Here is a 57,671-nt window from a genome sequence, read left to right as displayed (position 1 = left end):
TGAGAAAAATTGGAATTTTGTAGGCAATAAACGCTCGGCAACTTATACCAATTTGGCTCCTGGTAAATATGTTTTCAAAGTAAAGGCGGCTGCACGAGGCGGTATTTGGAATCAGAAACCCTTGCAACTCTATATTGAAGTTTTACCGCCTTGGTGGAGAACATCTTTGGCCTATTTTTTCTATCTTATACTCCTTGCAGGAGCCTTTTATACCATAAATAAGTATTTTCAAAATCGATTTAAGGAAAAGCAAGCCGTTAAATTTGAAAGAGATAAAGCCGTCCAAATAGAAAAATTAAATACTAAAAAGCTTCAGTTTTTTACGAATATCTCCCATGAATTCAGAACGCCTTTGACATTGATCCTAAATCCACTGACTGATCTTATAAAAAATAAAAGTTTAGAATTGCCTCATGATGTTGTGCATAAACTACGAATCATGCACAAAAGTTCAGATCGCCTTTCAAAAATGATCAATGAATTGATGGATTTCAATAAATTACAGTTCAATCAAGTTGTTGTACAAGTTCAAAAAATAGAAGTAGTTGGTTTTACCAAAGACATCATTAGTTATTTTGATGAAGAAGCTTCTAGCCGAGGAATTACATTGGTTTTTGAATCAAATACAATCGAATTGTACGATTGGTTAGACCCAAAAATGCTTGAAAAAATTATTTTTAATATTGTATCAAATGCGTTTAAAGTTACTGCTGATCATGGATTTATAAAAGTTCAAATAAATGCCTCACAAAAAACAGAGCAGTTCCCGTTGACCAATATTGAAAAGGAAATTCCTTGTTTTGAAATCGCAATAGCCGATACTGGTGCTGGATTAGACAAAAAAGATATTAAAAGAATATTTGACCGTTTTTATCAAGTAAACAATTTAAGTAAAGCCTATTATGGCAGTACCGGAATTGGATTAGAGGTTGTTCGAGGATTTGTTGAACTGCATAAAGGAAAAATTGAAGTCGAAAGTGAATTGGGAATTGGATCAACATTTACAGTTACTTTTCCACTTGGAAATGATTTCTTTACCGAAAATGAAATAGTCAAAGAAACATTCAAAAGACAAGGGAAAATAACTCCCCATCTTTTATCTATGCTAAACAAAGAGAAACCTAGTGAACTCATTTCAGAAAAAGTACACACCCTCCTTATTGTAGAAGACAATACGGAATTGAGGAATTACTTAAAAAATGAATTAAAAAAAGAGTATAAAGTGCTTGTTGCCGAAAATGGACAGAAAGGATTAGAGCTGGCTCTAGAAAAATCTCCAGATATAATTATGACGGATGTTATTATGCCTATCATGAATGGTTTAGAATTCTGTAAAAACATAAAAAAAGACATCAAAACAAGTCATATTCCGTTATTGATGTTGTCTGCAAAAGCTATGGTTAAAGACAAACTGGAAGGAATAGATTCTGGTGCCGATATCTATTTGAGCAAACCTTTTGACATGGATATTTTAAAATCCAGCTTGGCACAACTTCTCACAAGTAGGCAAATCATGTTTAATAAATTCTATCATGGAATTACTAAAAAAGCAAAAGCTAAAACTACTACAGTAGACAATGAGTTTATCCAAAAAGCATTGAATTTCATCCATGAAAATATCAACGAATCGGATTTAAGTGTCGAAGTATTGGCTTCAAAATTATTCTTGAGCAGAAGTCAACTCTATCGAAAAATAAAAACACTTACTGGTGTATCCGTAAATGAGTTTATTAGAAATGTACGATTGGAAAAAGCTAAAGAATTGGTTGCGTTAGGTAATGATAACATCAATGAAATTAGTTATAAAGTAGGATTTACTTCGCCTTCCTATTTTACAAAGTGCTTTAAGGAAAAATATGGACATCTTCCTACCCATAAAAATGACGATGATCAAATCGATGAAAATGATTAATTAAACAACGAAAAAAAAGGCAATTCAAAGATGAATTGTCTTTTTTTTTTGCTTCTGAATTCAGTGAAATTATAGCACTTATAAATATAAATTGACGCTAAAAACTTCTATTATAAAGTCAATATAAATAGGAAAACAGTCCTCCTATCACGTCTTTTAAAACTAGATAGAATCATTAAATTATATTGCCCCTCTTATATTCATTACAATTTCCTTAACTATTATCAAAAAGACATTTATCTCTATAATTCTTTTTGATAATAAATTAATACCGGTGTTTTTGTATGAATGTGACAAAAAAACATTTTGCATTATCAATCTGTCATAGGCTGTAATTAATGAGTTTTTGGATCATTTCTGCAACAAATTTGCTAGATTATGCATCATGCGTGTTATAATTTCGGTAGTGAACACGGTAGTTTTGGACATGTATATTTTTTAAAATATTTGAATTTTATTTTCCTAAAAAAGAAATTTACCCTTAAGGAAAGAAATTCAAAATATTGATTATTAGAAGATGTACAAGCACTAAAAAAAACTAACCAAAACAAATTTTTCATGAAAAAAACACTATTTAAAAAATTAGTAACGCTAGTTTTAATACTGTCTGGATTTTCCTTTTTCGGACAGACAATTAAAGGCAAAGTGGAATCGGCAGGGATGCCTTTGCCTGGCGTTAATGTTGCAGTCAAAGGAACTGCTATAAGTATCACAACTGGTTTTGATGGTTCTTTTACATTAGACAAAGTTCCGCCAAAATCTAAAATCGTATTTAGTTTCATTGGTTTCGAAACAAAAGAGATAACATCTGATGGCAAATCAGTATTAAATGTAAGTCTAAAAGAAGACATAAAAACATTAAATGAAGTTGTTGTCATTGGTTACGGAACGGCAAAAAGAAAGGATTTAACAGGGGCAATTTCATCTATAAAAGCTTCAGAAATTCAAGACAAGCCTTTTACTTCTATTGATCAAGCACTTGTAGGAAAAGCAGCAGGTGTGAATGTGACTCAAAATTCAGGTACGCCTGGAGGAGGGATCTCTGTTCAAATTAGGGGTATTACTTCTATAAATGGCAACGAACCATTGTATGTTATAGATGGAACACCAATATTTGCAGATAAGAATAATGATTCTTTTGCATTTAGCGCATTAGGAGGAGGAAGCGGACAAACTAAAAATTCGGCTTTGTCTAGTTTGAATATTGCGGATATTGAATCTATTGATATTTTAAAAGATGCTTCTTCAACGGCAATCTACGGTGCAAATGGTGCAAATGGAGTTGTTTTGATTACAACCAAAAAAGGAAAAAAAGGGAAATCGACATTTGCATACGAAACGTATTTAGCAACTCAAGAAGCAACAAAATTTGTTGATGTTTTAAACTTACCACAATATGCTAAGTATCAAACAAAAATTTTTGCATTAAATGGCGAGCCTATTCCGTTTCAATATCAAAAACCTGACTTATTAGGCAATGGAACAAACTGGCAGGACGAACTTTTTAGAACTGCTATAATGTACAATCATCAGTTGTCATTCTCAGGTGAAAAAGATGGAACAAGATATTATACTTCTTTAAATTATTTTGATCAGGAAGGAATTGTTCTAAATTCAGATTTCAACAGAATATCCATGCGATTAAATGTAGATTCTAATGTTAAATCCTGGTTGAAAATTGGCAATAATGTTGCAGTGAGTAAGTCGTCTCAAAAAGTAGTAAGAAACGATGATAGAGGTGGTTTAGTCATGAATACACTAAGACAATCTCCCGAATTACCAGTTAGATATGCTGATGGCTCTTTTGCTGGTCCTGTCTCTGGTTTAGGTTCTTCGGCAAATGAGGCGACTAATCCAATTGCTTTGTCTGAATACAATAATGCAGAAAATGAAAGGTATAAGATCAATGGAAATTTATTTGCTGATTTCACTCTTACGAAAGGATTGGTTTTTAGATCAGAATTGGGATATGATTTGAATTTTGTAAAAAGCAGTTCTTTTGCTCCTGCCTATACTTTAGGAAATGTGTCCGAACTTTTAAACAAATCTTTCAAACAGATGGATCAAAGCTTTTATTGGAGTATTAAAAATTATTTGACCTATAATAAAACAATAAACGAGAAACACAATTTTACTTTTTTATTAGGTCAGGAAGCTCAGGAAAGTCAATATGAATATTTAAGCGGCTATAGAACTGGAGATTTTTTAAATAAAAATTTTACCAACTTAAACTTAGGTGATATTGATACTGCTTTGAATGGAAATGGTTCTGGCAGATGGTCCATGACTTCTTATATTTCGAGATTAAATTATAGTTTTTCTGACAGATATTCTTTTTCAGCTTCTTTAAGAGCTGATGCTTCTTCAAACTTTGGTCCTAATAATAAATGGGGTTATTTTCCATCATTTTCCGGAGGTTGGACTGTGAGTAACGAAAAGTTCTTTGAGCCATTATCAAATACCATAAATTATATGAAGTTTAGAGTTGGTTACGGTTCGGTAGGAAATCAAAATATTCCAGCCAATAGATACCAAACCATTTTAACTCTAACTCCATCTCCATTTGGAGGTTCCTCTCCAACAATTGATAACTTAGGTAATCCTGATATTAAATGGGAGTCTCTAAAATCTTTCAATGCTGGTCTTGATTTAGATATGCTTAATAATAGAGTAAAGTTTGGATTTGATTATTATATTAAAAATTCTTCCGATTTCTTAACAAAACAAATCAACGACGAATCCAATCAAAGTGCTCTTAACTACTATTTGAATACCGGTAAAATTGAAACTAAAGGAATAGAATTTACATTAAATACAAAAAATATCGTAACAGATAATTTTACTTGGGATAGTACTATTATTTTATCAAAATACAATAATGAGTTAACTAGCTTTCAAGGTGATGGTAAATCTTTATTAGGAAAAGTACAATTCGATTTATATACTGTTACTAAAACTACCGTAGGACAACCAGTAGGACAATTTTATGGATATGTTACTGACGGATTGTTTAAAAATGATGCGGAATTAGCATCAGGACCTACTCAGGAAACAGGAACGGCTGTTGGTGATATTCGTTATAAGGATCTTAATGGAGATGGAAAAATTGACGCTAAAGATCAAACAGCTCTAGGAAGTGCAATTCCTGATTTTACGTATTCATTTACGAATAATTTTAAATATAAAAATATCACTTTAGGAATTGTTTTAACAGGAAGTCAAGGTAACGAAATCTACAATTTTACGCGCCATTATACCGATGGTATTTTTCCAGGATTTGGAGATCGATACGGAAACGTAAGTACTGATGTTTTAAATGCGTTTGAAACAGGTGTAAACGAAAATACAAATGTGCCAAGAATTACACTTACTGATCCAAATGGAAATGGTAGAATTTCGAACAGATTTGTTGAAGATGGTTCTTATCTAAGAATTCAAAATGTTTCTTTGAGCTATGATTTACCTAGTACGATTTTCGAAAAATCTATTTTCTCTAATGTGAGATTTTATGTAAATGTGCAAAATCTGTACACGTTTACAAAATATTCTGGATTTGATCCTGCTTTAGGAAATTTAGATCAAAATATAACATTGAGTGGTATTGATTTAGGGAGATACCCTGTTCCAAGAACGACTTCTGTAGGAGTAGATTTAAAATTCTAAAATTTCAATAAAATAGTATTTAACTTAATGATTAATAGTCATTATAAAAAAATAATAGTTATGCAAAAACTTTTTAAATTTTTTATGATGGGAATGCTCATACCATTGCTGTCTTTGTTTTCTTGTTCAGATGAATTTTTGGATGCGCCATCCGAAAATCAATTAACACCAAGTGATTTACCGGAAGGAATTACTGCTTTTGATGGAATCGCCGAGAGTTTGTATTTCAAGCCTTGGTTTACTTTTAATGATAAATTCTTAATTGCTATAGGAGATATGTACGCCGGTAATGCTTTTACATTTGATGGTGCTTTTGCGCAATTTCTAAATGCTCAGGTAACCTCACAAAACCCAATTTTAACAGAAGGATATGTTTCTTTATTTTCGGTTGTCGATCAATCAAATAATTTAATGAAGTTGGTTGAAGACCGAAAAAGCGAATTACCAGAAGCATCCTATAAAAATGCGATAGCAATATCACGATTTATGAGAGCAAATGCTTATTTCTATTTGGTGAGAACTTTTGGAGCTGTGCCTATCGTTGATAAAGCTGGTTCTGCAGCACAACCAAAAAGAAATCGTGTAGAGGATGTTTATAAATTTATAAAACTAGATTTAGAATATGCCGCTGCAAATTTACCTGAAACTTCAACAAAAAAAGGGTACGTCAATAAAACGGTAGCCATGGGTGTTCTTGCAAAAGTACATTTAACGCTACACGAATATGTAGCATGTGCTAGTTTAACCCAAGAAATTATGGGAAAACAATATTCTCTAATTCAAGAATATGGTAACTTATTTAGCAGTCCAGAAAACAATAATAGTGCCGAGAGTATGTTTGCGCTACAATGGAAAGCTATTGCTACAGAATGGGGAACTCAAAATACAAATCAGGCGTACATAGTTCCGGGAGGTACTGGAATAACTGGTGGCGGTGACGGATGGGGAGTTTACTTACCTTCTATTTCATTGCAAGCAGGATTTGAACCAAAGGATAGCAGAAAAAAGAATACTATCATGACCGATGGTGACTTTTATCCTGAATTGTTAAAAAATCAAGGTGGTTTCAAGTATAAAAAAATACTCTCTTCTACGGCAGCTAATTTCAGAAAGTATATTGTAGGTTCAGCTGCAGAAAGAAACGATGTGTTTTTTATGAGAACATCACAAAACACAATTATACTAAGATACTCCGATATTTTATTAATGTATGCCGAAGCGGTTTTGGCTGGAGCCAATTCTACAACAGAACCATCAGCACTAAAAGCCTTCAACGAAGTGAGAACTAGAGCAGGATTACCAACTAAAGCATTACTTACAAGAGACGAATTGTTTAATGAAAGACGAATTGAGTTTGCACTTGAAGGACAATATTTCTTTGACTTAAAACGTCGTGGTTTGCTTGAAGCAACAGCAATTATTTCGCAGCAGGAAGTTGGTTTTTATTCTGATGATGACAGAACAGTTTTAGTTTCTAGAAAGATAACTCCAACAAGCGGTTATTTTGAATTGCCTTTACCACAATCTGCAATAGATACTAATCCATCATTGCTAGAACCTCCAGTTCCTTTTAACTTTAATTAATTTTTATATGATGAACAATAAAATAAAATATAGCATTATAATTCTTTTGGTTTTGGCTTCTTTTACAGGATGTCAAAATGACGATGTAGTTACTGCAAACGTAGATGCAATGGTTTCTGAACCGGGTGATTTACTAAATCAAACTTTTCCACTCAGGAAAATTAGAGTGGAAGGTGAGGGATTGTCCGGATTAAAAAAAATTACTCTGGACAATAAAATTGATATCAGTTTTAACCCTACCTATAATTCAGATAAAGCGTTTATTTTCACTATTCCTTTTGATGATAAACTAGGAAGTAGATTTGGAGTACAACCCATCACATTTGTAACCGCAACGGGTTCGGTTACTAAGGATATAGAGATTTTACAGCCTAATCCAACTATTGTTAAAACCATACCAGCTGTGGCAACACCAGGTTTTCCTTTGGCAATTGAAGGTACTTGGTTTTATAATGTTTCTTCGGTAACAGTAGGAGGAAAAGCAGTAAGTTATACCGTAAATTCATCTTCTTCAATTATTATTGGTTTGCCGTCAAACGCAGTTTCAGGTGCAGAATTGGCAATTACTACTCCAGGAGGCACAGTGAAAAAATCAATTGATTTTGAAAAAGTAATACTCGTATCTAATTTTGATGGAGGCGGATCCAGAGAGGCTTGGAGCTCTTATGGGGATGTTGCTTCTTTTAATGCAAGTACTGCGGGCGGACCAACAGGTAATTATGCAACCCTAACTTGGACAGGCTCAACTGCAAATGGTTACAACGGTAGCAGCGCTGGCGGAGGAGCTAATTTCTTGAGCACAACAAATACAGATGCAACAAGAACTTTTATAGATATTGATGTAAGTGCAAATGTTGTAGGAGTACAATTTGCCATTCAATTGAATACTATTGATGGCATAAATTACGGATATAATTTCAAAATTACGGATTTAAATTGGTCTACTAAGGCAATAACGTTAGCCGATTTTAAGGATAATTATGGGTTTGGGGGCAATTCAGCTGCGACGTTGGATGCTTCTAAGGTTAATGAAATTAAGGTTGGAATCGCTCAAGGTGATACACCTAATCCCAGCGCAATAAAATACGATAATATTAAGGTCCGTTACAAATAATTTATTGGTTTTAAGTTTGATTTTTTACTTCAAAAGGTTGTAGTCAAATGCAACCTTTTGTGTTGTAGAATTCGCAAATTAAAGTACGTAAATAATAAAGAATATTTTTCTTGAATGTATTCTAAAATATAAAAAAAATGAAATATAACTTTTTACTGATTTTAACTAGCATTATGTTTTTTTTGAATTCTTGTTCAAAAGAGGATAACATAATTGCTGATACTTTAACTACTCCTATCGCAAATGCGGCCACAGAGATAAATGATACTGGTTTTAAAGCGAAATGGGTTTTTGTTTCCAACGCTCAAAGTTACCTTTTGGATGTTTCTACCAGTGCTGATTTTACAACTTTTGTTCCAAATTACAATTCAAAATCTGTATCTGATTTAAATGAAATGGTTGTGGGTTTAAATAGTGGAACTCAGTATTTTTACAGAGTTAGAGCTAAAAGGGACTCGCAGATTTCTAATTATTCAAATGTAATTAGTGTTGTAACGACGGGTACAAGTAACGTTCCTGAGAATCCTACTTTTCTAAAAGTTAAGGCAAATAAATTACCAAATCCATTTTTTGTAGGTATGGCTGTAAAGGCAAATCAATTAGACAGTGGAAGCAAATATGATGCAATTTTAAAAAATGAATTTAGTAGCATTTCTGCAGAATATGAAATGAAAATGAATCCAATTTCAACTGCAAGTGGAGTTTACAACTGGGCTGCCGCAGATAAAATTGTTGCTTACGGAAATGCTAATGGTATCAATGTTCATGGTCATGCCTTGGTATGGCACGTTGCAGTGCCAAGTTGGTTAACTAATTTTTCTGGTACCGATGCAGAATTTACTGCCGAAGTAAAAAAATACATTACAGATGTTGTTACTCATTATGCAGGAAAAGTAAAATCCTGGGATGTAGTAAACGAAGCAGTCGATGACAATAGTGTCAACTTGAGAAATACTGTTTTTCTTCAAAGAATGGGACCAAACTATATTAAAGATTGCTTTAAATGGGCTAGAGATGCAGCAAATGCGGCAGGCGATAAAAACTTATTATTGTTTTATAATGATTATGCTACTTCGACTAATATTCCTAAACAAAATAAAATGTTTTCAATAATAGATGATTTAAAAGCAAGTAATCTTATTGATGGAGTAGGTTTTCAAATGCATAACACGTATTTAAGTCCAACCAAAACTCAAATCGAAACTGATATTAATAGAGCTGTTGCTAAAGGTCTAAAAATTCATGTTTCTGAGTTAGATATACAAGTGAATCCAGCAAATGACATTAGCTCTTTTACCAATGAAAGAAGATTAGCTCAAAAAGAAAAATACAAAGAGATTGTCAAAATATACAATGCGCTTCCTGCAGCAAACAAATATGCCTTAACAGTTTGGGGATTTAAAGATAATGAATCTTGGATTCCATATAGCACTGATTTAAATCACACAGGAAACGATTGGCCTTTATTGTATGATTCAAATTTTGCTCTAAAAAGTGCACATACTGGATTTTTGGAAGGATTAGAGTAAACCTTCCTAAATTTAAAGTCATTTTTATGCCACAATCCTTATCAATAAATAGGAATCAACATTTTTTTTAACACCCATAAACTTGTTTTTGCAACTACTGGCAAAAATCTCTTGATTGTTGTTAATCATTGACTTTTCAGTTTCATAAACTTTGTTTCTTAGAATATCTAGATAACTATTAATTGTATGGGCTTCTTCTGAATTGCCTTTAATTTTGCCTGCTGCTACTGACCATTTTGAATTTTCAACATACTTTGAAGTGCTTATTTCAATTCGAACTCCGTCAATCGTAATTCTTAAATAAATCGGTAGTAAACCATTTTTTAATACTCTAGAACTTTTTGTATAAAAAAGTATTGCAATTTTGTTTTTCATAATGTGGTGACTTTTGAAGTTTTTAAATTTCGACTTTAAATATTCTATTGTCAAGATGTTCAGTATTCAAACCCCTTATTAAACAATGTCTAATCTGAAAATCGGGGACATTTTTTTAAATTAATTTATGACCCCGAATTTGCACCCTTCCGATTATGATTTAATGATAATTTTTGAAATTAATAAAAACGAAAAAGCCTGTAAATCCTAAGATTTACAGGATTTTGGTTTCAATTGAAAATGAATTAGTGGAGTCGCTGGAACTACAATCGAACACCTTATACCGATCTTAACTTTTTTTGATAGCTTAAAATTATGATGTAATATATTGATTTTAAGTTGTTTAAAATATTATTTTTTGATAATTACTTTTTAAGTTGAAAATTTTTAACTAAGTGTTTTTGACGTTTTTTAATAATTCTAGGTTTTTTAAAGGTAAAAAGTTGTCGTTAAAAGAGAAGTTTGAGTTCGACTATCGAACTCTTTACAATGGTCGAACACTTTAGGGATAGAGTAATAGAAAAAATTACATAATTAAATTTATCTTTTAATGTGAATATTTCAGGACTAAAAAAGTAAAAACCTGAAACAAAAGTTTTAGGTTTTTACTTTTGCGGAGAAAGAGGGAATTGTACTGTTTATCTAATGCGTTAATATATAAGAATTAATTAATCTTTATATTTGATGAATAAATTAATAAAATGAGCGAAAAAACTAAACCATATGCCTTAATTACTGGCGCCAGCAAAGGCATCGGAAAATCTATTGCTTATGAATTGGCTAAACAGGGTTATCCACTATTACTTGTTGCAAGAAGTGACGAGGAATTAAAAGCACTATCTGATGATCTTCAAGTTAAATACAACATCAATGCTCCTGTTTTATCGATTGATCTTTCGATAAATGGTGCATCGCTAAAAGTAACCGATTGGATAAAAATGAATAATTATCAGGTTGGCTTTTTAGTTAATAATGCTGGTTATGGTGTTTGGGGCGATTTTAGTCAGTCTTCTCTAACCGATCAGCTTGGCATGATGCAACTTAACATGAATGTAGTTGTAGAACTTTCACATTTATTAGTACCTATACTTTCACAAGAAAAACAAGCTTACATTTTAAACATATCGAGTACTGCTGCTTACCAAGCTGTACCTACGCTGGCTGTTTATTCAGCTTCAAAGGCTTTTGTTTTATCGTTTACCCGTGCCTTGCGTTTCGAACTTGCCCAAACTTCAATTTCAGTAACCTGTTTTAGTCCGGGCCCGGTTGATACTGGTTTTGCTGCAAGAGCTGGTTTAAACGCTTTTAGCAAAATGGCTGAAAAGTTTAATATGCAGCCTGATGAAGTTGCAAAAATTGCAGTAAAAGCCATGTTCAACAAAAAATCAGAAGTTATTCCAGGTTTTACAAACATCATTTCGGTTTATGCCAACCGTATACTACCAAAGGCATTTATCGAAAAAACTGCAGCTGGGATTTATAAAATTTAATTTTTTTAAAAAAAAATAAAAAATATTCTTTGCAAATGAGAAATTATATTAGATTTGCATAAATATCGACTAATTCCATAGAGTATGTATAATAAAAGAAATATGTTTAATTTATCTGAAAACAGAATGCACGCAAATATGCGAATGTGTTGTTGTTGCTGTTGCTAATCTCAGATAAAATTACAAACACTATTATTTCATTTATTAAATCTATTTATCATGGTATCTTCTTATAAAACCTTTACTCTTACTGAGCAATTAACTGCTGAGCAAATTAACTTTTTTAACCAATATGGCTTTATTCATTTCAAAAAATTTATAAATCCGGAAACTGTTTCATCAATCATTGATGCCTCGAAACAAGTGGAGCAAAAATGGATTGACAATGATCTTCAAAAAGTAAACGGTGTTCCAATTAAATATGGAAAAGATTTAGATGGTTCTCCTATTGTACAACGTTTTGCTTTTATCAATCAACATCATCAAACCTTAAGCGGTCTTCTACTTGATCCAAGATTTAATGGTTTATTACCATTGGCAGGCGATGGCGCAAGATTAGGCACCGAAGAAAAAGACGGAATGGTTTTCAATCATTATATCAATGGGCCAGAAAGTAAGTTTGCTAAAATGGGTTGGCATACTGATGGTTTGAGAGATATTTTTTATGGTGCAAAATTAAACCCGATGCTAAATGTGGGTATCCACTTAAGTACTTTAAAACCCGAAAACGGCGGTCTTAAAATCATTCCGGGTACTCACAAGCAAAGTATTTATCAAATGCTTTTCCGTAAAAAGTACTTTTTAGATAATAAAGCCGATCCAGAGGAAATTTCCATCAATCCAGAAGCTGGAGATTTAACCATTCACGATGGCCGTTTGTGGCACAGAGTTGCAGAATCATCTATCCGTGGTGAAGAAAGCAGAAGAAGAGTTATTTATATTCCAATTATAGCAGGAAAATATACTCCTAAAGATGAGAATAGTCCAACGGTTTTCTATCAACGTTTTGCGGGTATTGTTAAATAATTATGCTAATTATCCTAGCATTTAGTTATCTGGTTAGATCAGGTAAGCTAAAAAGAACCACCTATTTTTTTAAAAATACGCAAAGAAAAATAAAATTGAAAATTATAAAACTAGAATTGGCTATACTGTCAGGCTTACTAATATTGGGTTATTAATGGGAAAAGAAACACAGGTTGAAGATAATAGTGCAATTGTACAAAGGACATTTTCAGACCGTAAGCGAACTAATATTTTAAAAAAAGCAGAACAGTTAACGATTGTATTTTTGCTTCCAAAGGTGCCTAAATTTATTTCGCCAAACTTACTCACTTTAATTGGTACACTTGGTTCGGGATTAATTTTTTTAGCTTTTGTTTTAGGTGCTTATTTAACAAACGGGTATTTGCTTTTGGGTATTATCGGTTTGGTTATAAATTGGTTAGGCGATTCTTTAGATGGAAGATTGGCTTATTATAGAAATATTCCACGCCGTTGGTATGGTTTTGCACTCGATATTATTGCCGATTGGATTGGTATTGTACTTATAGGCTTTGGCTACTACATTTATGCTAAAAATGGCACACAAATAGTAGCCTTTGCTTTTGTCGCATTGTATGGTTGGTCTATCATCATCAGCCAGTTACGCTACAAAATTACAAATGAATACAGTATAGATTCTGGCTTTGTTGGCCCAACAGAACTTAGATTTATTATTGCTTTTATTTTAATTATAGAAGTTTTATTTCGTGGATCAATTACCTATTTGGCTGGCTTAATCACCATTATTTTATTTATAATCAACATTATAGATAGCTTAAAACTTTTAAAGTTGGGCGATTTAAAAGATAAAAACCCAGACTGATATGTTCACGAAAAAATCCATTTTCACTTTTCTACGAGCACAAGTTGCAGCATTTTTAGGTGGCATTACCGATTATGGCTTAATGATTTTATTAACAGAAGTATTTAAATTACATTTTACTTTTTCTATTCTAATCTCTGGAACCGTTGGTGCAATAATCAATTTCAGCATCAATAGATTTTGGGTATTTAAAAATCAATCGGGTTATAGCAACCACATAAATAGTCAGCTGTTTAAATTTGCGTTGGTTGTATTGGGAAGCATTTCCTTAAAATCATTTGGTACGCTTATTTTGCAAAAAGTATTTCAAATCGATTATAGAATCGGAAGATTAATCACGGATAGTTTTGTTTCTTATGGATTTAATTATCCACTGATTAAATATTGGGTTTTTAAGGTAAATAAAAAACAGAACGTAATCCAATCAAATTAGAGAATAAAAATTTAGTTATGAATAAATTACAATTTAAAAATTTTACAAAATCACTAATCGTTATAACAATTTTATTAGTGAGTATATTTTCTGGAAATCTATTGGCACAATCCAAAAATCCATTGCCATTACATTTCCCTACGCCTAAAAATATAGATAATATGCTATTTTACATTCAGCGAGACCCAAATATAAACACTGCTATTTATGCCATAAATTACCAGGAAAATGGAAAAATAGACAAAAGCAATCCTATAAAAGCGTATTGGATTCGATATGCTGAGAAAGGAGAAAAAAAAGATTTTAGTTATGTACAACGCAAATTTGCATACGGAATAGAAAGTAAAACGGTAAATAATGAGGAGTTTGAGCTTCAATTTGTATCGTATAAAAAGTTACCCTTAACCTTGAAAAAGATAGATTCAGATCAAAAATATCATGTTTTTGTAAATGTAAATCAGAAAAAAATACAGGTAGAAAAAATATTTGTGCGCATTGAAGGAGGTTCTTTTTGGTTACCAAATGTAAAGTATGCCGAAGTTACCGGAATTGATACTTCCTCAAATAGAACAATTACAGAAAGAATGTTATTAAAATAAAATTGGAAAGTACCCTAAACAATAGGATCGTTAGTTTTTTATAAATTACGAAATTGTGAAAGTAAACACTTGTGAGTAACTTATTTTATTAAGTTTTAACATTAAAAAAGCCTGTAAACATTGAGTTTACAGGCTTTTTTGTGGAGTCGCCGGGATTACAATCGAACACCTTATTCCGATTTTAACTTTTTTTGACAGCTTAAAATTATGATGTAACTAATTGATTTTTATATATTTAAATAATTTAATTCAAAAATTATTTTTTAAGTTTAAAATATTTAGCTAACTGTTTTTAACGTTTTTCAATAATTCTAAGTTTTTTACAGGTAAAAAGATGTACATAAAGGAGACGTTAGAGTTCGACTGTCGAACTTTTATTCATAGTCGAACACTTTTAAAAACTAGAGTAAAAAACAAGAAAAATCAGGCACTATAACTTGTAACGTAAATATTACCCTTACTAGACAATTCATAAACCAATTTATACATGATTTAAAGAAACAGGCTATGTGGAAAGTTATTAAAGTTAAATTCTATTTCTCAAATTTACTTAATTATTTTTAGAGAACAAAATAGCTGTAAAGGTTGTGGGTAATATTAGAATAGGAAAAAAATAATTTAGGTTTTTTTTCTGTATTGGTTTTTATTGCTTCAAAATATTCGTACTTTATTTTGATAGTTTTATAACAGCCTCATTTTTAAATTAATTACTTATATGGAACCTTTTATTATAAAAGAATCGTAATAGTAGCCGTAGAGTTTAAGTGACACAATGAGCACGCAAGACACCATATTGTCAGCTTGGCGAATGGCAACTCGAAATAGAACTGTAGAAGCGGTATTAATATTTAAATCTGATAGAGGGGTTCAGTATGCTAATAATAAATTTACAAATGTTCTAAATTCTTATAAAAAATTATTCAAAGTATGTCCAGAAAAAGCAATTGTTGGGTTAATGCAGTAGCAGAAAGTTTCTTTAAATCATTAAAAACGGTATTAATTTACGGGAACAAACTCATTTCTAAAAAACAAATGAAACTAGAAATTTTTGAATACATCGAAATTTGGTACAACAAAAAAAGAAGGCATTCAACTTTGAATTATGCAACTATTTACGAATTTAATTACAAAAATGTAGCTTAACTTGATGCCCATTTTTTATTTGCATATCCACTTAAATGAAGTGGACCAACATAAAAAAGTATTACTAATTTGAAAAGATAATTAACTATTTTGATTAATTTAGGGGTTATTTAATTTTTTTGCCGAGTTAGTATTGTTGTATATTCTAATTTGTATCACCTTTTTTCAAGCTCCGATTAGCTTATAGATTATAAAAATTAGTATTTTAAATATTTTCATGGTTATTGGAAAAATTCTCCTTAATAATTATTTCCAAAGGCATATAATAAGTATTTTCAACATTTTCTTTGAGTATAATTTTTTTATATAAATATTCAACACCCAAATAACCTTGTTGTTCCGGTTTTTGATTTATTAAAAAATCAATAACCCCATCTTTTAGATATTTTACATTTTCCTGTAATAAATCATAACCGACTAATTTAATGTGATTTAGTTTATTTTTATTTAAAAATTCAGCAACAATATATGATCTTGAATTTGGAATAAAAATGGTATCAATTCCTTCAAACATTTTTAAGTTTAGTTGTTTTTGTCCGGAGTCTTTCAATCTAATTTCTGAAAACTTAAAGTTAGCAAATTCTTTATGATCTTCAAAAAAAGAATAGAATCCCTTAATTCGTTGCAGATATACGGAGGTACTTTCTATTTCGCGAGTAATTTTTATTATTAAAACATTATTTTCCAAAGGCGAATTATAGCAAACTAGTCTTCCTGCGAGATACCCACTTTGAAAAGCATCTTGACCTATATAGGCAAAACTGTCAACTTCTTTTATATTAGAGTCAATCATGACTACCGGAATATTTTTCTTTTTACATTGATTTAAAAATAAAATTGATTCCTCATGAAAGATAGGAGCAAATAAAATACCATCATATTTTTGCTCTAATAATTTTGAAGCTATTTTTTTGAATGAATTTGAGTTGTATTTGTAATAATAATAATCTAGAGTTACTCCAAATTTTTCAAATTCATTTTCTGCTCTTTCAATACCATTAATTGGAATTTCCCAATATTCAAGGCCCTCATTTTTAGGTAAGAAAACTGCAAATTTGAACTTTTTGTTAAAAGCGAGACTGCTTGCAAAAATGTTCTTTTTATAGCCATATTCTTTTATAATGGCATTAACTTTATCAATGTTCTCTTGTGTAACTTGTCCTCGATTATGTATAATCCTATCTACTGTTCCCTCAGAAACAGCAGCAAGTTGAGCAATTTTTTTAATTGTAATAATAATCGTTTAGTTTAAGGTTATGATAAAATTTCACTTTTCATAAGTGAAATCAAAAATAATGTTTTTTTTTAATTTACAAAAGTCTTAATTGTATCATTGGTTAAGAAAAAAATCAATACTTATCAATGCATAAATATTTTTTATTTCTTTAACATAATATAATATTTTTTTGCATGATTGAAATTTTATTATATATTTGTCATGTTCCGTGTCCGTACACGAATTGATTTTTATCTTCTTGATGATTAATTTAAGAGAGAATACTTTTATTTTTCTCTCTTAAAAGTAGACAAATATATTAAAAATACGTGTACGGACACGTATTTAATTATTTCTATAGTTTTTTAGTCATAATAGGTTTAAATGTAATTTAAAATAATCGCTTTAAAGATCAAATAAAAAATTAAATACGATGATTAAGAAAGTTGTAACTCTAGGTGAAATTATGTTGAGATTGTCAACACAAGATCATAAACGTTTTGTTCAATCGGAAACATTTGATGCCACTTATGGTGGAGCAGAAGCTAATGTTGCAGCTGCTATGTGTAATTATGGGTTGCAAGGGACTTTTATTACAAAAGTGCCTGATAACGCTATTGGTCAATCGGCAATTAATCATTTACGACGTTTTGGTGTAGATACTCAATTTATAGTTAAAGGAGGTAATCGTTTGGGAATTTATTTTTTGGAACCAGGCGCTTCTTTGCGAGCCTCTCAGGTTATTTATGATAGAGCAGGATCTTCCATTACTGATTTTAATATAGAGGAGTTTGACATTGATGCTGTTTTAGAAGGTGCCCAATGGTTTCATACGAGTGGGATTACTCCTGCCTTGAGTGATAAGGCTGCAGCATTAACCGAATCTGTTTTGAAAGCTGCAAAAGCAAAGGGGATTACTACCAGCATCGATATTAATTATAGAAAAAAAATATGGAGTAAAGAAAAAGCTGCTGAGGTATTGAGAGGAATTTGCCAATATGTGGATGTTTGCATCGGAGCTGATACAACTTTGGGTTTTGAACCAAAAGAAAGTGATGTCGTAGATGGTAGAATTACTATTGCCGGTTTTAAGGATATTTTCAAACAAATGAAAGAAAAGTTTGGATTCAAATTTATAGCCACTTCTTTACGAGAAAGTCATAGCGCGAGTGATAATAGTTTTAGTGCTTTGGTTTATGATGGCTCTGAATTTTACGAGACCAAGAAATATGATGTCAGAATTGTAGATCGTGTTGGTACAGGAGACTCTTTTGCAAGTGGTTTAATTTATGGTCTGGTAACGGGTATGTCAACGCAGGATACTGCTGAGTTTGCAGTTGCTGCCAGCGTAATTAAACATACTATTCCTGGGGATCTTAATCACGCATCTTTAAATGAAGTGTTAGATTTAATGAAAGGTGAAGGAAGTGTTAGAGTTCAACGATAAAAAATGCATTTATGATTATAGATACTTTAGAAAATGCTTCAAAATATTTTAGTATACATCCTTGTTTTAAGGAAGCATTTGAATTCATTAAGAACCATAACAATTTTGAAAAAACAGAAGATGGTACTGTTGGTGATTTTGAAAACGTAAAGGCATTTGTAGCAACATTCCAAGGAGTGTCTAGAGAAACTGCTTTGTCAAAGTTTGAATGTCATGATAAGAATATTGATATTCAGTATTGTATCAAAGGAAAAGAAACTTTTGGATGGAAGTCCAGACAGAAATGTGTACTGCCTAATGGTGATTATAATTCGGAAAAAGACGTGCGATTTTTTAATGACGCACCTGATTTTTTTTTCGAATTAGCAAAAGATCAATTTGCTATTTTTTTTCCAGAGGATGTTCACGTTCCCATGATTGGAGCTGGAGAAATTAAAAAATTAGTACTAAAAATTAAGATATAAACATAAGGAAATGAAAAATATCCAACAAGTAACAGATACTATTATTAAACAGGGAGTACTGCCTTTGTATTTTAATACAGATGAAACAGTAAGCATAGAAGTGCTTAAAGCGATCTACAAAGCGGGAATAAAAGCAGTAGAATATACACACAGAGGAGATACAGCCTTAAATAACTTTAAAGCACTTGTTCAATTAAGAAATTTAGAAATGCCCGATTTGTTACTAGGTATTGGTACAATCAAAAAATTGAACCAAGCTAAAGAATATCTTCAAGCGGGAGCTGATTTTATAATAAGTCCTGGTTTTGTTCCCGAAATTGCAAGCTATACACTAAGTAATGATATTTTTTACGGGCCAGGTTGTATGACCCCTTCGGATATTATTGCTGCTGAAAATGCTGGGATACGATTCGTTAAATTATTTCCCGGGAACATACTTGGAATAGAATTTTTGAATACGATTAAAGATGTTTTTCCAAATCTTTTATTCATGCCTACTGGAGGAGTTGATGCAACTAGGGAAAGTATTGAAGCTTGGTATAAAGCAGGAGTTTGTGCAGTGGGTATGGGTAGTAAATTGATCAGTAACACATTAATGGATGGAAAGGATTATCAATCTATTGAAAATAATACCATTACAGTTTTGAATTTAATTCAAACAATAAAAAACAAATAAATAATATAAGCATGAATGATTTATTTAATCTAAAAGGAAAAGTGGCACTTATCACCGGTGGTGGTGGTGTTCTAGGAAGTAATATGGCTATTGTATTAGCTAAACAAGGGGTTATAACAGGGATCATGGGGCTCACATTAGAAGAAGCTGAAGCTACCGTTGCTAGAGTAGTTGCAGTAGGAGGTGAAGCCTTTGCAGTAAAATCTAATGTGCTGAACAAAGAAGACCTGGAAGCAACAAGAGATTTTGTTATGGAAAAATACGGTCGTTTGGATATTTTGATTAATGCAGCAGGGGGAAATATGCCTGGAGCAACGATTGGTCCAGATCAAGCGATTTATGACATGCAATTGGCTCATTTGCAAAAGGTATTGGATTTGAATATCATTGGAACCATGCTGCCTTCCCAAGTGTTTTCAGAAATTTTTGCTAACCAAAAATCAGGAATTATCATCAATATTTCATCTGCATCTGCTCAAAGACCTTTGTCTAGAGTGGTGGGTTATTCGGCTTCAAAAGCAGCCATTGATAACTTCACTAAATGGATGTCAGTTGAATTAGCTGGGAAATACGGCGAAGGACTGCGTGTAAATGCAATTGCGCCAGGATTTTTTATTGGTGAACAAAACAGAGCATTATTACTTTCTCCAGAGGGTGATTTGACACCAAGAGGAGAAAAAATAATTGAACACACTCCAATGGGAAGATTTGGTGTTCCAGAAGATTTAGATGGAGTTCTATTGTTTTTATGCAGTGACATGTCCAAATTCGTAACTGGAATCGTTGTTCATGTTGATGGTGGTTTTGCAGCTACAAGTATTTAATAAAATTAAAACGTTATAAGTTATGGAACAAACATGGAGATGGTACGGACCAAATGATCCTGTGAAATTATCTGACGCTAGACAAGCTGGTGCAACCGGAATTGTTACTGCCTTACACCATATTAAAAATGGACAAGTGTGGGAATTGGATGAAATCATGAAGAGAAAAAATGAAGTGGAAGCTGCAGGATTAACTTTTTCAGTGGTAGAAAGTATTCCAGTTCACGAGGATATCAAAAAACAATCGGGTGATTATTTGAAATATATAGAAAACTACAAGCAAAGTATTAAAAACTTGGCAGCGTGTGGTATTTATACTGTTTGCTATAATTTTATGCCCGTTTTAGATTGGTCTAGAACTGATTTGTCTTATGAAATGCCGGATGGCTCTAAAGCACTTCGATTTGACATCAATGAATTTGCTGCTTTTGAATTATTCATTCTAAAAAGACCTGGAGCAGAAACTACTTATTCTGAAGCACAGCAAGTAAAAGCGAAAGCTACTTTTGAAAAGTTAACCAATGCTGATAAAGTAAAATTGCAACAAAATATTATTGCAGGTTTGCCCGGTGCAGAAGAATCCTATACTGTTGAAGATTTCTTAAAAGTACTTCAAGGGTATGATGGTATTGATGCCAATAAATTGAAAAAAAATTTATATTATTTCTTGCGTGAAATCATTCCAGTAGCAGAGAGTGTAGGCGTTTTAATGGCTATTCATCCGGATGATCCTCCTTATCCAATTTTAGGTTTGCCTCGAGTAGTAAGTACCGAAGCAGATTTAATACAATTACTAAATGCAATTGATTCACCGTCAAATGGATTTTGTATGTGCACGGGGTCTTACGGAGTTATTGCTAAAAATGATTTGCCGGGTATTATAGATCGTCATGGAGATAAAATGAATTTTATTCATCTTAGAAGTACCCAACGTGATGCAGAAGGAAATTTCTATGAAGCCAATCATTTAGAAGGTGATGTAGATATGTATGAAGTGGTAAAATCTATTCTAAAAAAACAAAAAGAAACGAAAAGAATCATCCCAATGCGTCCTGACCACGGACATCAAATGTTGGATGATTTAAATAAAAAAACAAATCCAGGCTATTCAGCAATTGGTCGTTTGAGAGGTCTTGCCGAGTTGCGAGGTCTAGAAATGGGAATTGAAAAAAGTCTATTTAATTAAAATAGTTATGTCTAAAAAACCATTTATTTCAGACGATTTTTTGTTAAATAGTCCGACAGCAATTACGCTTTATAAAGAGTATGCTAAAACGCAACCTATTTTAGACTTTCATAATCATTTGTCTCCAAAAGACATAGCAGAAGACCGCCAGTTTGAAAATATCACCCAGATGTGGATTGAAGGGGATCATTACAAATGGAGAGCTATGCGAGCAAACGGAATTGATGAAAAATACATTACAGGTGATGCAACTGATTTGGAGAAATTCAAAAAGTGGGGAGAAACAGTTCCGTATACTTTAAGAAATCCATTGTACCATTGGACACACATGGAGTTAAAAATTTATTTTGGAATTGAGGAACTTTTAAATGGTGAAAATGCGGAAACTATTTTTAATACCTGTTCAGCCTTATTGCAGACTCCAAATTTTAGCGTCAAAAATTTATTGCGTAAAATGAATGTAAAAGTAGTAGGAACAACTGATGACCCTACTGATAATTTACAGTATCACAAACAGCTTCAGGACGATAAATTTGAGATAACGGTTGTTCCTACTTTTAGACCTGATAAAGCTGTTAATATTGAAAATAGAACAGAATTTTTGGGATGGATTGCTAAACTTGAAAAAAGCGTAGGCTATGTTATCAATAATTTTGAATCTTTTGTGAATGCTATCCAGCTTCGTCATGATTTCTTTCACGAAATGGGAGGTCGTATATCTGATCACGGGCATGGAACTTATTATGCTGAAGATTTTACGGTAGATGAGGTTGCAGCAATTTTTGATAAAGCAAGGGAAGGGAAAAAGCTTAGTGATTTAGAAATAGACAAGTACAAATCAGCTATGCTTTTGAAACTGGCATTAATGAATAATGAAAAATCCTGGACACAACAGTTTCACGTAGGTGCGATTCGAAACAATAACAGCAGAATGAATCAGGAATTAGGTCCTGATAACGGTTTTGATTCTGTTGGATCTCCAAATACTGCCGAAAAAATGTCTCGATTTTTCGATACACTTAATCTGGCTAATGGATTAACAAAAACTATTGTTTACAATCTTAATTCGAGTGAAAGCGAGATGGTGGCCGCAATGGTAGCTAACTTCAATGAGGGGCCAATTCCCGGAAAAATGCAATATGGGGCTGCTTGGTGGTTTTTAGATCAAAAGCAAGGAATGGAAAATCAGTTAAATGTGTTATCTAATTTTGGGTTATTGAGCCGATTTGTTGGTATGGTTACTGATTCAAGAAGTTTTATGTCTTTTTCTCGTCATGATTATTTCCGACGCATTGTATGTAATATGCTTGGGGATGAAATGGAAAAAGGATTGCTTCCGGATGACGCTATTTTTATTGGTAAAATGGTTGAAAATATTTGTTTTAATAATGCTTTAAACTATTTAAAAATAACCACAAATGAACACTAAAATTAAAAATTATCGTTGGACAATTTGTGGACTCTTATTTTTTGCTACGACAGTCAATTATTTAGACAGACAAGTACTTAGTTTATTGGCTCCAGCCTTATCGAAAGAATTTAATTGGTCCAATACTGATTATGCTAATGTTACCGCAGTATTTCAATTTGTTTATGCAATATCCATGCTTTTTGCGGGTAGGATTATCGATAAATTAGGAACAAAATGGGGCTATATTCTGGCAATTTCTATTTGGTCAATTGGAGCTATAATGCATGCGTATTCAATCGCTATTGGAGGTATTTTTACCAATATTTTGGCTTGGGTTGGAATCAGCGCAGTTCCTATATCGATTGCGGGTTTTATGGTTTCCAGAGCAGTTTTGGGTTTTGGTGAGTCGGGAAATTTTCCTGCGGCAATTAAAGTAACAGCTGAATATTTTCCAAAAAGTGAACGTGCTTTGGCAACAGGCATATTCAATTCAGGTTCAAATGTTGGTGCTATATTAGCACCACTAACGGTTCCGTGGATTGCGATGCATTGGGGTTGGCAAAGTGCCTTTATAGCAGTTGGTGCAATAGGTTTTATGTGGATTTTATTTTGGAATGCTTTATATGAAAAACCTGAAAATCAAAAGAAATTATCTAAAGAAGAATTTGATTATATCTCTGGGGAAAATGACGCTACTATTATTCAGATAGTCGAAACAGAAGAAAAGGTTGCTTGGATTAGATTATTAGGTTATCGTCAAACTTGGGCTTTTGTATTTGGAAAATTTTTGACAGATGGTGTTTGGTGGTTCTTCCTATTTTGGTTGCCAAAATACCTTGAAGCAGAGTTTAATATGATAGGGACTGCTATCGTTTTACCCTTAGCTGTTTTATATAGCATGACAATGGTTGGTAGTATTGGTGGAGGTTGGTTTCCTGTTTATTTTATAAAAAAGGGTTTTACGCCTTATGACGGGAGAATGAAAGCGATGTTAATCATTGCCTTAATTCCGCTGGTGGTATTACTGGCGCAACCTTTAGGTTATATTAGTTATTGGATCCCGGTAATTTTAATAGGTTTTGGAGCTTCGGCCCATCAGGCTTGGTCTGCAAATGTTTATACTACTGTTTCCGATATGTTTCCTAAAAAAACGATAGGTTCTGTGGTTGGAATCGGAGGAATGGCTGGAGGAATCGGAGGGGTTCTAGTTACAAAAACGGCAGGCGCATTAATTGATCATTATGAGGTTTTAGGAGAAATTAAAACGGGTTATACCTTTGTTTTTATTTTTTGTGCAATAGCTTATCTCTTGGCTTGGTCAATTATGAAGTTGTTGGTACCTAAATATGCTCCTATACAGGATTTATAATTTTATAATTATTGATTTTAATAAAAAAGAAGCCCTTAAAAGGCTTTTTTTATGCCTTATTTTTAGAAATAACAACAATATTATGTTTGTTTATTCCTTAAGATTAGATTTTAGAAGAAGATATTTGCCCCTGTTTCTTTTTGAATTTTGAGTTAAAATGCCTCCTTTTTATTGAGTCGTAATTGTTTAGTAGAAAATAAAGTTTGATTATTAATTATTCATAGAAAAAATATAAGTTTATGACTATAAAATTATCATTTTAAGAATTATTTATTAAAAATTAACATTTTTTCAGAATGTAAAAAAGTGTTTTTTGTTGTGATATTGGTACTAAATATCTTTTTTAAGATATAAAAATGGTATATAAGTATATAATTGTACGTAAAATTAAATATAATTAAATTTTTGATTTTATTTTTTGAATAATTAATGATTTTGTTTCTTAAATCAAAAAATAAGGCTTATGTTTGCGCACACGGTTTTGCTTTTACTTTTTTTTAAAAAAATTCGTGTGCCCACACGAAAAATTAAAAAAATAAATTTAATTCCACAAAAAACCAAAAAAAATATTAAACCCAAAAAATTATGAAAAAAACAATTTTAATGTTGTTCCTAGTTTTCTCGTCTATTATTTATGGACAATCTGAAAAAATAAAAATTTCAGGGAAATTAGTAGATGAGAATAATCAACCACTGCCTGGGGCTTCTGTACTTGTAAAAGGTACAAATAGTGGAGCTGTTACCGACTTTGAGGGGTCGTATTCTATACTTGTGGGTAACGCAAGTTCCACGCTTACTTTTACCTATATTGGTTACGACCAAAAAGAAATTGCAGTGGGTAATCAAACTACTGTTAATGTAAAACTAACTCCTACTAATAACACTTTAAATGAAGTAGTTGTTGTAGGGTATGGTACACAGAAAAAATCGGATGTGACAGGGTCTGTTACTTCTTTATCAAAAGAGCGACTTTCTCAACTTCCCGTTACTAATGTGCTACAATCTGTACAAGGGGCAGTTGCCGGAGTAACTGTAACGCAGAGTTCATCTGCTCCTGGAAGTGGAACTTCAGCTCAAATTCGTGGGGCGAGTTCAATTAGTGCTTCTACTGGACCTTTTATCGTTTTGGATGGTATGCCATTTAGTACTACAGGAGGATCTTTAAATGATATTAATCCTAATGATATTGAATCATTGGAAATATTGAAAGATGCTTCGGCAGTAGCCATTTATGGAACTAGGGGAGCAAATGGTGTTATTTTGATTACTACTAAAAAAGGAAAATCAGGAAAGCCAGTGATAAAATTCAACACTTATACAGGTATTGAAACGTTTTCTAATCGAATAAATCCTATGGGACCTGCTGAATATGTTCAAAAATATGCAGACTGGAAGACACAGTCCGGATCTAGGGATACGAATGTTTTACCGAATCTTTTTGAGCAACAAAACTATGCAAATGGTGTAGTTACTGATTGGACTGATCAGGTGGATCAACTAGGGAAAATCCAAAATTATAATGTAAGTATCTCTGGAGGTAGCGAAAGTGTTAAGTACTATATTTCAGGGGATTTATTGGAGCAAAAAGGAGTTTTGAAAGGGTATAACTTTCAACGTGGAAGTCTTCGATCAAATATTAATGCAAAAATAACCCCTTATTTAGATGGAGGAGTAAATTTATTTTTGACAAACAATAATTATGATGGGGGACATTCTAATTTAATGTTGGCGGGCAGAATGAGTCCTTATGGTTCTCTTTATAATGCAAATGGAGGTTATGAAGTGTATCCAATGTTTGGAGAACTTTTATACAGAAACCCATTGGCTAGGTTGAATAGTCCTCGTAACGATAGAAATCAAAATATTACAGCCAATGCCTTTTTTGATTTAACCCCAGATTTTTTACCGGGATTTAAATACAAATTAAATGTAGGCTATACTTTGGTTCCAAGTCAGTTTCAAAGTTATTTAGGCAGAGATACAGGAGATTTATTAGGTACTGCTCTTGTCGCAAATAGCGAAACTAGAAGTATGACCGTTGAGAATATATTTAATTACAACAAAAGCTGGAAAAATCATACTGTAGGAGTAACTGGACTTTATAGTGCACAACAAACTGATTTCTTTTCGTCTACTACAACTGCTTCAGGATTTATTAATGACCAGTTGTCTTTTAATAACCTTTCGACAGCTTCTTCTACATCTGCAAGTTCTCATGGATATAAGTCAAATCTGTTGTCACAAATGTTACGATTAAATTACTCCTATGCCAGTAAGTATCTTTTTACAGCTACAGCAAGGAGAGATGGTTACTCCGCTTTTGGATCTAATTCTTCAAAATATGGTTTGTTTCCTTCGGTAGCATTAGGTTGGAATATCTCAAAAGAAAAGTTTTTAGCAGATTCGGATTTTGTTAGTAATTTGAAATTAAGAGCTTCTTATGGACTTTCAGGAAATCAAGCAATTGATCCAAACGTCACTTCATCAACTGCTAGTACTGTGAGATTGCCTTTCAATGGTGTTAGTACCGTAGGAGTTGTGGCTAATGTATTGGGTAATAAAGATCTTACTTGGGAAAGTACGCTTGGAACTAATGTTGGGGTAGATTTTGAATTGTTCAACAAAAGGATTTCAGGAACTATTGATGCCTATAGTACAGATACCAAAGATTTATTGTTGTTACGTGCTATACCAGTTGTAACAGGTTATAGTCAGGTACTACAAAATTTGGGAGAAGTGTCTAATAAAGGGTTGGAGATTTCGCTAAAAGCTACGGTTCTTAATCAAGGAAATTTTAGATGGGAGGCCAGTGCCAATTTTGCGACTAATAAAAACAAAATTGTTGATTTATACGGAGATAAAAAAGATGACATTGGTAATAGATGGTTCATAGGTAAACCAATTGGTGTGGTGTATGATTACAAACAAGTAGGCGTATGGCAGGTAGGGGAAGACCCATCTGGAGTAGATCCTTCAGCTAAACCGGGAGATTTAAAATTTGCAGATACAGATAAAAGCGGAACTATTACTCCGGCTGATAGAGTTGTTTTAGGCCAGACTGCTCCAAAATGGACAGGAGGGATTACCAATACGTTCCATTATAAAGATTTCCATTTAAATGTTTTCATTCAAACAGCACAAGGAATGACTAAAAGCAATGGCTTGTTGGATTATAGAGATTTTGGAGGCAGACAAAATTTACCTTCAGGAATTGGGTATTGGACAGCAGCAAATCAAAATAATTCAAGACCTGCACTTTCTTATACCAATACAAGAGACTATAATTATCCAAAAGATGCCAGTTATACAAGGCTAAAAGATGTAACGCTAAGTTATGTAGCCAATGCCAAAGTACTTGATAAATTACATTTAGGAGGATTAACGATCTATATGAGTGGTAGAAACCTTGTAACCTGGACCAAATGGTTTGGATGGGATCCAGAAGCTGATTATGATAAAAATATAACACTCGACAATAATAGTTATCCTTTGACTTCTGTCTTTACAATTGGTACTAACATCACTCTAAAATAAGTAATAACTTTTAATAACTTTTAAAATGAAAAATAAAATATATATGCTTAGTCTTCTGATTGTAATGGGAGTTAGCTCTTGTCAGAATGATTATTTAGATGAAAAATTATATTCAAGTTATGATCCTGCAGCACTGAATGATGAGTTGGGATTAAATGCGGCTCTGATTGGTTTGCAAAACCAATATTCAACTTGGCACACATTTTTTCAAACACCTAATAGTACCGGTCAAGGCTGGTTGGGTTGTTGGCAAATAGGTACTGATGTTGCTTATAATAAGTCTCCAGCAGACATGGATCCATGGTGTGTTCCTTTTACTAATTATGCGAATCTTACTCCTACTGATCCAGCAGTATCATATGCATGGAAATGGGCCTATAAAATTATTAATAATGCAAATTCAATTATTGCAGCTGTTGATAATCCTAAAACTATTTTGGCCCAGCCTACTAAAGATAAGATAGCAGCAGAGGCTAAGTTTTACAGAGGATTAGCTTATAATACGCTGGTAACTCTTTTTGGCAAAGTGCCATTGATTACCGTTCCGGTTAGTGGACCAAAGACTGATTTTGTAAGAGCAGAGCTAACTGATTTGAACAAGCTTATTGTAGATGATTTACTATTTGCAAAAACAAATTTACCTACTGTCAATAATGTTAGCAGTAATGTAAAAGGAAAAACGTATTCAAGAGCCCATTCAGCAATGGCTTCCCAAGTATTAGCAGAAGCGTATCTTAGGATGGGAAAAAATGATCTTGCAGAGGCAGCCTGTGATGCGATTATAAATAGCGGTGATTTCAGTTTGATAAACCAAAGATATGGTAGCAAAGCTAATAAGCCTGGAGATGCATTTGCCGATATGTTTATCTATGGTAACCAAAGAAGATCTCAAGGAAACAAAGAGGCCATCTGGGTATTAGAGATTGAAAACCCATCGTCAGTAGTAGGGGGAACAGGATCAAATTTACCTGTAGGAGCAGTCGATGAAATAGGATCTCCACAATACCGAAGAGTATGGGGATCTCGTTACCACCAACAAAAAGGAATGGTGCTTTGTGATTCTTTAGGAGGAAGAGGAATCAGCAGGATTGCCTTGACGGATTGGGTATTGAACAGTCTTTATGCACCTGGTGATATGAGAAATTCAAAATACAATCTAAGAAGAGATTATTATTATAACGACCCGACATTTGCAAAGTTTGGACAAAAAGTAGATATCAATGATCCATCAGTAAATACGCAGCGCTTTATTGTGCCTCAAACAAATAAGTGGAATGAATTTAATCCGAGTGATCCTTTTGGACAAGCGATGATAAAAGATATAATTATCATGCGATTGGGAGAGACCTACTTGCTAAAAGCAGAAGCTCAGTTTAAACAAGGAAAACTTCCTGAAGCAGCCACAACAATCAATATTTTGAGAAGCCGTGCGAATGCCGCTCCAGTTACTGCTGCCGATATTACGATAGATTTTATTCTTGATGAAAGAGTAAGAGAGCTTCTTGCCGAAGAAAATCGTAGAATGACTTTGATGCGTACCGGTCAACTTGTAAATAGAGTAGTAGGAAGAGGTCAAAAAATTACGGGAATTAGTGCCACTAATTTATTATTACCGATTCCTCAAACGGAAATCGATTTAAATAAAGATGCCGCTTTAGGTCAAAATTCCGGATATTAAAAGTTATTTAATTAAAACGAAACAATTTATACCTGTTTCGTTTTAATTATTAAAAATCGAATAAAATGATTAAAAAGAATATTTTTTCGCTTGACAATAAAGTGATTGTTGTTACAGGGGGTACGGGAGTTTTGGGAGGGCACTTTGTAAATGCAATTGTTCAAGCCGGAGGTATAGTAATTATATTGGGATTGAATGAAGAAAGAGGAAATGCTCAAGCTGAAGAAATAAAGCTAAATGGTGGAGAAGCTATATTTCTAAAGGTTAATGTGTTAGATGAATGGCAACTAGTGAGAGCAAAAGAAAGAATAATTCAAAAATACGGTAAGATTGACGGTCTAGTTAATGCAGCAGGAGGTAATGTCCCGGAAGGAATCCTAAATCCAGACGATGATGTTTTCAATTTGAATATTGATGGGATGAAGGAAGCTATGGAAGTTAATTTGTGGGGCACTATTATACCGAATCAAGTTTTTGGACCTACTCTAGCTAAAACTGAAAATGGCGCTATTGTCAATATATCCTCAGTAGGTTCTAAAAGAGCTTTAACTAGGGTTTTGGGATATAGTATGGGTAAGGCATCTATAGATTACTATACGAAATGGTTTGCGGTTGAGATGGCTAATAGGTATGGAGATTCTATCAGAATAAATTCCATAGCACCGGGATTCTTTTTGTCTGAACAAAATCGCTCCTTACTAACTAATCCTGATGGGTCTTATACCAGTAGAGCCGATTCAATTTTAAGACAAACACCATTTAAGCGTTTTGGGAAACCGGAAGAATTATCCGGAGCTTTGGTATGGTTGTTAAGTGATGCCTCTAAATTTGTAACCGGAATGGATATTGGTGTTGACGGTGGATTTACAATAAATAGCGGTGTTTAAAAACAATAGAATGAATAATCATTAAATTAATAAAAAATAAATTATTTATGAAAACTAAAATTTTAATAATAGCGACTCTGTTTCTCTCATTCATTAAGGCGGTAGGCCAGGATTTTAAAACAGCAGAAACGAAAGATATTGCTTTGTTTCCACAACAAAATGAGTTCAGAAATAAAGAGAATATTTCAGGTATTTGGAAATTTCAGAAAGATTCACTCGATGTCGGAGAAGCTCAAAATTGGAAGAATGGTTTGCCTAATACCCGTTCGATAGCCGTTCCGGGAAGTTGGAACGATCAGTTTACTGACAGTAGAGATTACCTTGGGACTGCTTGGTACGAAAAAGAAATATTTATACCTAGTTCTTGGAAAGGTCAAAAAATTTATGTCAGAATTGGTTCCGCTAATTATGCTTCTAAAGTGTATCTCAATGGAAAATCGGTAGGCGCACATGAAGGAGGAAATTTGCCTTTTGCTTTTGATATCTCCGCATTAATTAACTGGAATGTAGCTAACAGAATAACAATTCAATTAGAGAACATATTAAAACCTACTCGTGTTCCGACTGGTGGTGGTGTAGCTGGCGGAATGTTCTCCAGTAATCCAAAAGCTAATTTTGACTTTTTCCCTTATGCAGGTTTACAGCGTGATGTATTGTTGTATAGCGTTCAGTCAGCTGCTAATATTAAAGATTTAACTGTAGTAACAGGATTTGAAAATACTACTGGTTCCGTTAATCTAAAAGTAGATACAGAAGGAAAAGCAACCAAGGGAAAAGTTACTATTGCTGGAAATAATAAAGTGTACGAATCAGAATTTGATTTAAATGGGAACACTGCAAATGTACTTGTTAAAATTCCTGAAGTACGACTATGGTCAACAGAAGACCCATTTCTTTATAAAGTTTCAGTTAGTATCAGTGATGCCAATCGTGTTATAGATACTTACGAATTGGAGACAGGGGTAAGAACGATTTCGACTAATGATAAACAAATACTTTTAAATGGAAAACCTGTATTTCTAAAAGGATTTGGTAAACATGAAGATTTCCCTATTTTTGGAAGAGCTACTGCAAACCCGGTAATTATAAAAGATTATTCCTTATTGAAATGGGTAGGTGCGAACTCTTACAGAACATCGCATTATCCATATGATGAAGAATATATGAATATGGCCGATAGAGAAGGGATATTAATCATCAATGAAATTCCGGCTGTTGGTTTGTATTTTCATGGAGACAAGGAAGAATTAAGATTGAGACAAATTGCCTGTAAAAAGTATATTGAGGAATTGATTACCAGAGATAAAAACCATCCATCAGTAGTAATGTGGAGTGTGGCTAATGAACCTTTTCCAGAAGGGATTAATTTATCTCCTAACGATGTAAAAAAAGCAGATCCACAATCAGTAGTTTTGTTTAAAGAATTGTTTGACCTTGTGAAAAAATTAGATCCTACCAGGCTAAAAACACTTGTTGGAGTAATGGGGGGGCCAGTAGAATGGTTGGCATTATCTGATGTAGTATGTATTAACCGCTATTGGGGTTGGTATACGAATCAGGGTGATATTAAAACCGGAGCTAAAATGCTTAGCGATGAATTAGATGATTTATATAGTAAATTAAAGAAACCAATTGTTATTACTGAGTTTGGAGCTGACACCTTTCCTGGAATGCATGCAGATCAGGCAGAGATGTTTACCGAGGAATATCAAGTACAATTTATTAAGGCTTATCTTGATGTAGCAGATACAAAAGATTTTGTGGCAGGTATGCATGTATGGGCTTTTGCTGATTTTAAAACAGGACAATCGGTTATACGATTCGGAGGGATGAATTATAAAGGAGTGTTCACAAGGGACAGAAAGCCTAAAATGGCAGCTCATTATTTAAGAGAAAGATGGACCAAAAAGCCAGAAGATAAAAAATAACTAGGGTTACAAATTTAAAAAACATCTTATAAAATAGGCGCTATAACTCTTAATATTATATTGGTTCTTCTGGTTTTTTTGTGAAAATAAAATCATTTTTATGCTTTAATAATACATGCCCTTATATTCCTAACATGTTAAAAAAAAGATACTACACTTAAAAATGTTTCACATCTATTCCGGTAGAACCATTATATTAAAAATTGAAATTAAAACAGTATTTCAATTTTGTTTAAAGACATTAATTTCATAAAATACGATTATGACTAATTATCACACAAACATTACGAGAATTTTATCATTTACTTTGGTTTCTTTTGCCTCTTTTGCTCAAAGTCCTATACAACCAAAATTAGGAAATGAAGGGGTTCAAATCATCAAATCACAAGGGTATGAATTTAAAGATTTGAATAAAAACGGTAAACTGGATAAATATGAAGATTGGCGATTACCAAATGAAACCAGAGTTAAAGATTTGATTTCTCAAATGACTTTGAAAGAAAAAATAGGTTTTATGCTAATCAGTACCACAAGAATGGAAGGTGATTACGCATTTCAACAGGATGCTCCAAAAGCAGAAATAAAAAGTGGATTTAATGAAGAGGACTTGGTTCAAAACATTAATATGTTTTCCAAAAAACCATTACCAGTGCCAGTAATGTCAGCTGTAGGGACTACTAAGGCAGTAACGCAATATAATCTTAGGCATTTTATTCTTAGAGCTAATACTTCAGCAAAAAACATGGCGGAATGGAGTAATAATCTACAGCGACTATGTGAATCTTCAAGATTGGGAATTCCGGCTATAGTGGCTTCAAATCCAAGAAACCACATCACTGTGGATGCCTCTGTAGGTCTAAGTGTAGGAACCACAATTTTTTCAAAATGGCCCGGAGAATTGGGACTTGCTGCCATGCGGGACTTAGAATTGACAAGGGAATTTGCAGATATTGCGAGACAAGAATGGGCTGCAGTTGGTCTTCGTAAAGGATATATGTATATGGCTGATCTTGCTACTGAGCCACGCTGGCAAAGAGTGGAAGGGACTTTTGGTGAAAATGCTGATTTGGCAGCTTCAATGATACGAGAAATAACGTTAGGTTTTCAAAAGAATAAATTAGAAACAGGTTCTGTAGCCTTGACGATAAAGCATTTTCCAGGAGGAGGCCCACAAGTAGACGGTCAAGACCCTCATTTTGTTTGGGGGCAAGATCAGCATTATCCGGGGAACATGTTTGATTATCATTTAAAACCTTTTCAGGCGGCTATTGATGCGGGTACTTCCGCGATTATGCCTTATTATGCAAAGCCTATCAATACAAAATATGAAGCGGTTGCTTTTGCTTATAATAAAGCTATTATTAATGATCTCTTAAGGGTTAAAATGGGCTTCAAAGGGATTATCAATTCGGATACTGGACCTATAGAAATGATGCCTTGGGGTGTGGAGAATTTAAGTGTTTTAGAGCGTTATCAAAAAGCAATTGATTGTGGTGTAGATTTATTTTCAGGAACGGGAGATCCAACCTTATTGTTGGAGACTGTTAAAAAGGGCATGGTATCTGAATCAAGAATCAATCAATCAATAGAAAGGCTTTTAACCGAAAAATTTGAATTGGGTTTATTTGAAAATCCGTATGTTGATGTTTCTTATGCCGAAAAAACCGTTGGAAACAGTGAATTTCAGAAGAAAGGAGATCTAGCCTTTAGAAAGTCTATTGTATTATTAAGAAATAATGCAAAATTACTGCCAATTAAAAAAGGCACTAAAGTATATTTAGAATCACTATATAATAATAGTAAAACAAACATTCCTGTTTTAGCTAGTCTGGCTAATGAATTGGGTATTGAATTTGTCAAAGATAAAAAAGATGCTGATCTTGTTGTTTTAATGGTAACACCTAATGCAGGCGGTCTTTTTAGCAGTACCGGTGCTGAAATAAAATTACAACTATCCGATAATAAAATTGATGTACCGTATATAAATGAAGTTACTTCCAGTAAACCTACAGTAGTGGTTATAAATTATTCAAATCCATGGGTGATTGATGAAATTGACAATAAAAATTTACAAACTGTATTGGCAACTTTTGGAACTTCTTCAGCTGCCATATTAGATGTTTTAACGGGAAAGTATAATCCAACCGGAAAAATGCCTTTTACTACTCCAAAATCGCGTCAGGCAGTATTGGATAATCAATCAGATGTACCAGGATATTTAAAACCAGAAGGTTACGCATTATTTAAGTTTAATGAAGGGTTAGGGTATTAATCTTTGTATTATTAGAAAATGAAAAATAAAATTTATGCCCATCATTAAATAGGTTTGGGAATAAGAATAAGATTTGTATAAATAGGTTAAACTAATAGAAAGGTTAAAATTGATGTTTGGTTTGGTTTTTATGTTTTGTTAGTATAAAAGCGGTTTTTTAAGCCGCTTTTATTTATTATGTCCAGTACTAAAATATAGAAAATCCAGACTACTAATTGTAAAAAAAGGTCATAAAGACTTAAAAAATGAACGAAAGCAACAAAACTTTAGGAGAATTTATTATTGAAAACCAAAATGATTTTAAATATTCGTCGGGAGAATTATCGCGAATTTTTAATTCTATTCGACTGGCCGCAAAAGTGGTTAGTTATAAAGTTAATAAAGCGGGACTGGTAGATATTGTTGGGGCTGTAGGGGAGAAAAACATACAAGGTGAAGACCAGCAGAAATTAGACGTGTATGCTAATGAGACTTTTATTCAAACGCTAATAAACAGGGAGATTGTTTGCGGGATTGCTTCTGAAGAAAACGATGATTTCATTACTGTTGGGGGTGTAGATAATGATCACAACAATAAATATATCGTATTAATAGATCCGCTGGACGGTTCATCAAATATTGATGTTAATGTTTCTGTAGGTACCATTTTTTCTGTTTATAGAAGAATAACACCATTTGGAACACCAGTAACCTTTGAAGATTTTTTGCAACCTGGAATCAATCAGGTTGCTGCCGGTTATGTGATTTACGGGACCTCGACTATGCTTGTGTATACTACGGGTCATGGCGTAAACGGATTTACATTAAATCCTGCCATTGGCACTTTTTATCTTTCTCATCCAAATATGAAATTTCCAATTGATGGAACTATTTATTCGGTAAATGAGGGTAATTATATTCATTTCCCACAAGGTGTTAAAGACTATATTAAATATTGCCAATCAGAAGAAGAGGATCGACCTTATACTTCGAGATATATTGGTAGTCTTGTTTCCGATATCCACAGGAATATGATTAAAGGAGGAATTTATCTGTACCCAACGAGTTTTAAGGCATCCAAAGGTAAATTGCGATTGTTGTATGAATGTAACCCTATGGCGTTTATTGTAGAACAGGCAGGAGGAAAAGCTTCTGATGGATTTTCTAGAGTAATGGAAATTTTGCCAACTGCCTTACATGAAAGGACTCCTTTCTTTTGCGGTAGCTATAACATGGTTGAGAAAGTAGAAGAGTTTATGTATAAAGTAAAATAGAGTAAATATTAGTTTACAGAAGCTATTTTGGTTTTCCTAAAAACAGGAGTTATCCAAGGTGGTGTAGAGAATTTTGTTGTGAAATTGAGAAGAAATTCTGCTGAAATAAAAATGTTTTTCTAGTGATTTAATGATGATTTTTGAAATTAATAAAAACGAAGAAGCCTGTAAATTCTAAGATTTACAGGCTTTTTCGTTTCAATTGAAAATGAATTAGTGGAGTCGCCGAGGCTACAATCGAACATCTTATACCGATCTTAACTTTTTTTTATAGCTTAAAATTACGATATAATGTATTGGTTTTTAATTATTTAGGTTGTTAATTTTTGATGATAATTTTTTAAGTTTAAAATATTTAGCTAACTGTTTTTAACGTTTTTCAATAATTCTAGGTTTTTTAAAGATAAAAAGTTGTGTCTAAAGGAGCCGTTAGAGTTCGACTGTCGAACTTTTATTCATAGTCGAACACTTTTAAAAACTAGAGTAAAAAACAAGAAAAATCAGGTACTACAACTTGTAATGTAAATATTACTCTTACTTGACAATTCATAAACGAATTTATACATGATTTAAAGAAACTGGCTATATGGAAAGTTATTAAAGTTAAAATCTATTTCTCAAATTTACTTAATTATTTTTAGCTCTGTCGCATCTAATAATAACCTTTGCCTTTCATTTTTTTTTAATCCTTCAATTCTTGAATACTAAAGGTCATTGTTCTCCAAAATCTATAATTCTTAAGACAATATTTTTTAAACTCAGGTTTACATTGAGTTAAAGAAGTCTTTAGGAGATAATAAAAATGTGTGATTTTCAGTTGTTCACGCTACAATTCAACGTTGAGTATATAGATTTGAACCATTTATTAAGGCGCAAATGAGTAAACGAAAAATAGGAGTAGAGTCAAGTTAGAGGCTGTATGAAACCAATATAAAAGTTAAAAGGTATCTGGTGTTACTTATAGATTTTTTTTAGAAAAAAAACAAAATTAACAGAAAGCGGATACATTTTTTTGCTTCTAAAATTATTTAATTATTTCTTTACTTCAATAGCTCGTTGAAGAATAGCACGAGAATCGGCACTTGATATGGGTCTTACTGTGCGATTAGTAACTTTCCAGCCATCTGTAGTTCGCAAGAGTTTCCATTGGTTCACCGTGAGTTGATAAATAGAAAATCCAGGAGAAGTTCCTTTACCAGGAAGTTGCACATGAGAGGCTGTTGTGTCTGGCATCACTATCAGCAAATAACCCGTAGCTACTGCAGTATCGCCATTTAGCGTGATGTGAGGAAGCATTGCTAAGTGTGTCATTCCGCCTTTGATAGCCTCCTTCTGTTCAGGTGCATTGACGATTTTCAATATTTCATCTCGACCTTTATCTTGTCTTGTAGCACCTCTGTCAAAAGTAGCATCTTCTGTAAACATTTTCGTCCAATACGATTCCGATGCTACATCAGAACTAAAAGCAGAACCTGCAAGAAGGTTTAGGATTTCAAGTCGGTCTTCAGTAGCTATAATACGTGCGAGAAGTTGTTCTGTGTCCAAAGTACTTATTTGTTTATGGAGAGTCGAGTTACCTATTTTGTTTTTAGCCTCTACGTTCTGGGCAGAAAGTAGATTAGAAATTAATAAAAAGACGATATACAGAACAAATTGTATATTAAAATTAGCTTGGCTTTTCATTTTTGATAGTTTAAAATGGATTTGATAAAACACCTAAAAATTAAATTTGGTAATCTTCTCTAACGGGACAAAATATATCAAATATCTTACATTTTGTAATTGCTTTTCCTCCGTGTACCATATTAGGAGGTATCACAGCAAGTTGTCCCTTTTCATAGATTTTTGTTTCCTCGCCAATGGTCAATTCAAATTTTCCCTCCAAAACTTGGGTAACTTGTTCATGGGAATGTGCGTGCATGGGTAAAATCGCACCTTCTTCAACATCCCAGTAACCCAAGGTTAAGTTTTCTGTATGAACAAACCTTGCCTTGAATCCTTCTTTTATTTCATTTTGTGGTAGTGTATCTAATTCAATCATCTTTTTAGTTTAATTGTTTTAATTATAGTTTCTTTCCATTTTTAGGTTAATTCGAACATTCATGGTTAAGGAAAAAATCTCCAATTCTTATAGCAAAATTTTCATTTTAAAAATTCCCAAATAAATCCATCCAAAAATTACTTTTATCATTTAATGAATATGAATTCCTCCATTAACGTCAATAGTAGCACCAGTAATGAATCCCGAAAGGTCGGAAGCTAGAAAAAGACAAGTACCTGCTAACTCTATCGTTTTACCAACACGTTTTAATGGAATTCCCGAAATCACATCATTCAATTGTTTTTCCGAAAGACCATCTAACATACTGGTTTCTATCATGGCTGGGCAAATTACATTAGCTCGAATATTCATGGGTGCAAATTCTCGAGCTATAGCTTTAGTAAGGCTAATAACCCCACCTTTTGAAGCGGCATAGTGAGTACCTCCTACCAATCCTCCCCCACGTTGAGCCGACAAAGATGATAAATTGACAATAACGCCGGCTTGCTTTTCAGTAAATATTTTCAAAGCACTTTTGCAAATATTGAAAGTACCTTTTAGGTTTACATCCATGATCAAATCATAGGCTTCATCAGTGATAGACAACATTCCTTCTGATTTTACAATGCCAGCACAATTCACTAAGCAGTCAATAGTTCCAAAATGTGCTACTGCCATTTCTATCACTTTATCACAATCTGAGATATCTCGTATATCGCATTGATGATAAATAATGTCAGGTGTATGACCTATTTGTGAAGCGATGGAAGTACCAACCTCATTGGCTATTTCGGCATTCATTACCAAATCAAGAAGTACTAATTTAGCACCATGAGCTGCAAAAAGTTCTGCTGTAGCATATCCGATACTGCGTAAAGATGCAGCCCCGACAATCACACAGACTTTATTTTCTAACAGTAATTGATTGTATTTTTTACCTTCGTTTAAGTTTATATTTTTCATATTTTTTTAAATAGTTACATTTTCAATTATTACGGCATAACCCATCCCAACGCCAACACACATAGCCGCAAGTGCATATTTTTTCTTTGAACGTTGCAGCTCATTCATAGCTGCTTGAATGATTCGGGTACCCGACATTCCGAGTGGATGTCCTAGTGCAATTGCTCCACCATTTGGGTTTACTCTTGCATCATCATCAGCAATGCCTAAGTTTCGAGTAACCGCTAAACATTGAGCGGCAAAAGCTTCATTGAATTCAAATACGTCTATTTGGTCGAGGGTCAAACCTGCTTTTTGCAACGCTTTTTGTGTTGCTCCAACAGGGCCAATTCCCATAATTCGAGGTTCTACACCTACTACCGCCGAGGATACTATTCTTGCTTTTGGAATAAAATGATGTCTTTTTAATGCTTCTTCGGAAGTAATCAACATAGCAGCAGCACCATCATTTAATCCCGAAGCATTTCCTGCAGTTACTGTTCCGCCTTCTTTCTTGAAAATAGGGTTTAATTTTGAGAGAATTTCAATTGTTGTACTGCCTTTAATAAATTCATCAGTATCAAAAACAGTGATATTACCTTTTCTATCAGTCCTTTCAACTTTCATGATTTCATCCGCTAAAATGCTGTTTTGTTGTGCTATAAACGCTTTTTTTTGCGAGCGAAATGCAAATAAATCTTGATCTTCACGGCTTATTCCATACATTGTTGCTAAATTCTCAGCGGTTATGCCCATTGCATCGGTACCGTATAATTTTTGCATTTGTGGATTAATAAATCGCCATCCAAAACTACTATCAAATAGTTGAGCATCATTGCCAAAAGGTTTTGATGTTTTAGAAATCACCCATGGTCCACGCGTCATGTGTTCCATTCCACCCGCAATAAAAATAGCACCATCATCAGCTTTAATAGCTCTATTGGCATGAATAATCGCCGACATTCCTGAAGAACATAAACGATTGACTGTTTCACCTGGAACGGTGTGTGGTATTCCGGCTAATAGTAAAGCCATTCGTGCTACATTTCGATTGTCTTCCCCCGCTTGGTTATGACAACCTAAAATCACATCGTCAATTAATTCTGTTGGTAAATTTGGATTTCTTTTGATGAGTTCTTTAATTGGTAATGCTGCCAAATCATCGGCACGAAGAGTTGATAAAGTGCCTCCTAAACTACCAATTGGCGTTCGGATAGCATCAATGATATATGATTGTTTCATACGTAGATAATAATTTATTTTTAAAGGAATATGGTATCGCCATTCTTCATTCCAGTTTGTGTTTTGGAATCATGGCGATTTCATCTGATTAAAAATTGTTAGTAATATAGCTTAATAAATTCATAACTGTTTTTATGATTGTTTTGAATCTTTAAAATTGTAGGCTGCTTTTTCTATTAAAATTTTTTCCATTTCAGTTTCTGAATATCCCAATTCGCTAAGAATTTTGGTAGTATCCCAGCCACAGGGAGCTGCAGTAGAACGCGCCGAAGGATAATTGCCATCAACTTTTATAGTGGAACGTATTACAGCAATTTTCCCTTCGGTTGGATGATTTTCAAAATCAATTAGCTTAACAGCCTTTAAATGTGGGTCATTAGTTAATGTTTCAAGTGTATGGCAGGGCATAGCTGGTAAATCTGTTTCTCGAAATATTGTAAGCCACTCATCAGTGGATTTATTATCAAGTGCTGTACCCCGAATTTCAAACCATTCTGAAACATATTTTGCCCTGCTTGCCACAGTTGTAAATCGTTCATCATGAAGTAATTCAGCTCTATCCGTTATTTTTAAAAAGGCTTGTACCTGAGCATCCGTATTGATGGTAAAGGAAATATATCCATCCTTAGTTTTAACAGGCTGATTATGGGGGCTTAAAAGTCGAAGATCGCCCGGAGGACCAACAGGTGGTTCAAAACTTTGTTGTGCTAAATGTTCTTGCAAAACAAAAGATGCCATGGTTTCAAACATCGGTATTTCTATACTTGAACCTACTCCCGTATTTTGACGCTGCATCAGTGCAGCCATAACTGTACCAGCCGTAATTTCCCCCACAACGTGGTCGCATATTAGCATAGGAACGTAAGCCGGTTTTCCATCACGAGCCATAGTTAATCCGGCAATACCTGAAGCACCTTGCAAAACACTGTCGTACGTTGGTAATCCTGAATAAGGGCCATCTGTACCATAGCCAGTTATTAAACAATATATTTTTTCTGGATATTTCGCTCGAATTGTTTTTGCATCTAAGTTCAAACGTTCCAAAGCTTCAGGGCGCATATTGGCAACAATTACATCACACCATTCTACTAATTTTTGAATGATTTCTTTTCCACCCTCTTTTTTTAAGTCGAGACAAATATTCTTTTTTCCTCTGTTGAGATGCAAGTAAGCCCCTGAATGTTGTCCCGTAGGTGATATTCCTCCAAGACCACGCATCAGATCTCCTGAAGGGTTTTCAACCTTAATAATTTCTGCTCCATACTGCCCCAATCGCCAAGTAGCCACTGGACCAACAACTACGGATGTTAAATCTAATATTTTGATGCCTTTTAATGGTTCAAACTTCATATTCAATCATTTTACGTTAATTTCCGCTTCAACGGCTATATCATTATTATCGTCATAAACATATAATTTCCAACCAGTTTCGCTTTTTTCCGCAGTCAGAGTCATCGGTCTATTGCAATAGAGAGGAGCTATATGTTTTACTTTTATATCCGTAATTTCCAGCTCTAAATTGGTTCTGATATATTCGGTTAATAAAAGTGTAGTTAAACCACCGTTTACTACCAAATCTGGAAGTCCTTCAATATTTTGCGCATAACCTCTATCCAAGTGAATTTTATGAGAGTTAAATCCCAATGCAGAGTATTGGAATAAAATAGTTTCATCAGGAGTTATCTGTTTCTGATGTTTCGACTCAATAGGTTTAGAAAGTGTTTTTTCAGAATTCTTCGAAGCGGTACTCGCACTTAGCAAAATGTAGGTTTGGGTTTCAATAATGGCGGGAATTGATGCAGTAACAGGACGTAATTCGTGTTGGATTGTTACAATTGCCATCGGTCCCGAATTAGTTGTTTTTTCTACGATGCTTTTGATAAAACTCGTTTTTTCTACTACTGAACCTATTACAATGTCACCATTGTAGGATGCAGTTCTTCCTCCTAAAAGTAATCTTGGCAGCCCAAGGTCAGGAATAGGAACACCCAAGCCAGGGAATCCATCTTGGCGTAATTCGGATTTTCGTGTTTCACCAGCTAGCATAAAAAAATGCCATCCCTTTGGTAATATAGCTCCTTCTGAAAAAGAATGAGTATCTAAGTCTAACATAGCAGCCACACGACGTACCATTGTAGGACTACATTGTTCATTTGATTGATTTTTAGACTCTAAAATGTTTTCTTTCATATTACTAAATATTCTCACAAACCCGTGAATTATTATTTATTTCGACAAAAATACGAATTATTTTTTCATATTTGAAAATAATGTTTCATATTTGCAAAAGAAATAACAAATATTAAATTCGCAAAACATGAAATTTAAGTATCATCACATGAATCTATGCACTGAAGATGTGTCAAGATTATCCAAATTTTATCAAAACATTTTTGGTATGAGTCGCATTCAAGACGAAGAACACGGATTGACAACAGAAGACACCGAAAACAGATATGATGGTCAAGTTGAATTTGTAACCGATGGCACCATAGAATTTCATATTACTCAAAAGGATAATGATGCAGGCCACCGAATGAACCAATGGATTAATCCAATCAAAAATGGTCATTTCTGTTTTAGAACGGATGACATAGAAGGGTTCAAAAAGAAATTAGAAGAGCAAAATATTCCCTATGCTGATTATGGTAAATGGGCATTAGCAGGTTGGTATCAAATCTTCTTTCATGACCCGGATGGAAATATCATCGAAGTGCATCAAATAGGTATGTAATTTGATTTACGGTTTATTTTGCTTAAAATAGCGGATATTTAAACAAAATAAATCGTAAAAAAAATCAGATATGAAAGAGAAAGAAGAAAATGGAGCTTATTCTGCACCAGCATTAGACAAAGGCTTAGATATTTTAGAAGTTCTTAGTAAGTCTGAAAACGGATTGACACAGCAAGAAATTTCGGCTCAACTTGGAAGAAAATTGGGGGAAATTTATCGGATGTTGAATTGTTTGGTACAAAGGAATTATGTTGCCAATTATGGCAATGTTTATACCATTACTTCTAAGTTGTTTCAATTGTCCCATTTTCATCCGCCTACTTATCGTTTGTTGACGGAGGCACTTCCAATTATGGAGGGTTTATCAAGAGCAGTTTCTTTTCCTTGTGATTTGAGAGTTTACAATAATGGTTTTCAAACCGTTATAGCGTCAATTCAGCCGCCAAATGGACTTGGTTTTATGACTCGGGTAGGTTCAGAAATTGAGGTTGCACCTTCGGCTTCTGGTATGGTATTGTTGGCTTTTCAAGACCAAATCATCAAAGATATCAGAATTCGAGAGAGCCTTCCAAATTCATCAGAAGCTGAAATTGAGACTTTCAGTAATGGTTTAAAGGAAGTAATTTCAAAAGGATTCGCATCCATAAAGAGTAAACAGTACGCCGGACTTCACGCCATTTCATTTCCTATATTGGATATGAATGGAAATGCAGTAGCAGCGATGACGGTACCTATGTTGGCTCGAATTGACGGAACGAACCAATTTACGCATGAGCAAGTAGAAGAAATGTTAAGAGATAGTGTATCAAATCTGAGTATGCGTATATCGACAAAAATAATTATGTAAAATTTAATTTTTAATAATAATTGATCCTAAAAATGAAAACAATAATCCTAATTTTACTTTTGTTCTTAGGCACTTTCGAAGCAAATGCCCAATCGTTCCAAAAATTGAAGCTCGGCAAACAAACTTTTGAATTGCACAACGTTACAGGAGCGATTATTAATTTTAAAGGAAAAAAAGTATTAAAAATTGAACGAGACTTAACGGCAATACCATTCGATGCTAATCGATTAGAATCCACTGTTGATGAGCCACATTATGCAAAATTGGTAGATCTTGAAGATTTTGAAAATGGAACTATCGAAATAAAAATGTACAGTCAGATTCAAAACCCATCACCCTATCTACCTGCAGCAGGATTTATAGGCCTTTATTTTAGAATTGCTGAAGAAGACAAAGCTTTTGAATCTATCTATTTAAGACCTAAAGTCGGTCGAGTTAATAATCAAATGGCTCGAAACCATGCGGTTCAATATTTTTCTTACCCGCATGCAAAGTTCCAAACGCTTCGGGATAAATATCCTGCGGGTTCATACGAAGGGTCGGCACCTGTGGCACTCAACGAATGGATAACTATGCGAATAGAAGTCAATGGCGAAACCGCAGAAATGTTTATCAACAACATGAAATATTCGTCGTTTATTGTAAATAAAATGTTGGGAACAACTAAAAAGGGGAGTATTGGACTTTATGTTGATATTGCTACAATTGGCTATTTCAAAGACTTAAAAGTAATCAAAAAAGCATTAAGAGATACGCATTCAGGTGAAAAAATCAATGATATTTAAATTAGTTGATAGGTATTCAAAAAAATAAATAAAACTATAAAAAACTAAATTTGAATCATTAACTATTAGTGCATAGTTACTTAGCTCTATTTATTCATGAAAAAAATAAACAAATTTCTACTTGCCGCCTCCGCTATTTTAGTTCTTTTAGCAATAGTGACCTTTATTTTTGGAGACGGATTATTGGCAACAGGTCCTTTTGTTGTTGGCTCACTTATATGTTTAGCAATAGGAGGTCGAAGCGTTTCAATTCTAAATCAAATGTCGTTTACGATTTGGGTAATGGCTGCTGTTTCAGTTGGTTTTTTTTATCCTCAATATTTCCAAAAAATTGGAGATTTTAAGTTCACGGGCTTTATTGTCCCGCTTATTCAGTTGATAATGTTTACTATGGGTACCGAAATGAGTCTGAAAGACTTTGAAGGTGTTATTAAAACGCCCAAGGCGGTTTTGATAGGTCTCGTTAGTCACTTCACTATTATGCCCTTAGTCGGTTTTACTTTGGCCAAAAGTTTTGGCTTTCCACCCGAAATAGCTGCTGGTGTAATATTGATGGGTTCGGTACCAAGTGGAGTAACCTCAAATGTATTAGCATTTATTGCCAAAGCCAATATGCCTTTGTCGGTTACTATTGCTGCAATTTCTACACTTGTGGCACCGTTTATGACCCCTTTGTTAATGAAATTATTGGCAGGTCAATACGTAGCTATTGATTTACAAGCCATGATGCTGCATGTAGCTGAAATCATTATTTTACCAATAATATTGGGTCTGCTTGTCAATAGATTCCTTATAAATGGTGTGAAAAGGTTACAGACCATGTTGCCCAAAATTTCAATGTTGGGTGTTTTGATGATGATGATTGTTATTGTCTCATCGGGTAGAGATTCTTTATTGGAAATTGGGCCATTGTTATTTTTATCAGCAATGATTCACCATACAATTGGTTATCTGTTAGGCTATTGGAGTGGGAGGTTTATGGGTTTGGACGAAGCATCATGTCGTACTATTTCCCTGGAAGTAGGTATGCAAAATGGAGGGCTTGCTTCTGGAATTGCATTACAAATGGGAAAAATAGCAACTGTTGGTTTAGCATCAGTGATAGCTGTGCCTTGGATGACTATTTCAGGGTCAATGTTATCAAATTGGTGGCGAAAAAAAGATAATGAAAATAAAGAATTATTAATCCTAAATGAAAATAAATCTACTGAGTCGATTTGAAGGATTTCTCAATTATGATTCATCACTAAATGAAATAAAACTATGGAAATACATAAAATTACCGTCATTGGAGCTGGCAATATGGGACATCAGATTGCCCTATGTGCAGCTATGTCTGGATTTCAAGTAAAATGTACAGATAGCAATCCAGATATTCTGGCAAAAGCAATTTCATTTGCAGATAATTACTTGAAAGAAAGGGTGATAAAAGGAAAGTTAAGCGAAGAAGTGGCTAACAAAGCTCTAGGAAACCTTGCTTTTGTCCCAAAAATTGAAGAAGCGGTCGTTGAAGCGGATCTTGTAATTGAAGCCATTATTGAGAAATTAGAAGTAAAAAGAGAACTCTTTGCTCACTTAGATAAAATTTGTCCTGCTCATACAATTTTGGCTACCAATAGCTCGTATATCGTAAGTTCTAAAATTGCCGATGCAACCAATCGACCAGAGAAAGTTTGCAATATGCATTTTTTTAACCCTGCCTTGGTGATGAAATTGGTTGAAGTGGTTCAAGGACCGCACGTTTCAGAAGAAACTGTTGAATCAGTAATGAATGCTGCTAAGAAAATGAATAAAACACCTGTTTTACTTCACAAAGAGATATACGGTTTTCTTGTGAATCGTCTCTTGCAAGCCACAAGACAGGAAGCTTTAAAACTACTGGATATGGGTGTTGCCAGTTTTGAAGATATAGACACAGCCGCCAAGAACGGATTGGGCTACCCAATGGGTCCCTTTCAGTTATTAGACCTTACAGGATTGGATTTAGCCTATCATGTAGGAATGGAAAAATATGAGGAAAGTGGCGACCCCGCAGACAGACCTTCTCCCACTGTTGTTGAAAAATTTACTAAAGGAGAATGGGGCAAAAAAGTAGGGAAGGGGTTTTATGATTATGAGCAATAGGAAAGTCACAGATAGAAAGGTTTAAAAGGCAAATTTATCATTCAAAAATATCATGAAACAATTTTTTATACTTCTATTATCCATTTTTTTTCTATTTGGATTTGAATCAAAATCACTTGGATATAAGGATATCAATGTCAAAGAGGATACTTCTATAAATACATTTGCTTCCACTGAATATGCGAATGGTAATTTCGTCAGCAAAAAAACATCTGATACGATTAAAAACAATAGTAGGAAAGAAAAATTAAAAGACCGCCTTACTAATGGGGAAATTTTAAAAGGTGCAGTAATCAACATCGCTCATCCTACAATGGTAGAAGTAGTTTGTGAAGCCGGGGCTGATTTCCTTTTCTTGGATTTCGAACATGGTTTACGCGACTACAACGATATTGGTCAAGCCATTATTGCTGCTGAACTCCATGAAGTTCCTACCCTTGTCCGACTTGGAGAACGTTCATTAAATCTGACAGAACGAATGCTCGACGCCGGAGCCAGTGGCTTTTTATTCCCTCATGTAGAAACTGCTGAAGAAGCTGCCGAATTGGTTTCTTGGTGTCGATATAAACCGCTTGGTGTTCGAGGCTCAGGCTTCGCAAGAGCTTCTATTAGTTATAGCGGTAATGAATATGAACGACGTCAGCAAGCGAACAAAGATGTAGTTTGCATTATGATTGTCGAAAGCCTAAAAGGAAAAGAAAATTTATCTAAAATATTGGCAGTTGAAGGTGTCACAGGTGTTGCTATTGGTCCGGGTGATATTTCGATGGAACTTGGTGTTAGCGATTGGAAGGATCCGAAGGTAGTACAGGTATTAGATGAAATGGCTGCAGTAGTCAAATCGTTTCCTAACCGATCTTTACTTCGCCTTGCGCTTACACCGGAAGAAGCCGTTAAAAATGTCAATTCGGGAGCCAATATGATTCTGCTCACACATGATGTGCAACTGATCAAAGCAATGTATTCTAGACTTTTCACGGATATTTCCACCAAGATTAATCAAGCAACTAAAAAATAGGATTACCCCTTTTTATATTTAAAATCAGCTATAAAAATTCTTTTAAAAATATATGATTATGAAAAACAATCTTCTACTAGTCCTTTTATGCTTTTCGGTTTTTGCAAACGCTCAAAACCCAATTGTAGGAACTATTAATGGCAAAATTAAAGGCATAGCCACTACGGATAAAACAGTTCGTATTTTTAAAGGTATTCCTTTTGCAGCTGCACCGATTGGTGATTTGCGATGGAAAGCGCCGCAACCTGTTCAAAACTGGAAAGGAATAAAACAATGTACTGCCTTTTCGGCAAGTCCTATGCAAAACAAACCTCAGCCTTTCTTTTGTTGGACGGAGGAGTTTCTTGCTCAACCCGAACCTATCAATGAAGATTGTTTGTATCTAAATGTTTGGACTACTGCAAAAGCTAAATCCAAAAAACAACCCGTTTTTTTATGGATTTATGGCGGTGGGCTAAATAGTGGCTCGGCAAATTGTGCTATTTATGATGGCGAAGAAATGGCAAAAAAAGGGGTGATTTTCGTTAGTATTAACTATCGAGTTGGAGTTTTTGGCTTTATGGCACATCCAGAGTTGAGCAAAGAGTCCGGTCATCAGGCTTCGGGTAACTATGGTTTTTTAGACCAAATAGCCGCATTAAAGTGGGTTCAAAAAAACATTGCTGCCTTTGGTGGTGATCCTAACAATGTTACTATTGCTGGTCAATCTGCAGGAGCGTTTAGCGTAACCGCTTTGATTGCCTCGCCGTTGGCAAAGGGTTTATTTCACAAAGCCATTGCACAAAGTGGTGGTTTATTTTCTAATATGCTTAGTCAAAATTTAGAAAAATCCGAAGAGCAAGGTGTTGTTTTTATGAAAAAAGCAAACGCAAATTCATTAGCTGAATTGCGAAAAAAATCAGCTGAAGAATTGCAAATACTAAGTAATAATCCAGAAGTAGGTAGATTTGGAACTACAATGGACGGCTATGTTTTACCTGTAAATTTGATAGAGCATTTCAAAAAAGGGTTACAAAATCAAACACCTGTTTTAATTGGTTGGGTAACTGGCGATGGAAGCTTTATGGGAGATGCTACTATGACCGTTGACGATTATAAAAAAGAAGCTCAAGCAAAATATGGCGATAAAGCGGATGAGTATTTAAGTATTTTCCCCGCAGCTACAGCAGAGGAGGTTAAAACAGTTAAACAAAAATTAACATTATTAGGCTTTGCAGGTGAGCCTGCGCATTTACTGGCAAGTTTTAACACTAAAGCAAGTTACCTCTATCAATTTGGTCATGTTGCACCAGATAAGCCAAATTTTCCTAATTACGGAGCTTTTCACACTTCTGAAGTTCCGTATGTACTTCATAATTTGCATACTTGGAATCGTCCATGGCAGCCATTAGACAAAGAAATAGAAACTGTTTTTTCTTCTTATTGGGTCAATTTTGCAAAAACTGGCAATCCAAATGGAGGCAATTTACCAGAATGGAAAAGTTATAATAAACAGTCAGGTGCTATCATGGTAGTAGGCGATAAAATGGAATCTAAACCAGAATTTTTTAAAAAAGAATTTGATTTTTTAGAAAAGAATTAATCAAGGCATAAAAACTGTTCATCAGTCATCTCCATAATTTTTATAAAAAATTAAACCAATCAAAATAACTTCATTCACTTAAAAAAAATATCAATATGTATTCAAAATTAGTAACTGCTTTCATTTTTCTGTTTTTTATGTCAAATGTTCAGGCACAGCAAAAAAATTTAATAAGAGCTTTTCAACCCGCTAATGTGGTCTATAAAATACCTTATGGGAATAACCCTAAAGCAGGACATTATGTACAAGCGAATGATGCGAAAATTTATTATGAAGTCTATGGTAAAGGTCAACCGATAGTGTTGATGCATGGCGGATTATTTGGCTCAACTGTTGAGTTTTCAGATTTCATCAATCATTTCAAGAAAAATTATCAAGTAATCGCTATTTCTACTCGTGGTCACGGTAAATCTGAATTAGGTACTGAACCTCTTACTCTAGAGCAACGTGCTACCGACGCTATGGCGGTTATCAATGCTGTGACTAAAGACAGTGTTGTTGTACTTGGCTTTAGTGATGGAGGTTATTCAGCCTATAAATTAGGTGCAATGTATCCAGAAAGAGTTAAAAAAATGATTGTGATGGGTGCTGGGGAAGTACGTCCAGGATTAAGGGAATTTAAATTTACAGCAAAACAAGCCTTGGAAATGGATAAACCTTTCTGGGACCAGCAATTGAAATTGATGCCTGAACCTAATAGAATAGAAGATTTATTTACACAAGTGGCAAATTGCTATAATAATGTTACTGTGAGCAAAGACTTATTGAGTGCAATAAAATGTCCTGTTTTAGTAATGGCGGGCGACCGAGATGGAGGTAATCCTGTTGAACGTGTAGTAAGTGCCGCAAGATTTATTCCAAAATCTCAAATTGCAATTATTCCTAATGCAGGACATGGTTGTTTCTTAGAAAATTTTGATGCAACTTGGGCATGTATTGTTCCATTTTTGAAATAGTAATCCGTTAATAAAAAGGGGAAACTAATTTTATGGAGTATCCTTAATTCACTTCAAAAGGTGAAATAAAAGCACCAATCCACCATCTAAAAATACCTGCCTCAAAATAATCTGGGGACATATAACCTTTCGAAATTATTCGAATTGGAGCTAAACTTATGCCTTTTTTTTCCTGATCATTAGGGAGAAATTTTACTAAATAAAATTTGTAAATCATAATTAAAACCAAAAATAACTATTAACCAAAAACAAACAAAATGAAAAAATTATCATTTAAAGACAAAGTAGGAACATTTTGGCTCCTATGTCTATTTATTCTTTCAAGTGCAGCTTTTGCACAAAATGCAGGAAGTATTTCGGGCTTCGTAAAAGACAAAAACGGCACGCCACTTTCAGGTGCTATTATTAAACTATCATCTGCTAATGGTACTGATAGAAGTACTAAGGCTGATTCCTTGTCATATTACAATTTTAAAAATTTGGCAAACGGTAAATACAAACTTCTTTTTACCATGTTAGGGAATTTACCTTCTACTGTCCAAGTTAATGTAGAAAGCAATCAAGTCGAGGTTAATGGACAATTGATCGAAGATCCAATGCAATTAGATGCTGTAGTAGTTACAGGAGGTAGCCCAAAGAAAAAAATTGAATCAAGTGTTGCTATTACTACAATGGCAGCAAAAGATATTCAACAAAGAGCTCCGCTTAATAATATCGATTTATTGAAAGCAATTCCAGGTCTTACTGTAGAAAGTAGCGGTGGTGATGGTCCTGGAAATGTATGGGTTCGTGGATTTCCACAAGGAGGAGGCTATATATATTTAGGGATTTTAGAAGATGGACTTCCTGTTTTACCTACTGGATATAGCACAATTCCTTCGGCTGATCAATACTATAAGTCAGATCTTACCACTAAAAATGTTGAAGCCATCCGCGGTGGTAATGCATCGATAATTTTAGCGAACACTCCTGGTGCCGTAATAAATAACATTAGCTATGTAGGGGCAGCTAAAAGCTATGGGGAATTCAAAGTAACATCAGGTCTTTCTCAAGGTTTGTACAGAGTAGATGGCAATACTGGTGGTGCTTTAGGTAAAAATATAAAATACAATATTGGGGGATTTTATCGTACCGATAAAGGAATTGTACCTCCTCCTTACACAGCAGGTCAAGGTGGTCAATTAAAAGCAAATGTAACCTATCATTTCAAAAACAATAAAGGATACTTTCGCCTTTTAGGAAAATATATTGATGACAAAGTATATTGGCGTCTACCTAGTTATTATTCTTATGATGGATCAGGTAAACCAAAAGCATTATCAAACTATGACATTTTTACACAATCTATGGAAATGATTGATTCAAAATGGGATTATACCGATGGATCTGGAAAGACAACTAATTATGATCTTGGAAATATTTTGCACACCAAATTAGGTGCAGTAGGATTTCAATTTAATTACAAAACTGACAATGATTGGCAGATAACAAATAATTTTCGTTACCAAACCAACAATACTAGTTTTAACTCAACACTCCCATTAGGAACACAGCAATACGTTCCTGGAGTTGATTATACTTATTTAGACGGAAGTCCTGCTGTATATTCACCAAACGATTATAATGTGTTTGCAGTAGCACTATTGCAGCAGAATAAAGATACACAAGTTATGGATTTTCTTGATTTTAAAAAGAAAGTAAACAAACATAGTCTTGGTATGGGTGTATCGCTACACCAATTTAATGTAAATAACGAACCTAATGATGCTTTTGTATACTTCCAAGAATTGAAAGAAAATCCCCGTCGTTTACTTATTCCAGCGTTCGGAATTGGAGGAAATGGTATGCTACCAGCTTCTAGTTCTCTCGCAATAGCTAAAACTCGCATTTTATCTAGTTATATAAATGATGAAATTGCGTTAAGTGATAAATACAGACTTGATTTAGGATTCCGTGTAGATAATCAAAATGTTGATGGTAAAAGACCTTATTATGGGGTTAATGGAGATGGCACGCCAAATTTTCAGGCTCCAGCTTCTATGGATATCGCTGGTAGAATGGATTATTCAGTTTCTAAAACCAATTGGGCATTTTCTGCAGGACTTAATGATAAAATAAGTGAAAATGCTGCTATGTTTGCTAGACTTACACGAGCATACAATACTCCAACATTTAATGATTACGGTGCGCAAACATATAATGAATCATCTATCAAGAGACGTCCGGTATATTTAGCGGAGTTAGGATATAAATATGCTAACAATGGTTGGTCATTGTTTAGTTCAGTTAGTTATTCTGCTATCAAAAATGTATCTTTAAGTATCCTCGTACCTACAAGTGTTGGAATACAACCATTGTTAGCTTTTGGTTCTACAAGAACAATAAGTGCAGAATATGAGGTAGCTTATAAAGTGTCCAATAACTTAGGTCTAAGACTTACAGGAACATTACAAGACGCAAAATATACGGATTATGAAGCATCTACTAATACCAATCCTATAGTATTAGCACAAATGGGAGATAAAAAGTATACTTTTACTGGAAATAGAGCAGAAAGAGTTCCTGTTTTAAGTACGGAACTATCTGCAAACTATGATTACAAAAGATTCAATACCAATTGGGGTATTATCTATACAGGAAGTCGTTATACTTCTCCATCTAATAGCTATGAATTACCAGGATATGTCACTATGAGAGCCAGTGTAGGGTACAAAATAACAAAGGCAATTGAAGCTAAATTTTGGGTTGATAATTTAACAAATACTAGAGCTCTTACCGAAGGAGATACTAGAGGGGATCAATTTAGAGACTTTTCAACAGTAACCCCAGGAACTCTTATGATTGGTAGAACAATTTTACCTCGCAGTTTCTGGGCTTCAATATCTTACAGTTTTAAATAAGATATTTAATTGTTAATCAATATAACTCTTTATCGAGTAGGTAATTACAACCTCAGCAATATCATACTAATTATTGATTAATTGTTGTTAAAAAAGTAGTGAAACAGAATTTAAAAGAGGTTACTTTTCATTAGGTAACCTCTTTTTTAATTCCCTCTTTATAAAATGTTTTTTTCCAATTAAGACTATAACTACAAGTTCATTAGGAAAATTGATTAAGAGTCAATACTTTTTTTATTCTTAATTTATATTAATTTAACAATTTAATAAGTGCTATTCATTTTTATGACAGAACATACAATAGATAAAATCATCCAAGTAGACGGCAAAAACATTTACGTAGAATATTACCATACTTTTGATGGGCGTCCTACAATTATTTTTTTGCACGATTCTTTAGGCTGTGTTACCTTATGGAGAGATTTTCCTCAAAAATTATCAGAAGCTGTAAAGTGCAATGTGCTGGTATATGACCGGTTAGGGTACGGAAAATCCGATCGGCTGCCGACTCATGAGCGCCCCGTAAATTACCTTGAATTGGAAGCTGATGTCTTAAACGAACTATTGACCCAACTCGATGTGAAAGACGCTATTCTTTTTGGACATAGTGACGGTGGTTCCATTGCATTGATCACAGCGGCCAAGTATTCGGACAGAATTAAGGCCCTAATCTGTGAAGCAGCACATATTTTTGTGGAAGAAGTAACGCTTAATGGAATTTATAGGGCAATGGAAGGCTACAGAACGACTAATTTAGTGGAACGTCTGGCAAAATATCATGGAGATAAAGTAGATAGTATCTTTAAGGCTTGGACGGAGACCTGGACTAAAGCTGATTATAAAGTGTGGAATATTGAATACCTATTGAAAGATATCACCTGTCCTTTGCTTTTTATCCAAGGTGAAGAGGATGAGTACGGAACATTGGAACAGATAAACAGAACCATTAACCATGTACGCGGAATAACTGAAAAACTTGTCATTCCAGACATAGGACATACCCCTCACAAAGAAGCTCCCGAACAGACTTTTGATGCAGCTAAAGATTTTATAACGAAATTGAAATAAATAGGACTTCTATATGTAAAAAAACTTTTCTAGAATGGCCACTATCGGACTAATTTACTATTTAACTAAATTAAAGGTGATAGTATAAGTCTCTTTAATTCTTTGGGTTTCTAAGACGCCATAAGAAGAAAGAAAACATCTTAAAAAAATACCCGCTTTACGACAAAGCAGGTATTTTTTTAAGTTATCAAAATAGGGAAGTTATTATTGAGCACTATTTGTTTTTAACCAAAGATTTACGTCGTCAAACATTTGTTTGTTGATAGTATGACCTTCATCATATTGATGGAATTCGGGTTTTATACCCTTTGTTTGAAGATACGATACGGCATCAGTTGCAAAAGGAAAATGAAGTACAGCATCCTGTCTGCCATGGGAAACGAAAACTTTAAGTTTTTCAAGACGTTTTTCATCGGCAATAAGAGGTTTAACTTCCGGAAGCAGCCTGCCGCTCATTACGGCGATTCCTTTTATTTTTTCAGGTTCAGTAAGCGCCACGCTGTAACTCATTATACCTCCCTGGCTGAAGCCCATCAAATAAACCTGTTTATCATCAAAATCAAGGTCATTTTTAAGGCTTTCAATAAAATCAAGAATAGTTACTCTGGCAGCTTCGGCCTGCTGCTCGTTGATCTGGGGGTGTCCGCTGGTAAAATTTACTTGAAACCAGGCAAAACTTTCCGGTCCCAGAGTAAGTGGCCCACGTGCTGATACTACTAAAAAATTGTCCGGCAAGTCGTTGGCAAAAGAAAAAAGATTTTGCTCATTTCCACCTACACCGTGTAATAGTAACAGTAAAGGCGGATTTGTTATTTTGGTTTTGGGCTGTCTTACAAGGTAATGCAGTGTTGTTTTTTCTTTGCTGGAATTCATAATGGTAAAACTAAAGATTGAAATTAAAATTAGGATGCTAAAGCAAATCCCAAAATGTTTTTTTATTATCATGCCTTATCTATTTTTATAGAAAGCATATTAAGGGATCCGGCTACTATGGCGTCATTAAAGACAGTAGCCTTTTCGTCTTTTTCCCTCAGAGCGAGAGTGTAAAGCATAGGAATATAGTGTTCAGGAGTTGGTACGGCGAGCTGGAATTCTCGTCCTTGTTTATCAAAATTGATCAGAGACTGGTGATCATTCTCAAGAATCATTTTTTTCATTTTTTCATTCGCAATATGAGCCCACTCGAAAGCATATCCGGGTAGCATCATTTTATCCCATGCGGCCAATTGTAAATTGTGTATTGTGTTACCGCTTCCAACAATTAGAACACCTTTGCGTCTTAATGCTGCCAGCTCTTTTCCCAATTCATAATGATAAGAAGCAGGTTTGGTATAGTCAATACTCATTTCGACAATAGGAATTTCGGCATTGGGGTACAGGAATTTTAAAACGGTCCAACAGCCATGATCTAGGCCCCATTCATTACTTAACCCGATAGCGGTTGAAGTGATCAGTTTTTGTGTTTCCATTGCGAGCTCTGGGCTTCCCGGTGCAGGATATTGAACGTCAAAAAGGGCCTGAGGAAAACCTCCAAAATCATGAATAGTTTCTGGTTTTTGCATTGCCGTTACAAAAGTACCTTTGGTTTCCCAATGAGCTGATATACAAAGAATAGCCCTTGGTTTAGGCAATGTTTTTGCCATCTGCTGAAAACCTTGGGTAAAACTGTTATCTGCTAGAGCATTCATCGGATTACCATGTCCAAGAAAAAGTACAGGCATTCGATCAGTAGCGCTAAAGGCATCCGTTGCTGCCTTAAGGGAGCTGAGCTGCATTGCTGCAGCTCCCAGTGGTAAAATAGCCATGGTTTTAAGAAATTTTTTTCTATCCATTTTTATGCTTTATTTATTTTCCTAATATTTGGTCCATATAGGATTTATTATCCCAGAAAAGATATTCTTCCTGCATTACACCGTTTTCCCAAACTCCGATGGTTGCCATTGGAATTTTGAATTTCTTACCTGTAGGCTGTATAAAAGTACCATCTCCTGCGGGCATAGGCTGTGTAAACGTACCTTCCATATAACCCATTACGGCAGTAATATTGCCTGAGCCAATTTTAAAAGGATGTTCTTTAATACGGGTGTCTGGAGCATACACAAACATAGCATCAAGAGTTTTGATATGCTGCTCCAAACCCACCTCTGTGTGACCGTCAGGAAAGTGTACTTTTATGTTCTTTGCATGGCTTTCGTGCAAACGTGTAAATTCATGATTACTGAAAACTATATAGTCTAAAGTGTCAAAAGTTTCAAGGTGTTTCGCTACTTGAGCGTTAGCAGCGGTAAGCTCTTTAATTTGTTTTACCAAAGACGCTTTATCTTCTTTTTTTTGTGCAAAAGCGGTTGTAGTCACGACTGTAAAAATAAGGATTGCACCAGTTACCTGTCTTGTAATTGAATTTTTCATAATGTATCATTTTTTAATGATGCAAAGTTGAGACTTAATGACACGACAGGGGTAACACTTTTCGGAAGAAAGGTTGTGTTTTTAGGAAAGCTGCTTTTGAATTTCTTCCCTAAACTCTGTTGGAGTCAAACCTGCTTTACGTTTGAAGGCATGGGTAAAATACGTTTTTTCATTAAAACCAAGTTCATAACCTATTTCAGCCACATTTTTATCGGTGGACATCAGAAGATTTTTGGCCTGAGTAAGTTTACGGATTTCGATAATTTCCGTGACGCTTTGCTGTAATATATTTTGGCAAATTAGGTTTAGGTTACGCGAGGACATAAAAAGTTTATCTGCATAAAAATTTACATCTTTAGGTTCTTTATAATGTTCTTCCAATAATCGCAGAAAATTTTTAAAAGTGCTGCTTTGTATTTTTTTAGACTCATCATCGTTTAGATTGAGTTTTCGGCGTTCGGATTCTATTATGGTAAAAAGCGCACTCAATAATTGTCTGATTACTGAAAGATCAGGAGCTTCCTGTTGATATTCATCATAAATTATTTTACATATAGTGTCTAACTTTTCAAAACATTTATTGCTCTGCATTGAGATGTTGGCTTTATCATGAAATGACGCGTAAAGACTGAAGGTGGTTTCGGCGATAAATTCACTTTTGAACCTTAATACCCACATGTCACATTTACCATCTTTAAGAAGTGGCTTGACGCGATGGATTTTTCCTTGGGTTACAAAACTTATAAAAGGAGCATCCATCAGACGGGATTTGAAATCTATAAAATGTTCCAGCTGACCCTGCCCGCCTATAATAAGTTCTTCAAAATTGTGGGCATGGGGCTCATTCACAGAATGCATTATCTTCTGGGATTCTGCAGCTGTAATGCGAAACATATTGAAAATTTCTGTCATAGTTTGCTTTTTAAAAGGATGTTAAAGATAATTATAATTTATAAGAAGCAACAGCAGATTCTCTGCTGGATAAGATTAGGTAGAAAACTTGGGCAATTTTTTGCAAAATTAAATAAAGTAATACGGTAAAGTCTTAATCTAGTGGAAAAACCGGTCAAATTGACCACCACTTTCCAGTGTAAATTGACCACCAGTTCCGGAGCAAATTGACCACCACTTTCCAATCCAAATTGACCACCTAATTTCGGGGTAAATTG

The 57,671-nt window shown here is 34.1% G+C and carries 48 protein-coding genes (1 of these 48 running past the window's edge); 35 read left to right on the top strand and 13 right to left on the bottom strand.

The annotated features are described in order from the left end of the window. The 5 genes from ACM55H_RS03240 to ACM55H_RS03220 form a co-directional block, all read left to right on the top strand. Positions 1 to 1,912, top strand: the 3' portion of a protein-coding gene (locus ACM55H_RS03240) for a hybrid sensor histidine kinase/response regulator transcription factor (protein ID WP_416835140.1). Its footprint begins 2,246 nt before the window's first position; only the last 1,912 of its 4,158 coding nucleotides appear in the window; its start codon lies off the left edge, out of view; it ends in the stop codon at positions 1,910 to 1,912. Positions 1,913 to 2,470: 558 nt separating this feature from the next. After that, complete coding sequence (locus ACM55H_RS03235; RefSeq protein WP_416835139.1) at positions 2,471 to 5,575, top strand: SusC/RagA family TonB-linked outer membrane protein; 3,105 nt, start codon at positions 2,471 to 2,473, stop codon at positions 5,573 to 5,575. Between the two features lie 60 nt (positions 5,576 to 5,635). Next, entirely contained in the window at positions 5,636 to 7,159 is a 1,524-nt protein-coding gene (locus tag ACM55H_RS03230) for a RagB/SusD family nutrient uptake outer membrane protein (RefSeq protein WP_416835138.1), read from the top strand. A gap of 7 nt (positions 7,160 to 7,166) precedes the next feature. Next, a complete protein-coding gene (locus ACM55H_RS03225) occupies positions 7,167 to 8,273 on the top strand; it encodes a hypothetical protein (RefSeq protein WP_416835137.1) in 1,107 nt (368 codons plus the stop codon). A gap of 137 nt (positions 8,274 to 8,410) precedes the next feature. Further along, on the top strand, positions 8,411 to 9,802 hold the full coding sequence (locus ACM55H_RS03220) for an endo-1,4-beta-xylanase (RefSeq protein WP_416835136.1): 1,392 nt from the start codon (positions 8,411 to 8,413) through the stop codon (positions 9,800 to 9,802). 24 nt (positions 9,803 to 9,826) lie between these two features. On the opposite strand, the gene ACM55H_RS03215 is transcribed toward ACM55H_RS03220, so the two are convergent. Continuing rightward, complete coding sequence (locus tag ACM55H_RS03215; RefSeq protein WP_416835135.1) at positions 9,827 to 10,177, bottom strand: Arm DNA-binding domain-containing protein; 351 nt, start codon at positions 10,175 to 10,177, stop codon at positions 9,827 to 9,829. Between the two features lie 701 nt (positions 10,178 to 10,878). Between ACM55H_RS03215 and ACM55H_RS03210 the strand changes: the two genes are divergently transcribed. The 7 genes from ACM55H_RS03210 (at position 10,879) to ACM55H_RS03180 (ending at position 15,709) form a co-directional block, all read left to right on the top strand. Further along, positions 10,879 to 11,667 (top strand): SDR family NAD(P)-dependent oxidoreductase, encoded by a 789-nt coding sequence (locus ACM55H_RS03210; protein WP_416835134.1) that lies wholly within the window; start codon positions 10,879 to 10,881, stop codon positions 11,665 to 11,667. 219 nt (positions 11,668 to 11,886) lie between these two features. Continuing rightward, entirely contained in the window at positions 11,887 to 12,693 is an 807-nt protein-coding gene (locus tag ACM55H_RS03205) for a phytanoyl-CoA dioxygenase family protein (protein ID WP_416835133.1), read from the top strand. Positions 12,694 to 12,847: 154 nt separating this feature from the next. After that, positions 12,848 to 13,534: a CDP-alcohol phosphatidyltransferase family protein gene (locus tag ACM55H_RS03200; RefSeq protein WP_416835132.1), complete on the top strand. Its 687-nt coding sequence runs from the start codon at positions 12,848 to 12,850 to the stop codon at positions 13,532 to 13,534. Between the two features lies 1 nt (position 13,535). Next, on the top strand, positions 13,536 to 13,967 hold the full coding sequence (locus ACM55H_RS03195) for a GtrA family protein (protein ID WP_416835131.1): 432 nt from the start codon (positions 13,536 to 13,538) through the stop codon (positions 13,965 to 13,967). A 17-nt stretch (positions 13,968 to 13,984) separates the two neighbouring features. Then, entirely contained in the window at positions 13,985 to 14,566 is a 582-nt protein-coding gene (locus tag ACM55H_RS03190; RefSeq protein WP_416835130.1) for a DUF4833 domain-containing protein, read from the top strand. Positions 14,567 to 15,338: 772 nt separating this feature from the next. After that, positions 15,339 to 15,530: a hypothetical protein gene (locus tag ACM55H_RS03185; protein ID WP_416835129.1), complete on the top strand. Its 192-nt coding sequence runs from the start codon at positions 15,339 to 15,341 to the stop codon at positions 15,528 to 15,530. Continuing rightward, complete coding sequence (locus ACM55H_RS03180; RefSeq protein WP_416835128.1) at positions 15,494 to 15,709, top strand: IS3 family transposase; 216 nt, start codon at positions 15,494 to 15,496, stop codon at positions 15,707 to 15,709. Before ACM55H_RS03185 ends, ACM55H_RS03180 begins: the two co-directional genes overlap by 37 nt. 205 nt (positions 15,710 to 15,914) lie before the next feature. Here ACM55H_RS03180 and ACM55H_RS03175 read toward each other — a convergent pair whose 3' ends face one another. After that, positions 15,915 to 16,928 carry a substrate-binding domain-containing protein gene (locus ACM55H_RS03175; protein WP_416835462.1) on the bottom strand — a complete coding sequence of 338 codons (1,014 nt, stop codon included), beginning with the start codon at positions 16,926 to 16,928 and terminating at the stop codon, positions 15,915 to 15,917. Between the two features lie 430 nt (positions 16,929 to 17,358). On the opposite strand from ACM55H_RS03175, the gene ACM55H_RS03170 reads away from it, so the two are divergent. From ACM55H_RS03170 to fbp, 13 genes are all read left to right on the top strand, one after another. Next, entirely contained in the window at positions 17,359 to 18,372 is a 1,014-nt protein-coding gene (locus ACM55H_RS03170; protein ID WP_416835127.1) for a PfkB family carbohydrate kinase, read from the top strand. An 11-nt stretch (positions 18,373 to 18,383) separates the two neighbouring features. Beyond that, entirely contained in the window at positions 18,384 to 18,836 is a 453-nt protein-coding gene (locus ACM55H_RS03165) for a NanQ anomerase/TabA/YiaL family protein (protein WP_416835126.1), read from the top strand. A 10-nt stretch (positions 18,837 to 18,846) separates the two neighbouring features. Beyond that, a complete protein-coding gene (locus ACM55H_RS03160; protein ID WP_416835125.1) occupies positions 18,847 to 19,512 on the top strand; it encodes a beta/alpha barrel domain-containing protein in 666 nt (221 codons plus the stop codon). 11 nt (positions 19,513 to 19,523) lie between these two features. Next, positions 19,524 to 20,336 carry an SDR family oxidoreductase gene (locus ACM55H_RS03155; protein WP_416835124.1) on the top strand — a complete coding sequence of 271 codons (813 nt, stop codon included), beginning with the start codon at positions 19,524 to 19,526 and terminating at the stop codon, positions 20,334 to 20,336. A gap of 22 nt (positions 20,337 to 20,358) precedes the next feature. Then, the gene (uxuA, locus tag ACM55H_RS03150; RefSeq protein WP_416835123.1) at positions 20,359 to 21,522 is read left to right on the top strand and encodes a mannonate dehydratase; all 1,164 of its coding nucleotides are present in this window, start codon (positions 20,359 to 20,361) and stop codon (positions 21,520 to 21,522) included. Between the two features lie 7 nt (positions 21,523 to 21,529). Next, positions 21,530 to 22,951, top strand: coding sequence for a glucuronate isomerase (gene uxaC / locus ACM55H_RS03145; RefSeq protein WP_416835122.1), 1,422 nt, complete (start codon positions 21,530 to 21,532; stop codon positions 22,949 to 22,951). Then, a complete protein-coding gene (locus ACM55H_RS03140; RefSeq protein WP_416835121.1) occupies positions 22,941 to 24,302 on the top strand; it encodes an MFS transporter in 1,362 nt (453 codons plus the stop codon). The genes uxaC and ACM55H_RS03140 overlap by 11 nt, the downstream gene beginning before the upstream one ends. Before the next feature lie 585 nt (positions 24,303 to 24,887). Continuing rightward, positions 24,888 to 27,836 (top strand): SusC/RagA family TonB-linked outer membrane protein, encoded by a 2,949-nt coding sequence (locus ACM55H_RS03135; protein WP_416835120.1) that lies wholly within the window; start codon positions 24,888 to 24,890, stop codon positions 27,834 to 27,836. A 25-nt stretch (positions 27,837 to 27,861) separates the two neighbouring features. Beyond that, positions 27,862 to 29,514, top strand: coding sequence for a RagB/SusD family nutrient uptake outer membrane protein (locus tag ACM55H_RS03130; RefSeq protein WP_416835119.1), 1,653 nt, complete (start codon positions 27,862 to 27,864; stop codon positions 29,512 to 29,514). Positions 29,515 to 29,579: 65 nt separating this feature from the next. Then, positions 29,580 to 30,401: an SDR family oxidoreductase gene (locus ACM55H_RS03125; RefSeq protein WP_416835118.1), complete on the top strand. Its 822-nt coding sequence runs from the start codon at positions 29,580 to 29,582 to the stop codon at positions 30,399 to 30,401. Positions 30,402 to 30,448: 47 nt separating this feature from the next. Beyond that, positions 30,449 to 32,329, top strand: coding sequence for a beta-glucuronidase (gene uidA, locus ACM55H_RS03120; protein ID WP_416835117.1), 1,881 nt, complete (start codon positions 30,449 to 30,451; stop codon positions 32,327 to 32,329). 262 nt (positions 32,330 to 32,591) lie between these two features. Further along, complete coding sequence (locus tag ACM55H_RS03115) at positions 32,592 to 34,601, top strand: glycoside hydrolase family 3 protein (protein ID WP_416835116.1); 2,010 nt, start codon at positions 32,592 to 32,594, stop codon at positions 34,599 to 34,601. 245 nt (positions 34,602 to 34,846) lie between these two features. Beyond that, entirely contained in the window at positions 34,847 to 35,854 is a 1,008-nt protein-coding gene (gene fbp, locus ACM55H_RS03110; RefSeq protein ID WP_416835115.1) for a class 1 fructose-bisphosphatase, read from the top strand. Between the two features lie 1,032 nt (positions 35,855 to 36,886). Here the strand turns inward: fbp and ACM55H_RS03105 are convergent. From ACM55H_RS03105 to ACM55H_RS03080, 6 genes are all read right to left on the bottom strand, one after another. Beyond that, complete coding sequence (locus tag ACM55H_RS03105) at positions 36,887 to 37,399, bottom strand: nuclear transport factor 2 family protein (protein ID WP_416835114.1); 513 nt, start codon at positions 37,397 to 37,399, stop codon at positions 36,887 to 36,889. A gap of 178 nt (positions 37,400 to 37,577) precedes the next feature. Beyond that, positions 37,578 to 37,895 (bottom strand): cupin domain-containing protein, encoded by a 318-nt coding sequence (locus tag ACM55H_RS03100; RefSeq protein WP_416835113.1) that lies wholly within the window; start codon positions 37,893 to 37,895, stop codon positions 37,578 to 37,580. A 150-nt stretch (positions 37,896 to 38,045) separates the two neighbouring features. After that, complete coding sequence (locus tag ACM55H_RS03095) at positions 38,046 to 38,858, bottom strand: SDR family NAD(P)-dependent oxidoreductase (protein ID WP_416835112.1); 813 nt, start codon at positions 38,856 to 38,858, stop codon at positions 38,046 to 38,048. Between the two features lie 6 nt (positions 38,859 to 38,864). Beyond that, entirely contained in the window at positions 38,865 to 40,079 is a 1,215-nt protein-coding gene (gene pcaF / locus ACM55H_RS03090; protein ID WP_416835111.1) for a 3-oxoadipyl-CoA thiolase, read from the bottom strand. Positions 40,080 to 40,211: 132 nt separating this feature from the next. After that, positions 40,212 to 41,429, bottom strand: a complete 1,218-nt coding sequence (locus tag ACM55H_RS03085; RefSeq protein WP_416835110.1) for a CaiB/BaiF CoA transferase family protein — start codon at positions 41,427 to 41,429, stop codon at positions 40,212 to 40,214. 6 nt (positions 41,430 to 41,435) lie between these two features. Continuing rightward, positions 41,436 to 42,269 carry an HTD2 family dehydratase gene (locus tag ACM55H_RS03080; protein WP_416835109.1) on the bottom strand — a complete coding sequence of 278 codons (834 nt, stop codon included), beginning with the start codon at positions 42,267 to 42,269 and terminating at the stop codon, positions 41,436 to 41,438. Positions 42,270 to 42,396: 127 nt separating this feature from the next. On the opposite strand from ACM55H_RS03080, the gene ACM55H_RS03075 reads away from it, so the two are divergent. From ACM55H_RS03075 to ACM55H_RS03040, 8 genes are all read left to right on the top strand, one after another. Further along, positions 42,397 to 42,813, top strand: coding sequence for a VOC family protein (locus ACM55H_RS03075; protein WP_282733221.1), 417 nt, complete (start codon positions 42,397 to 42,399; stop codon positions 42,811 to 42,813). A 70-nt stretch (positions 42,814 to 42,883) separates the two neighbouring features. Further along, positions 42,884 to 43,660 carry an IclR family transcriptional regulator gene (locus ACM55H_RS03070; protein ID WP_416835108.1) on the top strand — a complete coding sequence of 259 codons (777 nt, stop codon included), beginning with the start codon at positions 42,884 to 42,886 and terminating at the stop codon, positions 43,658 to 43,660. Positions 43,661 to 43,692: 32 nt separating this feature from the next. Then, positions 43,693 to 44,445 carry a LamG domain-containing protein gene (locus ACM55H_RS03065; protein ID WP_416835107.1) on the top strand — a complete coding sequence of 251 codons (753 nt, stop codon included), beginning with the start codon at positions 43,693 to 43,695 and terminating at the stop codon, positions 44,443 to 44,445. A 96-nt stretch (positions 44,446 to 44,541) separates the two neighbouring features. After that, positions 44,542 to 45,666 carry a bile acid:sodium symporter family protein gene (locus tag ACM55H_RS03060; protein ID WP_416835106.1) on the top strand — a complete coding sequence of 375 codons (1,125 nt, stop codon included), beginning with the start codon at positions 44,542 to 44,544 and terminating at the stop codon, positions 45,664 to 45,666. Between the two features lie 42 nt (positions 45,667 to 45,708). Continuing rightward, entirely contained in the window at positions 45,709 to 46,569 is an 861-nt protein-coding gene (locus ACM55H_RS03055) for a 3-hydroxyacyl-CoA dehydrogenase family protein (RefSeq protein ID WP_416835105.1), read from the top strand. A 52-nt stretch (positions 46,570 to 46,621) separates the two neighbouring features. Next, positions 46,622 to 47,587: an HpcH/HpaI aldolase family protein gene (locus ACM55H_RS03050; RefSeq protein ID WP_416835104.1), complete on the top strand. Its 966-nt coding sequence runs from the start codon at positions 46,622 to 46,624 to the stop codon at positions 47,585 to 47,587. Between the two features lie 58 nt (positions 47,588 to 47,645). Beyond that, on the top strand, positions 47,646 to 49,169 hold the full coding sequence (locus tag ACM55H_RS03045; protein ID WP_416835103.1) for a carboxylesterase/lipase family protein: 1,524 nt from the start codon (positions 47,646 to 47,648) through the stop codon (positions 49,167 to 49,169). Positions 49,170 to 49,264: 95 nt separating this feature from the next. Next, positions 49,265 to 50,125, top strand: a complete 861-nt coding sequence (locus tag ACM55H_RS03040; RefSeq protein WP_416835102.1) for an alpha/beta fold hydrolase — start codon at positions 49,265 to 49,267, stop codon at positions 50,123 to 50,125. A gap of 43 nt (positions 50,126 to 50,168) precedes the next feature. Here ACM55H_RS03040 and ACM55H_RS03035 read toward each other — a convergent pair whose 3' ends face one another. Next, positions 50,169 to 50,342, bottom strand: coding sequence for a hypothetical protein (locus ACM55H_RS03035; RefSeq protein WP_416835101.1), 174 nt, complete (start codon positions 50,340 to 50,342; stop codon positions 50,169 to 50,171). A gap of 40 nt (positions 50,343 to 50,382) precedes the next feature. On the opposite strand from ACM55H_RS03035, the gene ACM55H_RS03030 reads away from it, so the two are divergent. Together ACM55H_RS03030 and ACM55H_RS03025 are read left to right on the top strand one after the other, a co-directional pair. Further along, a complete protein-coding gene (locus ACM55H_RS03030) occupies positions 50,383 to 53,025 on the top strand; it encodes a TonB-dependent receptor (RefSeq protein ID WP_416835100.1) in 2,643 nt (880 codons plus the stop codon). A 285-nt stretch (positions 53,026 to 53,310) separates the two neighbouring features. Then, entirely contained in the window at positions 53,311 to 54,093 is a 783-nt protein-coding gene (locus ACM55H_RS03025) for an alpha/beta fold hydrolase (protein ID WP_416835099.1), read from the top strand. Positions 54,094 to 54,297: 204 nt separating this feature from the next. Here the strand turns inward: ACM55H_RS03025 and ACM55H_RS03020 are convergent, their stop codons facing one another. The 4 genes from ACM55H_RS03020 to ACM55H_RS03005 form a co-directional block, all read right to left on the bottom strand. Continuing rightward, a complete protein-coding gene (locus tag ACM55H_RS03020; protein ID WP_416835098.1) occupies positions 54,298 to 55,038 on the bottom strand; it encodes an alpha/beta hydrolase in 741 nt (246 codons plus the stop codon). Then, positions 55,035 to 55,868 carry a 4,5-DOPA-extradiol-dioxygenase gene (ygiD, locus tag ACM55H_RS03015; protein ID WP_465245462.1) on the bottom strand — a complete coding sequence of 278 codons (834 nt, stop codon included), beginning with the start codon at positions 55,866 to 55,868 and terminating at the stop codon, positions 55,035 to 55,037. Before ygiD ends, ACM55H_RS03020 begins: the two co-directional genes overlap by 4 nt. A gap of 70 nt (positions 55,869 to 55,938) precedes the next feature. Further along, on the bottom strand, positions 55,939 to 56,502 hold the full coding sequence (locus ACM55H_RS03010; protein ID WP_416835096.1) for an ester cyclase: 564 nt from the start codon (positions 56,500 to 56,502) through the stop codon (positions 55,939 to 55,941). Between the two features lie 81 nt (positions 56,503 to 56,583). Next, positions 56,584 to 57,414, bottom strand: a complete 831-nt coding sequence (locus ACM55H_RS03005; protein ID WP_416835095.1) for a helix-turn-helix domain-containing protein — start codon at positions 57,412 to 57,414, stop codon at positions 56,584 to 56,586. Positions 57,415 to 57,671 lie beyond the last annotated feature (257 nt).

It is taken from the genome of Flavobacterium cryoconiti, from assembly GCF_048158645.1.
Lineage (GTDB): Bacteria > Bacteroidota > Bacteroidia > Flavobacteriales > Flavobacteriaceae > Flavobacterium > Flavobacterium cryoconiti.
Note: the sequence above shows the minus strand (reverse complement) of the source record. Positions and strands in the feature narration are given on the sequence as shown.

What these genes read in the sequence shown, in the direction of transcription:
- ACM55H_RS03235 (WP_416835139.1), top strand. Translation starts at nt 2,471, where the DNA reads ATGAAAAAAACACTATTTAAAAAATTAGTAACGCTAGTTTTAATACTG.
- ACM55H_RS03230 (WP_416835138.1), top strand. Translation starts at nt 5,636, where the DNA reads ATGCAAAAACTTTTTAAATTTTTTATGATGGGAATGCTCATACCATTG.
- ACM55H_RS03225 (WP_416835137.1), top strand. Translation starts at nt 7,167, where the DNA reads ATGATGAACAATAAAATAAAATATAGCATTATAATTCTTTTGGTTTTG.
- ACM55H_RS03220 (WP_416835136.1), top strand. Translation starts at nt 8,411, where the DNA reads ATGAAATATAACTTTTTACTGATTTTAACTAGCATTATGTTTTTTTTG.
- ACM55H_RS03215 (WP_416835135.1), bottom strand. Translation starts at nt 10,177, where the DNA reads ATGAAAAACAAAATTGCAATACTTTTTTATACAAAAAGTTCTAGAGTA.
- ACM55H_RS03210 (WP_416835134.1), top strand. Translation starts at nt 10,879, where the DNA reads ATGAGCGAAAAAACTAAACCATATGCCTTAATTACTGGCGCCAGCAAA.
- ACM55H_RS03205 (WP_416835133.1), top strand. Translation starts at nt 11,887, where the DNA reads ATGGTATCTTCTTATAAAACCTTTACTCTTACTGAGCAATTAACTGCT.
- ACM55H_RS03200 (WP_416835132.1), top strand. Translation starts at nt 12,848, where the DNA reads ATGGGAAAAGAAACACAGGTTGAAGATAATAGTGCAATTGTACAAAGG.
- ACM55H_RS03195 (WP_416835131.1), top strand. Translation starts at nt 13,536, where the DNA reads ATGTTCACGAAAAAATCCATTTTCACTTTTCTACGAGCACAAGTTGCA.
- ACM55H_RS03190 (WP_416835130.1), top strand. Translation starts at nt 13,985, where the DNA reads ATGAATAAATTACAATTTAAAAATTTTACAAAATCACTAATCGTTATA.
- ACM55H_RS03185 (WP_416835129.1), top strand. Translation starts at nt 15,339, where the DNA reads ATGAGCACGCAAGACACCATATTGTCAGCTTGGCGAATGGCAACTCGA.
- ACM55H_RS03180 (WP_416835128.1), top strand. Translation starts at nt 15,494, where the DNA reads ATGTCCAGAAAAAGCAATTGTTGGGTTAATGCAGTAGCAGAAAGTTTC.
- ACM55H_RS03170 (WP_416835127.1), top strand. Translation starts at nt 17,359, where the DNA reads ATGATTAAGAAAGTTGTAACTCTAGGTGAAATTATGTTGAGATTGTCA.
- ACM55H_RS03165 (WP_416835126.1), top strand. Translation starts at nt 18,384, where the DNA reads ATGATTATAGATACTTTAGAAAATGCTTCAAAATATTTTAGTATACAT.
- ACM55H_RS03160 (WP_416835125.1), top strand. Translation starts at nt 18,847, where the DNA reads ATGAAAAATATCCAACAAGTAACAGATACTATTATTAAACAGGGAGTA.
- ACM55H_RS03155 (WP_416835124.1), top strand. Translation starts at nt 19,524, where the DNA reads ATGAATGATTTATTTAATCTAAAAGGAAAAGTGGCACTTATCACCGGT.
- uxuA (WP_416835123.1), top strand. Translation starts at nt 20,359, where the DNA reads ATGGAACAAACATGGAGATGGTACGGACCAAATGATCCTGTGAAATTA.
- uxaC (WP_416835122.1), top strand. Translation starts at nt 21,530, where the DNA reads ATGTCTAAAAAACCATTTATTTCAGACGATTTTTTGTTAAATAGTCCG.
- ACM55H_RS03140 (WP_416835121.1), top strand. Translation starts at nt 22,941, where the DNA reads ATGAACACTAAAATTAAAAATTATCGTTGGACAATTTGTGGACTCTTA.
- ACM55H_RS03135 (WP_416835120.1), top strand. Translation starts at nt 24,888, where the DNA reads ATGAAAAAAACAATTTTAATGTTGTTCCTAGTTTTCTCGTCTATTATT.
- ACM55H_RS03130 (WP_416835119.1), top strand. Translation starts at nt 27,862, where the DNA reads ATGAAAAATAAAATATATATGCTTAGTCTTCTGATTGTAATGGGAGTT.
- ACM55H_RS03125 (WP_416835118.1), top strand. Translation starts at nt 29,580, where the DNA reads ATGATTAAAAAGAATATTTTTTCGCTTGACAATAAAGTGATTGTTGTT.
- uidA (WP_416835117.1), top strand. Translation starts at nt 30,449, where the DNA reads ATGAAAACTAAAATTTTAATAATAGCGACTCTGTTTCTCTCATTCATT.
- ACM55H_RS03115 (WP_416835116.1), top strand. Translation starts at nt 32,592, where the DNA reads ATGACTAATTATCACACAAACATTACGAGAATTTTATCATTTACTTTG.
- fbp (WP_416835115.1), top strand. Translation starts at nt 34,847, where the DNA reads ATGAACGAAAGCAACAAAACTTTAGGAGAATTTATTATTGAAAACCAA.
- ACM55H_RS03100 (WP_416835113.1), bottom strand. Translation starts at nt 37,895, where the DNA reads ATGATTGAATTAGATACACTACCACAAAATGAAATAAAAGAAGGATTC.
- ACM55H_RS03095 (WP_416835112.1), bottom strand. Translation starts at nt 38,858, where the DNA reads ATGAAAAATATAAACTTAAACGAAGGTAAAAAATACAATCAATTACTG.
- pcaF (WP_416835111.1), bottom strand. Translation starts at nt 40,079, where the DNA reads ATGAAACAATCATATATCATTGATGCTATCCGAACGCCAATTGGTAGT.
- ACM55H_RS03085 (WP_416835110.1), bottom strand. Translation starts at nt 41,429, where the DNA reads ATGAAGTTTGAACCATTAAAAGGCATCAAAATATTAGATTTAACATCC.
- ACM55H_RS03080 (WP_416835109.1), bottom strand. Translation starts at nt 42,269, where the DNA reads ATGAAAGAAAACATTTTAGAGTCTAAAAATCAATCAAATGAACAATGT.
- ACM55H_RS03075 (WP_282733221.1), top strand. Translation starts at nt 42,397, where the DNA reads ATGAAATTTAAGTATCATCACATGAATCTATGCACTGAAGATGTGTCA.
- ACM55H_RS03070 (WP_416835108.1), top strand. Translation starts at nt 42,884, where the DNA reads ATGAAAGAGAAAGAAGAAAATGGAGCTTATTCTGCACCAGCATTAGAC.
- ACM55H_RS03065 (WP_416835107.1), top strand. Translation starts at nt 43,693, where the DNA reads ATGAAAACAATAATCCTAATTTTACTTTTGTTCTTAGGCACTTTCGAA.
- ACM55H_RS03060 (WP_416835106.1), top strand. Translation starts at nt 44,542, where the DNA reads ATGAAAAAAATAAACAAATTTCTACTTGCCGCCTCCGCTATTTTAGTT.
- ACM55H_RS03055 (WP_416835105.1), top strand. Translation starts at nt 45,709, where the DNA reads ATGGAAATACATAAAATTACCGTCATTGGAGCTGGCAATATGGGACAT.
- ACM55H_RS03050 (WP_416835104.1), top strand. Translation starts at nt 46,622, where the DNA reads ATGAAACAATTTTTTATACTTCTATTATCCATTTTTTTTCTATTTGGA.
- ACM55H_RS03045 (WP_416835103.1), top strand. Translation starts at nt 47,646, where the DNA reads ATGAAAAACAATCTTCTACTAGTCCTTTTATGCTTTTCGGTTTTTGCA.
- ACM55H_RS03040 (WP_416835102.1), top strand. Translation starts at nt 49,265, where the DNA reads ATGTATTCAAAATTAGTAACTGCTTTCATTTTTCTGTTTTTTATGTCA.
- ACM55H_RS03035 (WP_416835101.1), bottom strand. Translation starts at nt 50,342, where the DNA reads ATGATTTACAAATTTTATTTAGTAAAATTTCTCCCTAATGATCAGGAA.
- ACM55H_RS03030 (WP_416835100.1), top strand. Translation starts at nt 50,383, where the DNA reads ATGAAAAAATTATCATTTAAAGACAAAGTAGGAACATTTTGGCTCCTA.
- ACM55H_RS03025 (WP_416835099.1), top strand. Translation starts at nt 53,311, where the DNA reads ATGACAGAACATACAATAGATAAAATCATCCAAGTAGACGGCAAAAAC.
- ACM55H_RS03020 (WP_416835098.1), bottom strand. Translation starts at nt 55,038, where the DNA reads ATGATAATAAAAAAACATTTTGGGATTTGCTTTAGCATCCTAATTTTA.
- ygiD (WP_465245462.1), bottom strand. Translation starts at nt 55,868, where the DNA reads ATGCAGCTCAGCTCCCTTAAGGCAGCAACGGATGCCTTTAGCGCTACT.
- ACM55H_RS03010 (WP_416835096.1), bottom strand. Translation starts at nt 56,502, where the DNA reads ATGAAAAATTCAATTACAAGACAGGTAACTGGTGCAATCCTTATTTTT.
- ACM55H_RS03005 (WP_416835095.1), bottom strand. Translation starts at nt 57,414, where the DNA reads ATGACAGAAATTTTCAATATGTTTCGCATTACAGCTGCAGAATCCCAG.